The organism is Bacillus sp. 0102A (genome assembly GCF_036765155.1).
In the GTDB taxonomy this organism is placed as follows: Bacteria; Bacillota; Bacilli; order Bacillales; family Bacillaceae; genus Bacillus; species Bacillus subtilis_G.
The window spans coordinates 115,344-171,279 of record NZ_JBAIZW010000003.1 but is presented as its reverse complement, the minus strand read 5'-3'; the positions used below and the strand labels follow the sequence as shown (position 1 = coordinate 171,279).

General features: G+C 44.9%; 67 protein-coding genes (2 of these 67 only partly in view). 10 read left to right on the top strand and 57 right to left on the bottom strand.

All coding sequences use genetic code 11. The features are described 5' to 3' along the window. From V6D41_RS09110 to V6D41_RS09100, 3 genes are all read left to right on the top strand, one after another. Nucleotides 1–160, top strand: the final stretch of a protein-coding gene (locus tag V6D41_RS09110) for a GNAT family N-acetyltransferase (RefSeq protein WP_333518165.1). It extends 332 nt beyond the left edge of the window; only the last 160 of its 492 coding nucleotides appear in the window; its start codon lies off the left edge, out of view; the stop codon is at nucleotides 158–160. Then, nucleotides 157–675, top strand: a complete 519-nt coding sequence (locus V6D41_RS09105; RefSeq protein ID WP_333517980.1) for a DUF5362 family protein — start codon at nucleotides 157–159, stop codon at nucleotides 673–675. The genes V6D41_RS09110 and V6D41_RS09105 overlap by 4 nt, the downstream gene beginning before the upstream one ends. A gap of 256 nt (nucleotides 676–931) precedes the next feature. Beyond that, a complete protein-coding gene (locus tag V6D41_RS09100; RefSeq protein WP_333517979.1) occupies nucleotides 932–2,722 on the top strand; it encodes an N-acetylneuraminate synthase family protein in 1,791 nt (596 codons plus the stop codon). A 142-nt stretch (nucleotides 2,723–2,864) separates the two neighbouring features. On the opposite strand, the gene V6D41_RS09095 is transcribed toward V6D41_RS09100, so the two are convergent. Further along, complete coding sequence (locus V6D41_RS09095; protein WP_087992667.1) at nucleotides 2,865–3,299, bottom strand: DUF5392 family protein; 435 nt, start codon at nucleotides 3,297–3,299, stop codon at nucleotides 2,865–2,867. Between the two features lie 244 nt (nucleotides 3,300–3,543). On the opposite strand from V6D41_RS09095, the gene cls reads away from it, so the two are divergent. Continuing rightward, nucleotides 3,544–4,992 carry a cardiolipin synthase gene (gene cls, locus V6D41_RS09090; protein ID WP_333517978.1) on the top strand — a complete coding sequence of 483 codons (1,449 nt, stop codon included), beginning with the start codon at nucleotides 3,544–3,546 and terminating at the stop codon, nucleotides 4,990–4,992. Between the two features lie 21 nt (nucleotides 4,993–5,013). Here the strand turns inward: cls and V6D41_RS09085 are convergent, their stop codons facing one another. Beyond that, nucleotides 5,014–5,787, bottom strand: a complete 774-nt coding sequence (locus V6D41_RS09085; protein ID WP_333517977.1) for a MerR family transcriptional regulator — start codon at nucleotides 5,785–5,787, stop codon at nucleotides 5,014–5,016. Between the two features lie 145 nt (nucleotides 5,788–5,932). Here V6D41_RS09085 and V6D41_RS09080 point away from each other — a divergent pair, with 145 nt between their 5' ends. Continuing rightward, complete coding sequence (locus V6D41_RS09080) at nucleotides 5,933–6,322, top strand: DUF5362 family protein (RefSeq protein WP_087992670.1); 390 nt, start codon at nucleotides 5,933–5,935, stop codon at nucleotides 6,320–6,322. A 33-nt stretch (nucleotides 6,323–6,355) separates the two neighbouring features. Here the strand turns inward: V6D41_RS09080 and V6D41_RS09075 are convergent, their stop codons facing one another. The 22 genes from V6D41_RS09075 to V6D41_RS08970 form a co-directional block, all read right to left on the bottom strand. Beyond that, nucleotides 6,356–6,997, bottom strand: coding sequence for an NAD(P)-dependent oxidoreductase (locus tag V6D41_RS09075; protein WP_333517976.1), 642 nt, complete (start codon nucleotides 6,995–6,997; stop codon nucleotides 6,356–6,358). 66 nt (nucleotides 6,998–7,063) lie between these two features. Then, complete coding sequence (locus V6D41_RS09070) at nucleotides 7,064–7,465, bottom strand: Rrf2 family transcriptional regulator (protein WP_333517975.1); 402 nt, start codon at nucleotides 7,463–7,465, stop codon at nucleotides 7,064–7,066. Nucleotides 7,466–7,598: 133 nt separating this feature from the next. After that, nucleotides 7,599–9,308 carry an urease subunit alpha gene (gene ureC / locus V6D41_RS09065; protein WP_333517974.1) on the bottom strand — a complete coding sequence of 570 codons (1,710 nt, stop codon included), beginning with the start codon at nucleotides 9,306–9,308 and terminating at the stop codon, nucleotides 7,599–7,601. Next, nucleotides 9,305–9,679, bottom strand: a complete 375-nt coding sequence (gene ureB / locus V6D41_RS09060; RefSeq protein WP_148962534.1) for an urease subunit beta — start codon at nucleotides 9,677–9,679, stop codon at nucleotides 9,305–9,307. Before ureB ends, ureC begins: the two co-directional genes overlap by 4 nt. Continuing rightward, on the bottom strand, nucleotides 9,676–9,993 hold the full coding sequence (gene ureA, locus V6D41_RS09055; protein WP_148962533.1) for an urease subunit gamma: 318 nt from the start codon (nucleotides 9,991–9,993) through the stop codon (nucleotides 9,676–9,678). Before ureA ends, ureB begins: the two co-directional genes overlap by 4 nt. Nucleotides 9,994–10,092: 99 nt before the next feature. Beyond that, nucleotides 10,093–10,794, bottom strand: a complete 702-nt coding sequence (urtE, locus tag V6D41_RS09050) for an urea ABC transporter ATP-binding subunit UrtE (RefSeq protein WP_333517973.1) — start codon at nucleotides 10,792–10,794, stop codon at nucleotides 10,093–10,095. After that, complete coding sequence (gene urtD / locus V6D41_RS09045) at nucleotides 10,791–11,540, bottom strand: urea ABC transporter ATP-binding protein UrtD (RefSeq protein ID WP_333517972.1); 750 nt, start codon at nucleotides 11,538–11,540, stop codon at nucleotides 10,791–10,793. Before urtD ends, urtE begins: the two co-directional genes overlap by 4 nt. Next, entirely contained in the window at nucleotides 11,515–12,585 is a 1,071-nt protein-coding gene (gene urtC, locus V6D41_RS09040; protein ID WP_333517971.1) for an urea ABC transporter permease subunit UrtC, read from the bottom strand. The genes urtD and urtC overlap by 26 nt, the downstream gene beginning before the upstream one ends. An 11-nt stretch (nucleotides 12,586–12,596) precedes the next feature. Continuing rightward, nucleotides 12,597–13,499, bottom strand: a complete 903-nt coding sequence (urtB, locus tag V6D41_RS09035; RefSeq protein ID WP_333517970.1) for an urea ABC transporter permease subunit UrtB — start codon at nucleotides 13,497–13,499, stop codon at nucleotides 12,597–12,599. 32 nt (nucleotides 13,500–13,531) lie between these two features. Continuing rightward, entirely contained in the window at nucleotides 13,532–14,788 is a 1,257-nt protein-coding gene (gene urtA, locus V6D41_RS09030) for an urea ABC transporter substrate-binding protein (RefSeq protein WP_333517969.1), read from the bottom strand. Nucleotides 14,789–15,005: 217 nt separating this feature from the next. After that, the gene (locus V6D41_RS09025; protein WP_333517968.1) at nucleotides 15,006–15,191 is read right to left on the bottom strand and encodes a CsbD family protein; all 186 of its coding nucleotides are present in this window, start codon (nucleotides 15,189–15,191) and stop codon (nucleotides 15,006–15,008) included. Between the two features lie 70 nt (nucleotides 15,192–15,261). Next, the gene (locus tag V6D41_RS09020; protein ID WP_148962527.1) at nucleotides 15,262–15,741 is read right to left on the bottom strand and encodes a hypothetical protein; all 480 of its coding nucleotides are present in this window, start codon (nucleotides 15,739–15,741) and stop codon (nucleotides 15,262–15,264) included. A gap of 169 nt (nucleotides 15,742–15,910) precedes the next feature. After that, on the bottom strand, nucleotides 15,911–17,044 hold the full coding sequence (locus V6D41_RS09015; protein WP_333517967.1) for a response regulator aspartate phosphatase: 1,134 nt from the start codon (nucleotides 17,042–17,044) through the stop codon (nucleotides 15,911–15,913). Nucleotides 17,045–17,238: 194 nt separating this feature from the next. After that, a complete protein-coding gene (moaA, locus tag V6D41_RS09010) occupies nucleotides 17,239–18,264 on the bottom strand; it encodes a GTP 3',8-cyclase MoaA (protein WP_333517966.1) in 1,026 nt (341 codons plus the stop codon). Between the two features lie 15 nt (nucleotides 18,265–18,279). Continuing rightward, on the bottom strand, nucleotides 18,280–19,068 hold the full coding sequence (gene fdhD, locus V6D41_RS09005) for a formate dehydrogenase accessory sulfurtransferase FdhD (RefSeq protein ID WP_333517965.1): 789 nt from the start codon (nucleotides 19,066–19,068) through the stop codon (nucleotides 18,280–18,282). A gap of 245 nt (nucleotides 19,069–19,313) precedes the next feature. Next, nucleotides 19,314–19,475: a hypothetical protein gene (locus V6D41_RS09000; RefSeq protein ID WP_087992686.1), complete on the bottom strand. Its 162-nt coding sequence runs from the start codon at nucleotides 19,473–19,475 to the stop codon at nucleotides 19,314–19,316. 92 nt (nucleotides 19,476–19,567) lie between these two features. Continuing rightward, a complete protein-coding gene (locus V6D41_RS08995; RefSeq protein WP_087992687.1) occupies nucleotides 19,568–20,242 on the bottom strand; it encodes a vWA domain-containing protein in 675 nt (224 codons plus the stop codon). A 324-nt stretch (nucleotides 20,243–20,566) separates the two neighbouring features. Then, complete coding sequence (locus tag V6D41_RS08990; RefSeq protein ID WP_148962523.1) at nucleotides 20,567–21,250, bottom strand: vWA domain-containing protein; 684 nt, start codon at nucleotides 21,248–21,250, stop codon at nucleotides 20,567–20,569. A gap of 395 nt (nucleotides 21,251–21,645) precedes the next feature. Then, nucleotides 21,646–22,677: a stage II sporulation protein D gene (gene spoIID, locus V6D41_RS08985; protein ID WP_333517964.1), complete on the bottom strand. Its 1,032-nt coding sequence runs from the start codon at nucleotides 22,675–22,677 to the stop codon at nucleotides 21,646–21,648. Between the two features lie 195 nt (nucleotides 22,678–22,872). Then, nucleotides 22,873–24,183: a UDP-N-acetylglucosamine 1-carboxyvinyltransferase gene (gene murA / locus V6D41_RS08980; protein ID WP_333517963.1), complete on the bottom strand. Its 1,311-nt coding sequence runs from the start codon at nucleotides 24,181–24,183 to the stop codon at nucleotides 22,873–22,875. 33 nt (nucleotides 24,184–24,216) lie between these two features. After that, nucleotides 24,217–24,957 (bottom strand): YwmB family TATA-box binding protein, encoded by a 741-nt coding sequence (locus V6D41_RS08975; RefSeq protein ID WP_333517962.1) that lies wholly within the window; start codon nucleotides 24,955–24,957, stop codon nucleotides 24,217–24,219. 133 nt (nucleotides 24,958–25,090) lie between these two features. Beyond that, nucleotides 25,091–25,321 carry a DUF1146 family protein gene (locus tag V6D41_RS08970; protein WP_333517961.1) on the bottom strand — a complete coding sequence of 77 codons (231 nt, stop codon included), beginning with the start codon at nucleotides 25,319–25,321 and terminating at the stop codon, nucleotides 25,091–25,093. 177 nt (nucleotides 25,322–25,498) lie between these two features. Between V6D41_RS08970 and V6D41_RS08965 the strand changes: the two genes are divergently transcribed. Further along, the gene (locus V6D41_RS08965) at nucleotides 25,499–25,972 is read left to right on the top strand and encodes a hypothetical protein (RefSeq protein ID WP_087992692.1); all 474 of its coding nucleotides are present in this window, start codon (nucleotides 25,499–25,501) and stop codon (nucleotides 25,970–25,972) included. 32 nt (nucleotides 25,973–26,004) lie between these two features. On the opposite strand, the gene V6D41_RS08960 is transcribed toward V6D41_RS08965, so the two are convergent. The 18 genes from V6D41_RS08960 to spoIIR all read right to left on the bottom strand — a co-directional run bounded on the left by V6D41_RS08960 (nucleotide 26,005) and on the right by spoIIR (nucleotide 40,281). Continuing rightward, nucleotides 26,005–26,403 (bottom strand): F0F1 ATP synthase subunit epsilon, encoded by a 399-nt coding sequence (locus tag V6D41_RS08960; protein WP_087992693.1) that lies wholly within the window; start codon nucleotides 26,401–26,403, stop codon nucleotides 26,005–26,007. A gap of 23 nt (nucleotides 26,404–26,426) precedes the next feature. Beyond that, nucleotides 26,427–27,845, bottom strand: coding sequence for a F0F1 ATP synthase subunit beta (gene atpD / locus V6D41_RS08955; RefSeq protein ID WP_010328918.1), 1,419 nt, complete (start codon nucleotides 27,843–27,845; stop codon nucleotides 26,427–26,429). A 25-nt stretch (nucleotides 27,846–27,870) separates the two neighbouring features. Further along, a complete protein-coding gene (gene atpG / locus V6D41_RS08950) occupies nucleotides 27,871–28,734 on the bottom strand; it encodes an ATP synthase F1 subunit gamma (protein ID WP_148962519.1) in 864 nt (287 codons plus the stop codon). Nucleotides 28,735–28,810: 76 nt separating this feature from the next. Further along, nucleotides 28,811–30,319: a F0F1 ATP synthase subunit alpha gene (gene atpA, locus V6D41_RS08945; RefSeq protein ID WP_148962518.1), complete on the bottom strand. Its 1,509-nt coding sequence runs from the start codon at nucleotides 30,317–30,319 to the stop codon at nucleotides 28,811–28,813. 16 nt (nucleotides 30,320–30,335) lie between these two features. After that, entirely contained in the window at nucleotides 30,336–30,881 is a 546-nt protein-coding gene (locus V6D41_RS08940; RefSeq protein ID WP_087992695.1) for a F0F1 ATP synthase subunit delta, read from the bottom strand. After that, nucleotides 30,878–31,390, bottom strand: coding sequence for a F0F1 ATP synthase subunit B (atpF, locus tag V6D41_RS08935; protein ID WP_003221894.1), 513 nt, complete (start codon nucleotides 31,388–31,390; stop codon nucleotides 30,878–30,880). The genes V6D41_RS08940 and atpF overlap by 4 nt, the downstream gene beginning before the upstream one ends. 161 nt (nucleotides 31,391–31,551) lie before the next feature. Then, nucleotides 31,552–31,764 (bottom strand): F0F1 ATP synthase subunit C, encoded by a 213-nt coding sequence (gene atpE, locus V6D41_RS08930; protein ID WP_003151167.1) that lies wholly within the window; start codon nucleotides 31,762–31,764, stop codon nucleotides 31,552–31,554. A gap of 45 nt (nucleotides 31,765–31,809) precedes the next feature. Continuing rightward, entirely contained in the window at nucleotides 31,810–32,544 is a 735-nt protein-coding gene (atpB, locus tag V6D41_RS08925) for a F0F1 ATP synthase subunit A (RefSeq protein ID WP_019716028.1), read from the bottom strand. Nucleotides 32,545–32,551: 7 nt separating this feature from the next. After that, nucleotides 32,552–32,935, bottom strand: coding sequence for an ATP synthase subunit I (atpI, locus tag V6D41_RS08920; RefSeq protein WP_148962516.1), 384 nt, complete (start codon nucleotides 32,933–32,935; stop codon nucleotides 32,552–32,554). A gap of 418 nt (nucleotides 32,936–33,353) precedes the next feature. Further along, on the bottom strand, nucleotides 33,354–33,983 hold the full coding sequence (gene upp / locus V6D41_RS08915; protein WP_148962515.1) for a uracil phosphoribosyltransferase: 630 nt from the start codon (nucleotides 33,981–33,983) through the stop codon (nucleotides 33,354–33,356). Between the two features lie 133 nt (nucleotides 33,984–34,116). Beyond that, nucleotides 34,117–35,364, bottom strand: coding sequence for a serine hydroxymethyltransferase (gene glyA / locus V6D41_RS08910; RefSeq protein WP_087992698.1), 1,248 nt, complete (start codon nucleotides 35,362–35,364; stop codon nucleotides 34,117–34,119). Nucleotides 35,365–35,571: 207 nt separating this feature from the next. Next, nucleotides 35,572–36,114 carry a TIGR01440 family protein gene (locus tag V6D41_RS08905; protein ID WP_333517960.1) on the bottom strand — a complete coding sequence of 181 codons (543 nt, stop codon included), beginning with the start codon at nucleotides 36,112–36,114 and terminating at the stop codon, nucleotides 35,572–35,574. 12 nt (nucleotides 36,115–36,126) lie between these two features. Beyond that, nucleotides 36,127–36,576, bottom strand: a complete 450-nt coding sequence (rpiB, locus tag V6D41_RS08900; protein WP_333517959.1) for a ribose 5-phosphate isomerase B — start codon at nucleotides 36,574–36,576, stop codon at nucleotides 36,127–36,129. A gap of 156 nt (nucleotides 36,577–36,732) precedes the next feature. Beyond that, nucleotides 36,733–37,185, bottom strand: coding sequence for a low molecular weight protein arginine phosphatase (locus V6D41_RS08895; RefSeq protein WP_253268627.1), 453 nt, complete (start codon nucleotides 37,183–37,185; stop codon nucleotides 36,733–36,735). Nucleotides 37,186–37,259: 74 nt separating this feature from the next. Further along, nucleotides 37,260–37,817, bottom strand: a complete 558-nt coding sequence (locus V6D41_RS08890; RefSeq protein ID WP_148962511.1) for a manganese efflux pump MntP — start codon at nucleotides 37,815–37,817, stop codon at nucleotides 37,260–37,262. Between the two features lie 78 nt (nucleotides 37,818–37,895). Beyond that, nucleotides 37,896–38,936 (bottom strand): L-threonylcarbamoyladenylate synthase, encoded by a 1,041-nt coding sequence (locus tag V6D41_RS08885; protein ID WP_333517958.1) that lies wholly within the window; start codon nucleotides 38,934–38,936, stop codon nucleotides 37,896–37,898. Nucleotides 38,937–39,093: 157 nt separating this feature from the next. Beyond that, entirely contained in the window at nucleotides 39,094–39,537 is a 444-nt protein-coding gene (locus tag V6D41_RS08880; RefSeq protein WP_333517957.1) for a GNAT family N-acetyltransferase, read from the bottom strand. Between the two features lie 66 nt (nucleotides 39,538–39,603). After that, entirely contained in the window at nucleotides 39,604–40,281 is a 678-nt protein-coding gene (gene spoIIR, locus V6D41_RS08875; protein ID WP_333517956.1) for a stage II sporulation protein R, read from the bottom strand. Between the two features lie 140 nt (nucleotides 40,282–40,421). On the opposite strand from spoIIR, the gene V6D41_RS08870 reads away from it, so the two are divergent. Beyond that, the gene (locus tag V6D41_RS08870; protein ID WP_087992705.1) at nucleotides 40,422–40,784 is read left to right on the top strand and encodes a UPF0715 family protein; all 363 of its coding nucleotides are present in this window, start codon (nucleotides 40,422–40,424) and stop codon (nucleotides 40,782–40,784) included. A 16-nt stretch (nucleotides 40,785–40,800) separates the two neighbouring features. Here the strand turns inward: V6D41_RS08870 and V6D41_RS08865 are convergent, their stop codons facing one another. The 3 genes from V6D41_RS08865 to prfA form a co-directional block, all read right to left on the bottom strand. Next, a complete protein-coding gene (locus tag V6D41_RS08865) occupies nucleotides 40,801–41,088 on the bottom strand; it encodes a DUF5316 family protein (RefSeq protein WP_289348554.1) in 288 nt (95 codons plus the stop codon). A 61-nt stretch (nucleotides 41,089–41,149) separates the two neighbouring features. After that, nucleotides 41,150–42,016 (bottom strand): peptide chain release factor N(5)-glutamine methyltransferase, encoded by an 867-nt coding sequence (gene prmC, locus V6D41_RS08860; protein WP_333517955.1) that lies wholly within the window; start codon nucleotides 42,014–42,016, stop codon nucleotides 41,150–41,152. A 1-nt stretch (nucleotide 42,017) separates the two neighbouring features. After that, nucleotides 42,018–43,088, bottom strand: a complete 1,071-nt coding sequence (prfA, locus tag V6D41_RS08855) for a peptide chain release factor 1 (protein WP_333518164.1) — start codon at nucleotides 43,086–43,088, stop codon at nucleotides 42,018–42,020. A 125-nt stretch (nucleotides 43,089–43,213) separates the two neighbouring features. On the opposite strand from prfA, the gene gloA2 reads away from it, so the two are divergent. Then, nucleotides 43,214–43,600 (top strand): SMU1112c/YaeR family gloxylase I-like metalloprotein, encoded by a 387-nt coding sequence (gene gloA2 / locus V6D41_RS08850; protein ID WP_333518163.1) that lies wholly within the window; start codon nucleotides 43,214–43,216, stop codon nucleotides 43,598–43,600. Nucleotides 43,601–43,721: 121 nt separating this feature from the next. Beyond that, nucleotides 43,722–44,276, top strand: coding sequence for a chromosome-anchoring protein RacA (gene racA / locus V6D41_RS08845; protein WP_148962505.1), 555 nt, complete (start codon nucleotides 43,722–43,724; stop codon nucleotides 44,274–44,276). 35 nt (nucleotides 44,277–44,311) lie between these two features. Here racA and V6D41_RS08840 read toward each other — a convergent pair whose 3' ends face one another. The 11 genes from V6D41_RS08840 to spo0F form a co-directional block, all read right to left on the bottom strand. Continuing rightward, nucleotides 44,312–45,268, bottom strand: coding sequence for an AEC family transporter (locus V6D41_RS08840; protein ID WP_333517954.1), 957 nt, complete (start codon nucleotides 45,266–45,268; stop codon nucleotides 44,312–44,314). A gap of 80 nt (nucleotides 45,269–45,348) precedes the next feature. Then, nucleotides 45,349–47,046: an oxaloacetate-decarboxylating malate dehydrogenase gene (gene malS / locus V6D41_RS08835; RefSeq protein ID WP_187441503.1), complete on the bottom strand. Its 1,698-nt coding sequence runs from the start codon at nucleotides 47,044–47,046 to the stop codon at nucleotides 45,349–45,351. 287 nt (nucleotides 47,047–47,333) lie between these two features. Then, nucleotides 47,334–47,921 carry a thymidine kinase gene (locus V6D41_RS08830; RefSeq protein ID WP_333517953.1) on the bottom strand — a complete coding sequence of 196 codons (588 nt, stop codon included), beginning with the start codon at nucleotides 47,919–47,921 and terminating at the stop codon, nucleotides 47,334–47,336. Between the two features lie 85 nt (nucleotides 47,922–48,006). Beyond that, entirely contained in the window at nucleotides 48,007–48,207 is a 201-nt protein-coding gene (gene rpmE, locus V6D41_RS08825) for a 50S ribosomal protein L31 (protein ID WP_003151132.1), read from the bottom strand. 118 nt (nucleotides 48,208–48,325) lie between these two features. Next, entirely contained in the window at nucleotides 48,326–49,609 is a 1,284-nt protein-coding gene (gene rho, locus V6D41_RS08820; protein ID WP_010328939.1) for a transcription termination factor Rho, read from the bottom strand. Between the two features lie 30 nt (nucleotides 49,610–49,639). Next, on the bottom strand, nucleotides 49,640–49,801 hold the full coding sequence (locus tag V6D41_RS08815) for a hypothetical protein (RefSeq protein WP_141113417.1): 162 nt from the start codon (nucleotides 49,799–49,801) through the stop codon (nucleotides 49,640–49,642). A gap of 213 nt (nucleotides 49,802–50,014) precedes the next feature. Continuing rightward, nucleotides 50,015–50,980: a class II fructose-bisphosphatase gene (glpX, locus tag V6D41_RS08810; protein ID WP_148962502.1), complete on the bottom strand. Its 966-nt coding sequence runs from the start codon at nucleotides 50,978–50,980 to the stop codon at nucleotides 50,015–50,017. Between the two features lie 30 nt (nucleotides 50,981–51,010). Beyond that, nucleotides 51,011–52,300 carry a UDP-N-acetylglucosamine 1-carboxyvinyltransferase gene (locus V6D41_RS08805; protein ID WP_333517952.1) on the bottom strand — a complete coding sequence of 430 codons (1,290 nt, stop codon included), beginning with the start codon at nucleotides 52,298–52,300 and terminating at the stop codon, nucleotides 51,011–51,013. Nucleotides 52,301–52,676: 376 nt separating this feature from the next. Beyond that, nucleotides 52,677–53,315: a fructose-6-phosphate aldolase gene (gene fsa, locus V6D41_RS08800; RefSeq protein ID WP_333517951.1), complete on the bottom strand. Its 639-nt coding sequence runs from the start codon at nucleotides 53,313–53,315 to the stop codon at nucleotides 52,677–52,679. Between the two features lie 118 nt (nucleotides 53,316–53,433). Then, a complete protein-coding gene (locus tag V6D41_RS08795) occupies nucleotides 53,434–54,291 on the bottom strand; it encodes a class II fructose-bisphosphate aldolase (protein ID WP_087992717.1) in 858 nt (285 codons plus the stop codon). Between the two features lie 178 nt (nucleotides 54,292–54,469). After that, the gene (gene spo0F / locus V6D41_RS08790) at nucleotides 54,470–54,844 is read right to left on the bottom strand and encodes a sporulation initiation phosphotransferase Spo0F (protein WP_003227621.1); all 375 of its coding nucleotides are present in this window, start codon (nucleotides 54,842–54,844) and stop codon (nucleotides 54,470–54,472) included. 165 nt (nucleotides 54,845–55,009) lie between these two features. On the opposite strand from spo0F, the gene V6D41_RS08785 reads away from it, so the two are divergent. Then, nucleotides 55,010–55,531 (top strand): DUF2529 domain-containing protein, encoded by a 522-nt coding sequence (locus V6D41_RS08785; protein ID WP_148962500.1) that lies wholly within the window; start codon nucleotides 55,010–55,012, stop codon nucleotides 55,529–55,531. A gap of 83 nt (nucleotides 55,532–55,614) precedes the next feature. Here V6D41_RS08785 and pyrG read toward each other — a convergent pair whose 3' ends face one another. Next, nucleotides 55,615–55,936, bottom strand: the 3' portion of a protein-coding gene (gene pyrG, locus V6D41_RS08780; RefSeq protein ID WP_333517950.1) for a glutamine hydrolyzing CTP synthase. It continues 1,286 nt past the right edge of the window; the window shows 322 of its 1,608 coding nt (coding positions 1,287–1,608); its start codon lies off the right edge, out of view — the gene reads right to left on this strand; the stop codon is at nucleotides 55,615–55,617.

Here is a 55,936-nt window from a genome sequence, read left to right as displayed (position 1 = left end):
TGGCATCCGCTCACTTATGGCCTTCATTTTCGGACATAATAAACCAAGCCTGAAGCTGTTTGAAAAGCATGGGTTTGCAGAATGGGGATTGTTCCCCGGCATCGCCGAAATGGACGGCAAAAGATACGATTTAAAAATTCTAGGGAGAGAGCTATCATGATTAGTCTGGATAAAGATGAAAACGAGATTGAAAATCATAATGAAGGAAATGATGCCGTTGAACAGGAGCTTGCGGCTGAGGAAAGTGAGAGCCGCCAGCTGAGCGCCGCTGCTGTCAAGTCGCTATCAGACATTGCCAAGTGGGGCAAACTGTCGGGCATTTTGCTGATCGTTATGGGATCGCTTGCCACACTGTCTACCCTGATGACAGTGATCGGCGCCATTCCGGGCGTGCTGCTCATTATTTCGGGTGTTTTTCTGATGCGTTCAGCAAAAGCAGCCGCGGAAGCCGAAGGAAATCTTGCCGGCAGCGCTGGTGAAAGCATGCTTGAGAATTACGGAAAGTTTATAAAAATGCAGTTGTTCTACGCTGCATCCAGTATTATTTCGGGCCTGATCGGGATCGTTATGGTCATTTTCATACTGGTGATTATCGGCATTGCCGCTTATGAAAGCACCGATACGTATGAAGATACGGATTCTTATTACTATGAGGATGATCCGGTGTTTGAATAAAAGCATCAAATGGGAGACAGTACCAGGCATGAGTTCCAGATAAAACGGAACCGTGCCTTTTTTAATTGTCTATTTTTCACACTTTACTTCAGTTTGTTTATATTTTCCAAACAAAGCAGGCAGGTGCAAACACCAAGTTCTTAAGGAAGCATACAATTAATAAACGACTTGGTCTTTTTTTGTAAACAGCTTTGTCAAGTGGCACCTGCCAGATCACTGCAGGATTGTCCCAATAAAAAATAAAGGAGCGAGGCATTTGGAAAGTAACAGCATTTCGGAAGAAGTAAAAGTCATTGCTGAAATTGCAAACGCCCATCAAGGAAAAGAGGAGAACCTCAAAACACTCATCAAGGCTGCCGCAGAAAGCGGAGCAGATGGTGTGAAATTTCAGTGGTTCAAGTATGACTGTATTGCAACACCGTGTTTTTTTGCTTACGAGTCTTATATCGAGCTGTTTTTGAATGAAGATGTATGGAAAAGTTGTGTCGCTTATGGAAAAAGACTTGGATTAGAAATTTGGGTAGATATTTTCGATTCATGGGGGGCAGAGCTCTTTTTGCACCTACAACATGACATTAATGGCATAAAGCTTCCAACAACCATCCTTCAATCCACAGAGATCATGAAAACGATAGGTATGACCGAAAAGCCTGTACTCATTGGAGTTGGGGGTTGGTACGAAGATGAGATCGATCAGATGGTGTCGCTTGTAAAACAACATATGAAAAATCAGCTCATTCTCATGCATGGATTTCAAGGGTATCCGACAAAATTAGAGGATATTAATCTAAAACGAGTTCAACACCTAAAAAATAGATACAATGTTCAAATTGGATTTGCGGATCACATTGACGCAGATCATCCGCTTGCGGCCGACCTTCCTGTCTATGCATATTTCTCAGGGGCAGCTGTTATTGAAAAACATATTACCCTAAATCGGGCAGCTAAAGGGTTTGATTATTACTCTTCACTTGAGCCAAACGAATTCAAACTGATGACGGAAAAGCTCCAGCAGGCCCAAATTGCAGCTGGTTCAACTGAAGTAAATGAATCCGAAAGAAAGTATTTGCATGATTCATCATTACGTGTGACAACCAACCGGGATATAAAAAAAGGAGAAATCATTACACTGGATAAAACGAGTTACAAAAGATGCGGAAATAAGAATGCATTAATGCCTTTACAAATCGAGGACTCATTTCCTCAAGTAGCAACTGCTGATTTATCGTTAAACCAGCCAATTACATCAAACGAAATAAAAAGTCCAAGAATTGCGATTGCAGTGATATGCCGGCTAAAATCGACTCGTTTGCCGAAAAAAGCGCTACTCCCTATTTATGAAATCCCCTCTGTTGAGCGCTGTTTAATCAATTGCCTGGCTATCCCTGGTGTTCATGAAGTTGTGTTGGCAACGTCAAATCTTCCTGAAGACGATCCGCTTGAAGGTTTCACTCTAAACGGAAAGGTCAGAATCGTGAGAGGCGCCCCCGAAAATGTTGCAGAAAGAATGCTTGAAGCCGCAGCTTTAACAAAAGCCGATATTATTATCCGTGTGACAGGTGATTGCCCAGCAGTTTCACCTGAAGTACTTCAATATTTAATTGACCGGCACTTGCAAAAAGGAGCAGATTATACTCAGGAGCTTTCAAGTTCAGCAGGAATTTCCGGTAATATCATTACTGTTGAAGCCCTTCAGCGGCTTGTACAGCAGCCAAAACCGTTAACCCATACAGAATATCTTTCTTTTTATTTTTTAAACAATCCTTCCCTATTCTCCATCAATCAAGTCAGCCTGCCAGAAGCACTCCATTATCCATCATGGCGTTTAACACTGGATGAACCTAAAGACTTAGAGCTGTTTGAACAAATATATCGAAACCTGAATGTCAAAAACGAACCGCTCTATTTCAGCCGGATAAGAGATTATTTATCAGAAAACCAACACATTACAAAAATAAATCAAAATGTTTCAACCAAATGGATCGATCAGACATCTCTAGTGGAGGAAATCAACAAAGCAACACGGTTGCCAGCGGAGAACAAGTAATATCTCGCCAAAATAAACGGTGCATGAGTTCGGAATCATACCGAATCCGTGCATTTTTATTTTGACTGTTCATATCCCGAATGTCTCCTAAAAAAACACCCGATTGTCAGGAAATTCCTAACATTCCGGGTGCAGTTCTTATTTAATACAATTTCTTGCGTCTGTCTTCCTCAGTCAAAAATTCCACAAAACTCCGCATCGCAAACGGTTCTTCCTTAATCTGGCGCGTATAGGAGTCTTTCCGCTCTTCTGAAAGGATGTCGCTCTTTTTGATCCTGTTCAGCATATAGATGCGAACCGTTTTTTGGACCTGTTTATGCTGGTAGCCCGCTTCTTTGAAAAATGCCAATCCAAGCGCCGCCAGAAGGGCGAATATTCCTGCGCTGATCAAGGACTCCCTGTCTGCTGAAGCGTGAAATAGAAAAGCGACCAAATTAAAGAGAGAGAATGCTGCAAGCGGAAAAGCAAGAAAACGGTAAATGACGGTTTTCTTCATGAAAGGCTGTACGGCCTTTTGAATTTTTTGCATTTCTGTTTTAATGAACCCCGGCATTTGTTCGACTCTGTAAAAGTTCATGTATTCCTCCCCCTTTATTTGATGTTGCAAAGCTTCACGAACGTTATCATATGTGTTTATTTTAACGCAGGTGCAAGCTGGTTTTAAAGAAATCTGCCCGACTTTTCGGCAAAGAATCTGGAGCGCCGCCCTTTATTCTTTTAAAATGGGAGTGTTATAATTTGTAATGGGAATCAGATCGCTGTTAATCATGGAATACTAATGGCAATCTTCTTGATAAATATTGAATGAGCGGGGTTACAAATTGAGTATTTCTTCCATCCTTTTATCACTTTTTTTCATTTTGAATATTCTTTTGGCCATCATTGTCATTTTCAAAGAACGGCGCGATGCCAGCGCATCTTGGGCTTGGCTGCTTGTTCTTTTCTTTATTCCCGTTTTAGGCTTTATTTTATACTTATTATTCGGCCATAATCTCAGGCGCAAGCAATTGTTTCAATGGGAGGACCGAAAAAAGATCGGAATCGAAAAGCTGCTGAAGCATCAGCTTGAAGACTTAGAAACCAGGCAATTTCAGTTCAACAACCGGGCAACATTTGATAATAAAGATTTAATTTATATGCTTATTATGAATAATCATGCTGTGTTTACAGAGGATAATTCAGTTGACGTGATTACAGACGGCCGGGATAAGTTTCAGCGGCTGCTGCATGACATCTCAAAGGCTAAGGATCATATCCACTTACAATATTATATTTATAAAGGTGATGAATTAGGCAAAAAATTACGGGACGCTCTCATCCAAAAAGCGAAAGAAGGCGTTCAGGTCAGGGTGCTATATGATGAACTCGGGTCCAGAACACTGAGAAAAAAGTTTTTTAAAGAGCTCCGCGAGGCCGGCGGGCATGTGGAGGTCTTTTTTCCTTCAAAACTCAGGCCGATTAACTTGCGGCTGAATTATCGGAACCACCGAAAGCTTGTCATCGTAGACGGGGTGATCGGTTATGTCGGAGGATTTAACGTCGGAGATGAGTACCTCGGGCTTAATCCGAAATTCGGTTATTGGCGTGATACGCATATCCGGCTGCAAGGAACCGCCGTGCACGCCATCCAGACACGTTTCATTCTTGACTGGAACCAGGCTTCCCACCGCCATACGCTGACATATATTCCGAATCACTTTCCTGATTCCGGCCCAAAAGGCAACGTCGGGATGCAGATTGTCACGAGCGGACCGGATTCCGAGTGGGAACAAATTAAAAATGGCTACATTAAAATGATTTCGAATGCCAAGCGTTCCATTTTGATTCAAACGCCTTATTTTATCCCTGACGCAAGCCTGCTGGATGCTTTAAGGATCGCGTGCCTGTCAGGCATTGATGTCAACATCATGATCCCGAACAAGCCTGATCATGCCTTTGTATACTGGGCGACACTTTCGTACATCGGCGATCTGTTGAAAGCCGGGGCCACTGTCTATATATATGATAACGGCTTTATCCACGCGAAAACCATCGTGGTGGATGACGAAATTGCATCAGTCGGGACAGCGAATATCGACGTTCGAAGCTTCAGGCTGAATTTTGAGGTTAATGCATTTATTTACGATATCTCCATTGCGAAAAAACTGGTTTCTACATTTAAAGAAGATTTGCTCGTATCCAGAAAATACACCTATGAAGAATACCTGCAGCGCCCCTTATGGATTCGAATGAAAGAATCCATCTCGCGGCTGTTGTCGCCGATTTTATAAGATGCGCCAAAACCCCGGCTTTTACGGCCGGGGTTTTTCCTGATAGTCACAGTAGATGATCATCGCTTCCCGCAAAAAAGCGGCAAGGCCATCTCCATATTGATTGATCGAATCGGTAAATCGTTCGTCAGTGATATACACTTCTCCAAGCCCTCTGAAAATGTCGAGCGTGCAATCATAATGATATTGACAAATATGGTCGCGAAACGCTCCCACAGCGGCCTGAACCTCTGCATCATCGGGACCGTGCTCCATTCGCGCCGCGATTCTCCTGTAAATCGAATCAAAGTCAGCCATGATCGTACGCCAATCGTCTGCCGAGTATGCGGATGTCTTCTTCTCTGTTTCTTCCGCGATTTCCTTTCCATAGAGCTTTCTGACTTCATCAGCGTATGTCTGCTGGTGCTCTTCAATGTCTTTCATGCTTAATCCGGCAAATAAATCCCGCTTATTCATTTGTTCTCCTCCCTCAATGGACTGAATCGTCCTGTCAATCGTTTGAATCATCTCTTCCATTCTTTGTTTTTTCTTCATCAACATATCCTTTTGCGATTGAAGCGCTTCTTTCCGGTCAAAATTCGGATGATCCAGCAACTTTTTAATATCATCCAAACGAAAACCTATTTCCTTAAAAAATAAAATTTGCTGCAGTCTTTCTAGATCTGAATCACTGTATAAACGGTATCCCGCGTCAGTAACCGTTGAAGGATTCAGAAGCTGAATATCGTCATAGTGATGAAGAGTCCGAATGCTAACGTCCGCTATTTCCGCCACTTGTTTGACCTGATATTTCATATTTGCCGCCTCCTCGTCTTTTATCGTAAACAATCACGCAGCGTCAGGGTCAACCCCAAAATTGTTAATTTTGATATACAAAACTTCTCACAAATAGTGTATAAAAGAAAAGTGAGTATTTTTTTGTAAAGGGGAGCCAGTGTACATGAATCCTGAAACAATGAACAAAACCCTCGTTAGCATTTCGAAATGGGGGAAAGCAACAGGCATTTTATTTATTATTATGGGCGCTCTTACCGCGCTTTCAGGCGCGTTCTTTTTTCTAATCGGTGCCGTGCCGGGCGTACTGCAAATTATCGCTGGAATCTTTTTGATGCGGTCAGCTAAAGAAGCAGGACAAATGGCTGACCACAACAGCGGACAGTCTGAAGACTTAATGCTGGAGAATTACGCGAAGTTTGTGAAGATGCAAGGGATTTATTTAATCGTAAGCATTGCTGTATCTATTCTTGCGATTATCGCCTTCTTCGTCTTCTTAATGCTTGGGATTGCTGACGGCCTTTTCAGCGATTATGATACGTACAGCACTTATTAATCAGAAAAACCCGGAGGAAACTCCGGGTTTTTCTTATTCCGCTTCGCTTACCACTGTGAAGCGTTCATTTTTGTGTGCAGGATGTTCAAGCTCATCCACTACAGCAATGGCATAATCCGCATAGCTGATATAGCTATCGCCTTTTGCGTTAACGATGACATTGTCTTTTCCTTTTTGATAAGAACCCGTCCGTTTTCCTGCCGGATCAAAAAATGCCGCAGGGCTGAGGAACGTCCATGAAACGGAGTCTGTCTGCTGCAAATCTTTCAGGTTCTCCCCTTGGTTTGATGCAGTCGCCACATATTCTTTCGGGAATTCCGGTGTATCCATTAAACGGGTTGTTTTGGCTTCATCAACAAACAGGCTTCCTGCTCCGCCAACAACTAGCAATCTTGTGTTTTTCGCGTCCTTTAAGATGCTGATTAGTTTTCTGCCTGCCTCAACATGAAGATGTTCCTCACCAGCCGCTGCTCCAAAAGCGTTGACGACCGCATCGAAAGGCTTGATGTCTTCTGCAGTCAGTTCAAACACATCTTTCTCCAAAATCGCTATATCCTGTTCCTTCACTTTTGAAGCGTTTCGGACGATGGCAGTTACTTCATGCCCTCTTGTTTTCGCTTCTTTCAAAATCTCGTTTCCTGCTTTTCCGCTTGCACCGATAATTCCAATTTTCATTTTTCATGTCCTCCTTATTGTAACAATTTTAGTTACATGTTGGCGGTGAGAAGTCATCCCTTTTGATTAAAAGAGATGATTCATAACATCTTCTAATGACTTGCTTGCCAGTTCATTCTCCATCGCTTTTTGCACACTTTCAAAAGTTTCATCCAGTGCGTTCTGAATTTTTTTCCCTACCGGACAGTTCGGATTCGGGTTTTCATGGACCGCAAAGAGTTCATCTTGCTTTTGGACAGCTCGATATACTTCTAAAAGAGAAATATCAGCCGGATCTTTTTTGAGTCTTGCACCCGGCACCCCGGCGCGTGATGTGAGAATATCCGCTTTTTTCAGCAGGCTGATCATTCTTCGCACGACAACAGGATTGGTGTTGACGCTGCCAGCGATGATTTCTGAAGACTCTTTTTCATCCATCGAAATGAGGGATAAAATATGAATGGCAACAGCAAGACGGCTGTTAATCATGTTTTTCACCACCGTTGTAACTATAATAGTTACATTTGATTCGTTTGTCAACATCTAATATACACTAATTACGGGGTTCGTGTGTACCGTTTTTAGTCAATAGAACGGCCGGATGCACCCCGGCCGTGTCTTGTCAGAATAAGAAATATCTTTGTCCAAGCGGAACATAATCGACAGGCTGGCAAGACAGTTCCTCTCCGTCAGCGAAGACCTGATAGGTTTTTGGATCAACTTCGATCTTCGGCAAAGCTGAGTTCAATTTCATATCCAGCTTACTGAGCTTTCTGATATTTTTGACAGGAGAAATTCTTTTTTCCAACCCTAAACTTTCCGCCACACCCCGCTCAATGCTTGCCTGAGACATAAATGTAATGGATGTTGAGCGGTTGGCTTTTCCGTATGACGCATACATTTGGCGCATAAATACCGGCTCAGGCGTCGGAATGGACGCGTTCGGATCTCCCATTTGCGCACGTGCAATCATGCCGCCCTTTAAGACCAGTTCAGGCTTAACGCCAAAAAATACCGGGTCCCACAAAACGAGATCAGCAAGCTTCCCTTTTTCCACCGAGCCGACTTCATGGCTGAGCCCGTGAGTAATTGCCGGATTAATCGTGTATTTGGCAATGTAGCGTTTTGCGCGCACATTGTCGTTTCCGTTTTCGCCGGCAAGAGCGCCGCGCTGTTTTTTCATTTTGTCGGCTACCTGCCACGTTCGGATGATCACTTCACCGACCCGCCCCATTGCTTGGGAATCCGATGATGTCATGCTGATCGCGCCGATATCATGGAGAATATCCTCTGCCGCAATGGTCGCAGCCCTGATTCTGGAATGGCTGAATGCCACATCTTCAGGCACTTTCGCATCTAAATGGTGGCAGACCATCATCATGTCAAGATGCTCCTCCATCGTATTAACAGTATAAGGAATGGTTGGCGTTGTGGATGACGGCAGAATGTTTGCGTAAGAGGCGAGCTTCATAATATCCGGAGCGTGGCCGCCGCCTGCTCCTTCAATGTGATAGGTATGAATGACCCGGTCCCCGATCGCGTCGAGCGTGTTTTCCAGGAAGCCCGCTTCGTTAATCGTATCGGTATGGATGGCGACTTGAATATCAGCCTCATCCACAACTTCCATACACGTTTTGATGGCGCTTGGCGTCGTGCCCCAGTCTTCATGAAGCTTAAGGCCGATGGCGCCTGCTTCCACCTGTTCGATCAGCGGCGCTTTATCGGATGCATTCCCTTTTCCTAAGAAGCCGACATTGATCGGAAACGCCTCGGCCGCTTCCAGCATCCTTGCCATATACCACGCGCCAGACGTACATGTTGTCGCTTTGCTTCCTGTAGCGGGTCCTGTCCCGCCTCCCAAAAGGGTCGTCACACCTGAAGAAAGCGCAACTTCCATCTGCTGAGGGCAAATAAAATGAATGTGCGTATCCACTCCTCCGGCTGTTAAGATTTTGCCTTCACCGGAAATCACCTCTGTACCCGCGCCAATGACCATATGCGGATCGACTCCATCCATAATATCAGGGTTTCCGCTTTTTCCGACGCCGACAATCCGTCCGTCCTTAACACCGACATCGGCTTTAACAATGCCTGAGTAATCCAAGAGCACGACGTTGGTAATGACCAAATCCAAAGCGCCGTCTCTCCCTGTGATTCTGCCGTTTTGACCCATGCCGTCACGGATCGTTTTTCCGCCGCCAAAGACCATTTCTTCACCGTATACTGTGAAATCCTGTTCAACCTCGATCCATAAATCCGTATCGCCCAATCTGATTTTATCGCCCGTTGTCGGACCAAACAGCTCCGCATATTGCTCCCGTGACATCTTCATCGGATTACACCCTCCATCCAGCCGGCTTGTTTTAAGTTGGCTAACGTCTTTTCTTTGCCGCGTCCATCGATATATGTATCGGCCATTCCGTTCAGTCCCCGTACTGTTTTTCGTCCGCTGAATTCAACAAGAGTGACGGTTTTCTCCTCACCCGGCTCAAAACGGACCGATGTGCCTGAGGGAATGTCGATACGCATGCCGATGGTTTGTTCACGATCAAACGATAATGCACGATTGGCTTCCGCAAAATGAAAATGCGAACCGACCTGAATGGAGCGTGATCCGGTGTTTTTCACCGTTACCTCCCGTGTCTGGCGGCCTTCGTTAATCGTAATCGTTCCCTCAGCAATTTGAAATGCTCCCGGCTTCATGACGTCACCTCCGCAGAAATCGGCTGGTGTACGGTGACAAGCTTTACTCCGTCAGGGAATGTGGCTTCCACCTGAATGCTGTCGAGCATCTCAGGCACACCCTCCATCACGTCTTTTTCCGTTAACACATGGCGGCCGGCTTCCATCAGCTCCGCCACTCTCTTTCCGTCACGTGCGCCTTCCATGATAAAGCAGGTGATATAAGCGGCGGCCTCGGGATAATTCAGCAGAACGCCGCGCTCCTTTCGCTGTTTGGCTAGTTCTCCCGCTGCAAAAATGAGCAATTTCTCTTGTTCAACCGGTGTCAGTTTCATCTGTAGTCCTCCTTCTTTTTTCATATAAAGCAGATGTGATTACCATGAATTCGCGGAACATGCAGGCGGGACATCACCTCCCTTACTCCAGCATAAAAATCATACAGTAAGATGCCTTTCAAAGCGGCGTGCCGTTTCTTCATCGGCCTTCCCATCGTCAATAACCGTTCCCCTGTCGATCACATAAAGGTGGTCAGCACATGTTAACGCATTTTCCAGACTGTGCTCGACTAACATAACGGAAATATCCTTTTTTCTGGCAATTTCTACGATAACTTGTCTGATTAGTTTGACAATTGAAGGCTGAATTCCTTCCATTGGTTCATCAAGTAAAATAATTTTCGGATCCCCCATCAGCGCTCTGGCAATTGCAAGCTGCTGCTGCTGCCCTCCGCTTAAATCGCCGCCTTTGCGGTCAAGCATCTCCTTTAAAACTGGAAACCACTGAAAAATTTCTTCCTTGATCTGCCCCGTCCGCTTTTTCTTCGGAAGCGGCTCCTCCCCGAGCAGCAGGTTGTCACGAACGGTTAAGGAGGAAAAGATATCTCTTCCCTGCGGAACGTACGCAATCCCCACTCTTGCCCGTGTTTCCGCCTTTTCGTTTTGAACAAACGTTTGATTAAAACGAATATCCCCCTGTTTAGCCGGAAGCAGGCCTATGATTGTTTTCAGCAAAGTGGATTTGCCGACTCCGTTTCGGCCTAATACAGCGACAATCTGCCCCGGACGAACCATCATGCTGAGGCTGTGCAAAACCATCGATTGATCGTAACCGGATGTTACATTGCTGACGGTAATCATGACACACTTCTCCTTCCTAAATACACCGCTGCCACCTCTTCATTGCTTGTGATGTCATCCATCGATCCTTCACAAAGCACTTTGCCTTCATGCATGACCGTGACTTTTCTGGAAAACGAACGCACAAAATCCATATCGTGCTCGACAATCAGAACAGAGCACGTTTTCGCGATCTCTTCAAGCAAGGCTCCGGTTTTTTCCCGCTCCTTTCCCGTCATGCCGGCAATCGGTTCATCCAGCAGCAAAAGCTTTGGCTCCATGGCGAGCTGCATGCCGATTTCAAGCCATTGCTTCTGTCCGTGTGACAGACTGCCGGCTTTTAGATCCCGCTTGTCATCTAACCCTATCAGCCTCAGGGTGTCTATCATCCTGTCACTTTGCTCTTTTGTCATACGCGCTGTCAGCAATGAAAGAATCGTTTTTTTCTGTTTCATGGCAAGCTCGAGGTTTTCAAACACAGTCAGCCGCGTAAAGACACTCGGAGCCTGAAACTTTCTGGCGACCCCCAGTTTCGCGATCTGATATTCCCGAGTCTTTGTCAATTCATCCGCTTCTTGAAAAAGAACTTCACCCGAATGCGGCTTTGTTTTTCCGCAAATGATGTCCAGCAAAGTCGTTTTTCCGGCGCCGTTCGGCCCAATCAGAAAATGGATATCACGTTCCCGCACACTGATATCAGCGCCCCGCAAAGCCCAAAACCCGTCAAACTTAACCTTCACGTCACGGCAGGTAAGTATCGGTTTCATAAGCAGCCGCTCCTTTCTTTTTTGAGGAGAAAAGCTGGTTTATAAACTTCTCGAACAGCCCGACAATCCCTTTTGGCATATAGAGCACAACGATAATAAAAAGTGCGCCGAGGAAGTACAGCCAAATGTCAGGATAATATTCGCTTAAATAGCTTTTCATTCCGTTCGTTAGAAGTGCGCCAAGCACCGCCCCGAAAATGGAGTGCCTGCCGCCGATCGCCACCCACAGCACCATTTCCACCGAAGGAATGATGCCCATCATTTCCGGCGAGATCATCCCGTCCTGAAGCACAAACAGCATCCCTGCAATCCCCGCCATCGCAGCGGATACACAGTAAATAAATACTTTAAAAACGGTGGAATGATACCCGAAAAAACGGACTCTGTTTTCTCCGTCGCGCACCGCCTGCAATAGCCGCCCAAAACGGCTTCTCGTCAGAAACAAAGCGAGCACGACAGAAACACCGAGGAAAAAGAGTGCCGTAAAATACAAAATCCGCTTCATTGCAGGATCGGCCAGAGAATACTGGAAAATGGAATAGAAATTCGTGAGGCCATTCGTGCCGCCTGTGATTCCCTGGCTGCCGATGAACAATGTGACAACCACCACAACAACAGCCTGAGAGATCAACGAAAAATAAACGCCCTTTATGTTGTTGCGGAAGGTAAAGTAACCGAGTAAAAAGGCCAGAAAGACAGGCACAGTGACAGCCGCGGCAATCGCAGCTAAAGGGTTCCTGAACATTGCCCAGATCCACGGCAGTTCAGTGACCCCTGTCCACTGCATAAAGTCAGGAATGCCTGACGGCGAGGCTTCTATTTTTAAATACATAGCCATACAGTAAGCACCCAATCCGAAAAAGACGCCATGCCCCAAACTCAAAATGCCTGTATATCCCCAAATCAGGCAAATGCCGACCGCTACAATCGCAAAGCACAAAAACTTTGCCAACAGCCCTAATCGAAACTCCTGCAGCAAGAACGGAGCGGCGATAAGAAGAGCAAACATCACCAGATACGGACTGAATTGTGAAAACCGCTTCATCCGGTTCCCTCCTAATCAAGTAATCTCGTTCTGACACTCGCAAGACCTGAAGGCCGCCATTGCAGAAAGAGAATAATAAATGCAAACACGACAACCTTGGCAATCGTAGCACTTGTGGAATACTCAACGAATGTGCTCAGCAAACCGACGGTCACCGCACCTATAATGGTGCCTTTTAATTTTCCGATTCCTCCTAAAATAACGATCATGAAAGCATCGACGAGGTAAGATGAACCGAGAGTAGGCCCAATTGAGCCAAGCAATGTAAGTGAACTCCCCGCGATACCTGCCAGTCCGCTTCCGAGAGCGAAAGCCAGTGTATCTGTTTTTCTCACAGATACACCGAGACACGATGCCATGCTCCGATTTAGCGTGACAGCCTGCATCCGCCGCCCCACAGAAGTTTTAAACAAATAGAATCCGAGCAGCGTAAGCGTAAATAGTACAAGCGCCAAAATAAACAGCCTTTTATACGGAAAGGTGACGGAAAACAGCGTCACTCCTCCCGTCAGCCACTCAGGAGACTTGACGGCCACATTCGGCGCGCCAAAAATCGATCTGGCCGCCTGCTGCAGAATTAAGCTCACTCCCCACGTCGCCAAAAGGCTGTCGAGCGGACGGTCATATAATCGCCTGACGATCACTTTTTCAATGACAATCCCAATAAGCGCCGCAACCGCAAACGCCATGATGATTGCGATTAAAAAATAGTAAGAAAACAGGGAAGCCGGCAAATAGCTGATAAATAGCTGCTGAACGACATATGTCGTGTAGGCTCCTGCCATAATCAGCTCACCGTGCGCCATATTAATCATGTTCATCAAACCGAATGTAACGGCCAACCCAATCGCAATGAGAATCAAAATAGAACCGAGACTGATCCCGTTAAATAATTGCGTCATGACGACAGACATGTTCCGCCTCCTCTCCCGCAAACGGCTTTGATTTATTTAGATAACCCCTTTGCCCAATCGTACGATTTTAAATACGGATCAGGTTTTACCGGATCACCTGAGTTCCATACTTCTTTAAACTGTCCATCCCCCGTGATTTGCCCGATTCTGACCGTTTTGTAAAGATGCTGTGTATCTCCGTCGATTTTCACTGTGCCGCCCGGGGCTTTGAATGCAATCCCGTCAGCCGCTTTCTTCACCTTATCGACATCAAAGGACTTCGCTTTTTCAACAGCCGCTGCCCAGAGATAGACCGCATTATAGCCAGCTTCAATCGGGTCGCTCGTCACCCTGTTATCGCCATTCATCTTTTTATAGTTCTTCACGAATGTTTGATTTTCGCTCGTATTGGTTGTCTGAAAGTAATTCCACACCGCATAATGTCCTTTTAGCACATCAGGGCCGATCCCCCGAATTTCTTCCTCAGCGACACTTGCCGACATGACAGGCATATCGTCAGCCGAGATGCCCGCATCTTTCAGCTGTTTGAAAAACGCCACGTTGCTGTCGCCGTTTAATGTATTAAAAATGACATCAGGCTGTTTTTCTTTGATTTTGCTGACGAGCGTACTGTAATTCGTGTGGCCGAGCGGGGTATACTCTTCACCGGCAATTTCTCCTCCGGCCGCTTTCACCTGCGCTTTAATGATTTTATTGGCTGTTCTCGGGAACACGTAATCTGATCCGATCAGAAAGAACTTCTTACCTTTATTCTTCAGCAGCCAATCAACAGCCGGAACAATTTGCTGATTCGTCGTTGCTCCGGTATAAAAAATATGAGGTGATGACTCCATTCCCTCGTACTGCACCGGATAGAACAGCAGCCCGTTGTTTTGCTCCACAACCGGAAGCATGGCTTTGCGGCTCGCTGATGTCCATCCGCCAAAAATAGCAGCGGCTTTATCCTGCTGAAGCAGTTTTCTCATTTTTTCCGCATAAACAGGCCAGTCTGAAGCGCCGTCTTCCACGACGGGTTCAAGCTTTTTGCCGAGAACTCCGCCTTTTTGGTTGATTTCTTGAATCGCCATTAACTCCGCATCATGGACGGACACTTCGCTGATCGCCATAGTTCCGCTTAACGAGTGAAGAATCCCAACCTTCACTGAATCACCGCTTGTGTCGATATCAACTGTTTTTTTCGCATCCCCGCTGGCTTCCGACACTTTCTTCGGCGCAGCGCATCCCGTCATCAGAACCATGAGCAGAAACAACAGAAAAACAGCCTGTATTCCAACCCCTTTGTTTTTCATTCAAAACCTCCCTTTGTGTGATTCCACCAGCTTATGTAATAAAAGTTAACATCTCATGTCATCATTATATAGAAGAGGGTCAATAATTCAAAGAATATTTTAAAAATTTAGATACTTTAACCAAATCGATTGCTTTTTTTGTTACATTTATTAACACATCCAAACAAGCGCACAAAAAAAGGCAAGAAACATATCGTTTCCCGCCTCTTCCGTATGATTAATCTTTATTGAATTTATCCTTCGCTTCCCCGATATCCTTTTGGGTCTCGCCTTTTGCCTTATCTTTTTTGCCTTCAGCCTGCATATCCGCTTTATCGGTCATATCTCCGACTTTATCCTTCGCTTCTCCTTTGGCTTTATTGAAGCCGCCTTTCATTTTATCTTTTACACTATCGTTACCCATGTTGATTCTCTCCCTTCATATCTGTGTACTTGTTACCTTCCCGATCTAAGAGGCGGTAAACATTTGAATGTTAATTATCGATCTCATAGCGCTCTCCGTAGCGAAGCACCTTATAAATCGCCAGCCCGTCTGATGTCTTTTTCTCAGAATATTGAACCGGCAGCAGGGCAAAGAACACATAATACGTAGAAAAATAGACAAACTGATAGAAAAACAAATTCGGTTTTAATACACTGTGTATAATCAGCAAATTGACCGCGAAAATCGTTATCAGGTTAAACAGGCTGCCCCCGGCATACACGAGTGCATGTGAGAACCGATTGTCGGTTTTCAGCTCACCAAACCTGCAAAAAGAATCGATGAAATAAATCGCTCTGATCCGTATCGGCCCAATCTTAAACAGCGTTTTGCCCATCCCAATATCCAATGATCCTTTTCCGCCAAAAATAAAAGCCATAAAGCTGTGCCCTGAAACATGTATGATCTGTACAAGCGGCAGAACAATGAGGAAAGACCATAAAAACTTCACCATATCATTGAAACCAAACATCGAATTCCCCCTCACGCTTGTCAATGACTCAGGCACCATCTGAACCCGGCCATTTTAAGTTGTTCAAAAGCATATGTAGCGATTTTTCCTGTTTCGTCCGGAAATAAACGTTCGGATACTCTCCTTATTTTGTATATAAAAAAACCATCTGGCAGCAGATGGTTTCGTCTTACACTTGATATAAACAGTCGTTCCTTTGGATCATCTCTCTCATGCTGACCGCTTTTTCATAAAAATACACCGCTTCTTTGTAATGTTCGCGATGACTGAAATAGGCGGCAGCATCCAAAGCGAATTCTTCAATATATACATACAGGGCTTTTTCTTCCATATAGTCAAATACTTCATTAATCATATCCACATTGACACATTCCACATATAAAGCCTGCAGAAATTTATATTTTGCCAGACTGAAGAAATCGTTTCGTTTTTGAGCGATGGCAATCCCTTTTTCATAGTACCGCATCGCAGCTTGGGCATCTTCTTTTTTGAAAAGAACGCGAGTCAGGCTGAAGAGCGCTTTCGGAAGCTGTTCCAGCTGATGCTCCTCAAAGACAGGCAGCGCTTTTTCAAAGAATGCCGCAGCTTGATCCAGCTCGCCTTTATCGTCATAGCAATTCCCCATATTGTAGAGGGCAGATCCGATCAAACGGGGCTGTCCTTCCAATAAAGCCAGGCGATACGCGTCATCCAAATGCTCAAGCGCCTTTTCATAATTTCTGTAGTCAATGTAGTTTCCTGATATCACGAAATGGCATTGAATTCTTCTGACTCTGTAAAAATCGTGATCCTTGTATGTCTCAAGCGCCTGTATGGCATGGTTCATGGAAAAGTGTGTCTGCTTCATGACATAAAAAACTTCAGCCACTTTAAAATGATATTCCGCTCTTTCAATTTCATCTTCCACAAACGCAAGCATCTTTTCAGCTTTCCGATAAAAGGATATGGCTGAAATATAATTGTTCTGTTCAAATTCGTACATTCCCCTGAACAAGTGAAAATAATACTCAGATAACCCGGAGATGCTGTTCTGATTGCTTTCCAGCGTTTTGATCAATTCACGATATTGAAGCTGAGATTCCTCGTGCAGGTCAGGTTTTACATAATCCAGCATAATTTGGTGACGGTAACTGATCAGCTGGTAATACAGCAGAAGCAGCTGATCCTCTTCCATATGTTTGATGTTCTGATCAATCTCTTTCTTCAGCTTAACGGCATCAGCCACTTGAAATGCTAAAATGTGCTTATACCACTTATTGATTTTCACTCCTACTTGAGATGACGGGATCTCGTACGCGGCCATGCCCCTCCAACCCTTTCTATTTTCTAATTGGTTATATTTTATCATAATGTATGGCATTGGAATTAAAAATTCTTACAATGATTCCTTCTTTATGCCTATCCTTATATATTTCGGTGTTTGTAACTATTTTTTGCCCTTGGAATCTTATAAAAAAAGCTTACCGGACAGTGCCGATAAGCTTTTTCACATGAAATTCAGCCGCCAATATAAGACATTTCCACTTTCTTTTTGCCTAATGCTTTTGATAGAGTACGATCGACCGAATACTGATCGATCCGATTTTTCCATACTGTGCCGATCATCTCCGCCAGTTCGTCATCATTTAACTCCTGCCGTACCGGCGCTCTGAGGTCAAACCCGCCTGCAGCGAATAAGCAGGTAAACAGCTCCCCTCTCGCAGAAAGACGGGCCCTGTTGCATGATCCGCAGAACGCATCAGATACAGATGATATGACGCCGATTTCCCCTGATCCGTCCAAGTAGCGGAATCTGGAAGCCACTTCGCCTATATAATTAGGCGCTATCGGTTCTACCGGCATGTGTTCATTGATCAAATCAATGATTTCCGCCTTTGTCATGACGTCCTTCTTTTCCCATTGGTTGGTGTTGCCCACGTCCATAAATTCGATGAATCTCAGGATATGCCCTTTTTCTTTAAAATAACGCGCCATAGGCATTATATCTTTTTCATTGACGCCCTTTTGGACGACCATGTTGATTTTAACACCGAGCCCCGCTTGCTTCGCCGCTTCAATGCCTTCCAGCACCTTGCTGACAGAAACCCCGCGCCCGTTTATCTTTTTAAACCGCTCGTCCTCTAAAGAATCAAGGCTGATCGTGACCCTTTTCAGCCCGGCTTCCTTGAGCCTCTCCGCATAAACAGGCAGCAGTGATCCATTTGTCGTCATCGCAATATCACGGACACCCGGAATGTGGGCCAGTTTTTTGATTAATTCGGGCATATCCTTTCTCATGAGGGGCTCTCCGCCGGTTAAGCGGATTTTTTCAACGCCGAACCTTGTGACAAACAGCGTCGCAAGCCGTTCCAGCTCCTCAAATGAAAGCAGCTCCTCTTTCTTTAAAAAAGGATAATCCGGGCCGAATAATTCGGCGGGCATACAGTACGTGCATCGGAAGTTGCAGCGGTCTGTAACAGAAATGCGAAGGTCTCTCAGCGGCCTGTTCCTTTTATCCAACATCTGACGCGATTCTGTATTCATAGCTACAGCCCCTTCCTATCCCCCGATTCTCTCAGGGTGTGTATATACATTAAATGATCCGTTTCTGACAAATCCGATCGCTGTGATATTTAATTCTTCCGCCATTTGAATCGCAAGCTCCGTCGGGGCCGATTTGGAAATCACAATCGACACGCCGATTTTTGCCGCTTTTAACAGGACTTCTGATGAGATTCTGCCGCTAAACACAATCAGTTTGTCGCGGACAGATATCCCGTTCAGCAGGCAGTGTCCGTATAATTTATCAAGCGCGTTGTGCCGGCCGATATCTGCGCGCATCAAGAGCAGCTTCTCTGTGTCGCAAAGCGCCGCATTGTGGACGCCTCCCGTATCCTGAAACGTTTCGCTCCCTTTCTGTAAATCTTTCATAAGCGCCAGACATGCTTCAGGCGATATTTTCATTTGGCTGACAGCCGTTTTTGCGGTTTTGACATCCTGCTGAAAATAAAAATGACGGCCCTTTCCACAGCATGAGCCGATCACCCGTTTTGTATAATCCTTTTGATCCAATGCCTCAGGATGAATGAGATCGACATAAACAAAACCGAGACTTTCATCTATTGTAAACCTTTTAATCTCTTTTTGAAATCGTATAACACCCTCTGATGCGAGAAATCCGATGACAAGCTCTTTGATATGCTCCGGCGTACAAACGAGTGTCACAAATTCACTCCCGTTCAGTATCACTGTCAAAGGATATTCCGTCACTATCCGGTCTTCAATTTTGCTTATTTCCCCTTGTTCATAGCGCCATACATCCCTGACCGCAGTTACTTTATCGTTCAATTTCTCTTCCCCTCCGCAATGTTCCCTGCCTTTATATTTTTTCATACTCCCCGGATTTTGTCGAATTCTGAGACATAAAAAGAGCCCTCTATATAAAGGGCTTTCACAGGATGTGATGACGGCGGTGTATAGGCAGGACGCCTAAGCATTTAGCCGCCGTTCGTTTCATAACACGTGAGCACCGAGGTGCGTTGACAATAATGCGGGGTTTGTCGACACGCTGAGAGCCCTCTGTATAAAGGGCTCTATGTTTGATTATGCTGATTCTTTTTCACGATCACAAACAGCACAACAGCTGCGATCAAGGTGAGAATGCTGACAAAAAAGAAGGCTGCCAGTTTTAGAAAAACACCGAGCAAGACAAACGCCACGGCGGCTATAAGAAAAATCATTCCTAATAATCTCATATGTTCAACCCCTTTTAAGGGTATCTTTCCCGCACAGATCGTTTTTAAACCAATAGAAAAAGGCGCCTGGGGGAGCGCCTTCATACAAGCGATTACTCAGTAAATTTTTGTGCTTCTTTTTCCCAAGTCTGTTCGAACTCATCCGCGCTGTTCGCTGAAATATATTCTCCACCGCCAGCAACAGCCGCCTGTTTCATCTCTTCGTTTCCTTTCACATCAAAGTTAAATCCAATAATGTTTACAATCGTATCCACATTCGCTTCACGAAGCTTTTCAATTTCAGCCGCTGGATCTCCGCCGCACGTTTCTTCACCATCAGTGATTAAATACACCACGTTTTTTCCGTCTGCGTCGAATGCTTCAAGTTCTTTTCTTGTATCTGAAAGTGCTTTGGCAATCGGTGTCCAGCCAGTTGGCTTGATCTCGCTCAATGAATTGTCAAACAGTGATCCTTCATATGGATGAAGGCCGTAAATGGTTTCTGTCGTGCTGCATGAAAGAGCTTTACCGGACAGTTTATTGTTTCCAGCATGTCCGAAAACGCGCAGCATGAGATTTGTATCCTTCGGAAGCAGCTCGGCAAAAGACTTGACGGAATTTTTGGCAATATCTATTTTGCGCTCTCCTCCTGTTTTTTGAACCATGCTTCCGCTTCCGTCAAACAAAACAGCCACATTTGTGTCCGCCTGTTTCTCAGCGGCAAAAGACGGGGAGGCAAAGGAGACAGTCAGCAATCCAATGATACCGGCAGCCAGCAATTTTTTCACGTTTAATCTTCCTTTCTTTATCATATTTTCCAACTTTATGTTGGATTATCCTTTATGCTAGAATATGAAAATACAAAAAGATATAGGGCAAGCTGCCTTTTGTACCGCTTTCACTTTCTGTACAAAATCGCTTGATATGCCGGTGATTTTTAGCTATTTTCGCCCATAAAGTATATACAGACTGTAACACCATTCATTCTTTTTTCTCCTTGGTCAAGAAAGAGAAACGGAAATCTGCTACTATGCTACAGGCTGACAGCGAATCACATTTGAACATTTTGTTACATACAAAAAAGAGGCTGACCATTATCAGCCTCTTTTTTCTTATTCAGATAACATCAATGATTGCTGAGTGAAGATTTTCTCAACATCTTTTTGAGTATACGCAGGGAAGTATTCACCGCCGCCTACTTTCGCAATCGCGTTCAGCTGGCCTTTGTATCCCTCTTTATAATCAAAACCGATCACATTAACAGTGATATTGTCTTTGTGCAGTTCTTTTGCTGTTTTAATCGGATTTCCTCCGCACGTTTCCTCACCGTCTGTCAGCAGATACACTACTTTTTCTCCTTTCGTATCAAGCTGATCAAAAGAAGACTTCGCTTCGTTCAGCGCTTTGGCAATTGGCGTCCAGCCAGTCGGCCCGATTGCATTAAGAGAATTGAGGAAGCTTTGTTCGTTAAAGCTTTGGAAGCCGTATACGTTGCGGATAGATTCACATGACTGAACCTTACCGGAGTTTTTATTGTTTCCTTCTGAACCAAACACGCTCATTTTCACCTGAGTGCCTTCCGGCAGTGAGCTTGCAAACTTTGAAATTTCTTTTTTAGCTGAATTAAATTTAGATACACCGTCTATTCTTTTCGCCATACTTCCGCTGGCATCAAGCAAAACTGCCACGTTTGCCGGAGCTTCAGCCTCCGCTTCTTTCTTTTCAGCTGCAAAAGCAGGTGAGGTTAATCCAAATAACAAGCCTGTCATCATGATCAGTGAAAATCTTTTCTTCATGCTCGTACCCCTTTACAAGTTTGTTTCTGCGTGCAGATGTTCAACGCTGAACATCATTAATCGTAATCGACAAAAACAGAGAAATAAATAGGGCGGGCTTCCCCATTGCTGTTGTTTACTTTTGCATAGAAACCTTTGTTTTTATTAGTGATTTCCGCCTAACACTATTAAGAAAAAAGAAGATTGTCGGCCTTTCGGCTTTCGTTATATGAGTCTGTCGAAGCCTGTCGATATATGTGGATTACTTTACCACAATCTCAAAGTGAGCAATCAGGAAAAAGGAACTGATTCCCTTGTCGCCCTAAAGGCTGTCAGGAGCTTCTCTAAACCATTTCAACCGCTCTTAGATAAAAGACATTTAAGAACAGAAAAAGACGCTCAATGAGCGTCTTTTTCTACTTCTTCGCCATATATTTATTCAAAAACGAATCTGCTTCAGAAATTTGTGTACCTTGATAATAGTACTTCACAATGTCATCAACCGTTTTTCCTTCTTTCGCCATAAAATTCGCGCCATATTGGCTCATCCCGACACCGTGGCCAAATCCTCTCGTCGTGACTGTAATCGAGTCTCCGCTTCGCTTCCATTCAAAATCGGCTGAATTGAGGCCCAGTTTTTCGCGTATGTCTCTTCCTTTCAGCGTCTTGCCGTTAATAACGGCTGTTGCGACCTGGCGGCCCGGTGTTTCTCCGGTAATCTGTCCGACTGTGCCAGACCCATCCAGCTTGACGCCAAGCTTTTGTTCAAATTCTGAGGCTGTAAAGGTTTTCGTCGCCTTATATTTAGGAGACTTTTTATCCCAAGCGCTTTTGACGCTTTTTAAATATGGTATGGCACTTGTCCAATAGGCTTCAGCATTTTCTGTGTAGCCGTTGCTTGTGGAGAAAAAGGAGGCTTCAATCGGCTGGTTGTTGTAGGTTAGGATTTTGCCTTGCGTGCTGGCAACCGCATCTGTGATTTTCTTCAGCTTTCCCTCATAGCTCGCGCCCCACTGTTGTTTCAGCTCCGCTTTGCTTTTATACACCTGGAACATCTGTGTATCATCCACCAGTGAGCCTTTAGGAGCCTCTACCGCTGAATTTGAGACCATCAGTCTGACAATAAACGTTCTGGCGGCGAGAGCCTGAGCTTTCAGCGCTTCAGATTCAAAGGTCGCCGGCATTTCGGAGGCGACGACTCCAATCACATACTCTTCAAACGGAATGTTTTCTACGGATTGATTTGCGGTTCGATAGACGGGAATAGAAACAGGCGATGCTTTCAACGTTTCCGCTCCTTTTGATGCCGATTTCATGCTGACTGCTGTCTTTCCTGATTCTACACTGGCCCCCGCCTCTTTGTTATGCTGGAATGGTATGACCAAGAGTGTGGGAACCAAGAGAATCAATGCACATAGTATGGATAGTGTGATTACGAATTGTTTCATATTCAGCTGCCTCCTGCTCGGAATTCGACTCTAGTCTAGTCTATGGGCAGGGACAAGCTAATATGACTCTCGTTTTGGACAGAAACTTTATTTGTCATTTACGTATTCTTTTTTGCTATTTTGCGCATAATGATGATAATACACGAAAAATAAAAAACCAGTATGCCAAAGTGACATACTGGTTTTTAGGTAAGTTTATGCGTTTAAGTCAGAAACGACTTCTTTGTTCTCTTGCTCAGAAGCAGACTCATCATTTACACGTTCAATGTCTGCGCCAATACCCTCAAGCTTCTTATGGAAATCGACGTAACCGCGGTCTAAGTGCTTCAGTTCAGTAACACGCGTATGACCTTCAGCCACTAACCCCGCAAGAATCAGCGCTGCACCTGCACGCAAGTCAGTCGCTGCAACTTCAGCTCCCTGAAGCTGTACAGGACCGTTAATGATGACAGAACGTCCTTCAATCTTGATATCACCATTCATACGGCGGAATTCTTCCGCATGCATAAAACGGTTTTCAAAAACAGTTTCTGTAATCATGCTTGTGCCGCTTGCACGAAGCAGAAGCGCCATCATTTGTGACTGCATATCAGTCGGGAAGCCCGGATGAGGCATCGTTTTAATGTCAATCGGTTTGAGTTCTTTCGGGCCGATGACACGCAGGCCTTCACCTTCATCCTTAATCGTTACACCCATCTCTTCCATTTTTGCAATTAAAGAGGTGAGGTGTTCAGGAACCGCTCCTTTAACTAATACGTTTCCTTCAGTGATTGCAGCAGCAACCATAAATGTGCCCGCTTCAATGCGGTCAGGAATAATATGGTGTTTTACGCCGTAAAGCTTTTCGACACCTTCAATTTTGATGGTGCCGGTGCCAGCTCCGCGGATTTTTCCGCCCATGCCGTTGATATAGTTTGCTAAATCAACGATTTCGGGTTCTTTCGCCACGTTCTCCAGCGTTGTTGTTCCTTCAGCCAGAGCGGCTGCCATAATCAGATTCTCTGTAGCTCCTACACTTGGGAAGTCCAGATAGATTTTTGCGCCTTGCAGACGGCCGTTTACTTCAGCTTCGATGAAGCCGTTGCCGACTTTGATTTCTGCGCCCATTGCTTCAAAACCTTTTAAATGCTGATCGATCGGTCTGGAACCAATTGCGCATCCGCCCGGAAGCGCAACTCTTGCATGACCTGTACGCGCAAGAAGCGGCCCCATAACAAGCACGGACGCACGCATTTTACGAACATATTCAAAAGGTGCTTCAGTTTGCAAAGCGTATGAAGCATTTACAGTCACTTCATTATTTTCAAAATGCACATCTGCTCCTAAATGACGCAACACTTCGTTAATTGTATATACATCGGAGAGCGTAGGTACATCACAAATTACGCTTTTTTCTTCACTTGCTAATAAAGATGCAGCGATAACAGGTAAAACGGCATTTTTAGCGCCTTCAACTTTGACTGTGCCGTTTAACTTTTGACCGCCGCGGACGATGATTTTTTCCAAGGTATTCCCCTCCGCGTCCCTAAATTCTCTATATTAATATTCAGTCGTAACGATTGGTGTGCCAACCGTAACGGTATGTTTTCCGCCCATTCCTGCACTTCTAAGTGCAATTTGCAAATTCATTTTATGTTTCGAGGTCATGATGGACTCTTTCCACTCATCTGTAAACGCAGAAATAGAAACGAAATTTGGCTCAACTACATGTTCTACAGTTCTTGCTTGAAATTCATTTAATAACTGATTTGCTTTTTTTTGCAAAACAATATTCATATTATCATCTACATGACCATTTAGACAAGTAAAAATAACTACTTTTTCTTGGAATATCCCGAGTGACTCACGTTCAAACTGTTCATATGTATCATTCCAGCTATTCGGTGTCTCAAGACTCATTTGCTCATATAATAAATACGAAGTTGGGTTGTGTTTTTTGAGGGTTGTGACAAGCTGCAGCCTAAAAGAAGTGCGATTTTTTTTGTCAGTATATGTGCCCATTGCCTTTACGACCTTATCTTCCTGTGCAAGTGTCCAATCATATTGACGATATTTTGTTTTTAAACGTTGCACTTTTTGATAAAATTCTTTTTCGGTCAGCGACATGTTTTGTTTGGCATGCAATGTCCATTTATCTATTGACACATCTTGGCGTTTCATCCCCTCAGCGATTTGCGCTAACGGCGTTAACTCACTCGCATGAATGGTATGAAAAAAAGCTATGACGAAGCTTAACATCACGGAAATGATAATGGCGCGGCTTACTTGTTTTTTGTACATGTTCATCTCTCCCCCTTATCCCCAGTTTTACCGGAGGCGAGAGGCGCCATACGTAAAAATCTTCGTCAAAACTCGAGCTATTCGCTTATACCCCTTCCCCAACCATTCCCGTGATTATGATGTTCAAAACCTATTAAAATAGATAGGGAAGCTGCTGTGAATAATTGAGGTAATCTAAAAAGAAATTTGCAACGGTCGTTCCAATAGCGATTGTCAGCAAAATCATCAGGAGTCTAGCCTGCACAACTTTGCCTTTTTTGATTAACGGATCGATATTGACGGCTTGCAGTGCCCACCAAGTCACCGCTATAAAAATCAAGTGAACGACAATGCCGATTGCAGCCTGCTGTCCCAATACATTCATCTATTCCACTCCTTTCATCCTTTCTCCGCGTTTTTACCCTTTCTTATTATATAAGAAGCACAGATAAAGATGATACCTTTTATACAGAACGGAATAATCAGCCAAATCTAGGGTTAATCCCCGCTTAAAGTACGATTCTCTTACATGGTATACTTTGTTGGAAAGGAGCTGGCAAACGTGAATCATTCTTTTTTTCAGCCTGAAAAGCAATACGGTGAGGATCTGCCAATTTTTGAACAGGAATGGGAAGCAATTGCATTCTATTATGATTATAGACAGTCACAGATTGAAGAACTGAATGAATTGTGTCAGTTTTATAACATTTCTCTTACCTATACGAGAGAAAGCCTTGAAGAGCTTGAAAACCTTTATTTTCAAAGTATACAAGAGCTTTTGCTTGCTGATTGGAATCTTCCTATTGAAGAATTCGAGAAAATGATCAGTGTGTATCTTATAGATTGCGTGATTGCCCATCATGAAGATGCGGAATGGATCGTAAAGCCTTACCCATACACAGACGGCGCTTATACAATGGGTTTCAGAAGACATCGTAAATCATGGCATACTGTGAATTGCTGTGATCGTTTATACTTGCGGCAAAAAGAGAGTCAGCCGCTGCTGTCGCTGTTTGATTCTCTCATGCGGTCATAAAAAAATCCTTCTCATAAAGAGAAGGATTTTTTCTATTTCCCTGCTACATCCAATCTGTTCAAAGCCCGCTGTAACGCAAACTCAGCCCGACGAATGTCAGTATCACCTGATTGAGAATTCAAACGCTCCTGCGCCCGCTGGCGTGCAGCTTCAGCGCGCTCTTTATCGATGCCTTCCGCTGTCTCCGCAGTTTGGGCAAGGATGGTCACATGATCAGGACGGACTTCTACAAACCCGCCGCTGACGGCAACCAATTCAGTCTGTCCGTCTTTTTTCAGACGGACAGCGCCAATTTTAAGAGGAGCCACGGTTGGAATATGACCTGGCAAAATACCGAGATCGCCGCTTTCGGCTCTCACACTCACCATTTCAATATCCGCATCGTATACTGGGCCGTCGGGAGTAACGATATTGACTTTAACGGTCTTCATGCTTTTACCCTCCTAGGACCAGATTAAACTTCTACACCCATTTCTTTTGCTTTCTCAACAACTTCTTCGATACGGCCTACAAGACGGAACGCATCTTCAGGAAGATGGTCGTATTTGCCGGCTAAGATTTCTTTGAAACCTTGAACCGTTTCTTTTACAGGCACGTAAGAACCTTTTTGTCCAGTGAACTGTTCAGCCACGTGGAAGTTTTGAGAAAGGAAGAACTGAATGCGGCGTGCGCGTTGAACGACAAGCTTGTCTTCATCACTCAATTCATCCATACCGAGAATCGCAATGATATCTTGAAGCTCTTTGTAACGCTGAAGCGTTGATTGTACTTCACGGGCAACTGCATAATGCTCTTCTCCGACAATTTCAGGAGCAAGGGCACGTGATGTAGAAGCCAACGGATCAACCGCGGGGTAAATACCCATTTCTGTTAGCTTACGCTCAAGGTTTGTTGTCGCATCCAAGTGAGCGAACGTTGTTGCCGGCGCCGGGTCAGTGTAGTCATCGGCAGGCACGTAGATCGCCTGGATAGATGTAACTGATCCAACGTTTGTAGACGTGATACGCTCTTGAAGCTGACCCATTTCAGTCGCAAGCGTCGGCTGATAACCAACCGCTGAAGGCATACGGCCAAGAAGGGCTGAAACCTCGGAACCCGCTTGTGTGAAACGGAAAATGTTATCGATGAAGAACAGTACGTCCTGTCCTTGTTCATCACGGAAGTGCTCAGCCATTGTAAGGCCTGTCAAAGCAACACGCATACGGGCGCCCGGCGGCTCGTTCATTTGTCCGAATACCATGGCTGTTTTGTTGATTACGCCAGAGTCGCTCATTTCGTAGAACAGGTCGTTCCCTTCACGAGTACGCTCCCCTACACCGGCGAATACAGAGATACCGCCGTGCTCTTGCGCGATGTTGTTGATTAATTCCTGGATTAATACGGTTTTACCTACACCGGCACCGCCGAACAAACCGATCTTACCGCCCTTGATGTATGGAGCAAGCAAGTCAACAACTTTAATACCTGTTTCAAGAATTTCAACTTCTGTTGAAAGCTGATCAAACGAAGGCGCCTGTCTGTGAATCGGATCCTTTTTCGCATCCGCGGAAAGCGGCTCATTCAAATCAATATTTTCTCCGAGTACGTTAAATACACGGCCGAGTGTTACATCACCAACTGGTACTGAGATTGGCGCTCCTGTATCAATAGCTTCCATTCCGCGCTGAACACCGTCCGTAGATGCCATTGCGATTGTACGGACTGTATCATCGCCTAAATGAAGAGCGACCTCAAGCGTTAAATCAATACCTACTTCGTTTTCACTTGCTGGCTGTGAAACTTTAATCGCATTATAAATTTCAGGCAAATGACCGTCTTCAAAACGCACGTCGACGACCGGCCCTAATACCTGGCTAACGCGTCCTTTCTTCATCGCTATCCCTCCTGACAAAATCTTTCTATTCTAAAGCGGCTGCTCCGCCGACAATTTCCGTAATTTCTTGTGTGATGGCTGCTTGGCGAGCGCGGTTGTAAGAAAGCGAAAGTGAATCGATAAGTTCCTTCGCGTTGTCTGTCGCGTTTTTCATCGCCGTCATTCTTGCAGCGTGCTCACTTGCTTTACTGTCAAGAAGCGCACCGAAAATTAAGCTTTCCGCGTATTGAGGAAGCAAAACCTCCAGAACCTCCTCTTCAGACGGTTCAAATTCATAAGACGCCGTTCTTTTACCGCCGCCGCTGCCCAAATCAGATAACGGCAGAAGTTTTTTCTCCGTTACTTCTTGAGAAATGGCGCTGACAAAATGGTTATAAACAAGGTGCAATTCATCATACGCACCATCTGTAAACATTTGGATCGTTTGTCGGGCAAGATCCTTAATTTGTGTAAACGTTACTTCATCTCCAAGCCCTGTTAACTCGGAAATGATCGGAATCTCACGTTTCTTAAAGAAATCACGGCCCACTCTTCCGATGACGATCACCGCGTACTCATCCTTAGACTGATGACGTTCTTGCATGGCCTGATAAGCACTTCGTAAAACCGAACTGTTAAAAGCGCCGGCAAGACCGCGGTCAGACGTAATGACTAGGTATGCTGTCTTTTTTACTTCTCTGCTGACAAGCATCGGATGCTTCACGTTGCCGGAAACTCTTCCGACGTTTGACACAACCTCTTGGATCTTATCCATATATGGCACAAATGATTTTGCGTTGTTTTCAGCACGATTCAGCTTAGCCGCAGATACCATCTGCATGGCTTTTGTAATCTGGCTTGTTTTTTTCGTTGACGTGATCCTTGACTTAATATCGCGTAATGAGGCCAAAGATTTCACCACCTTTTCTCTTCATCTGCGTAAAAAGAGAGAAAAAGAGAACCTTTTTCTCTCATCAGCATTCGAGTTAGTTGCTTGGTGCAAATGTGCGTTTGAAGCCTTCGATTGCAGCTTTGAAGTCTTCATCAGCAGGAAGGTTTCCTGTTTTCGCAATTCCATCAAGCAGTTCTTTATGGTTTTGGTCAAGGTACATGTAGTACTCTTCTTCAAAACGTCTGATATCCGCTACAGGAATATCATCAAGATGTCCTTTTGTCAGCGCATAAAGAATGGCTACTTGCTTTTCAACCGGAAGCGGCTTGTTCAGGTCCTGCTTCAGCACTTCAACTGTACGCGCACCGCGGTTCAGTTTCGCCTGAGTCGCTTGGTCGAGGTCAGATCCGAATTGAGCGAATGCTTCCAGTTCACGGTATGATGCAAGGTCAAGACGCAACGTTCCTGATACTTTTTTCATCGCTTTGATTTGCGCTGAACCGCCGACACGGGATACAGACAATCCGGCGTTGATCGCTGGACGTACGCCTGAGAAGAACAAATCAGATTGCAGGAAGATTTGTCCGTCGGTGATAGAGATAACGTTCGTCGGAATATAGGCAGAGATATCTCCGGCTTGTGTTTCTACGAACGGCAGAGCTGTAATTGATCCTGCGCCTTTCGCGTCGCTAAGCTTTGCTGCACGCTCAAGCAGGCGGGAATGAAGGTAGAATACATCCCCAGGGAACGCTTCACGGCCCGGCGGACGGCGTAGAAGCAAGGACAGCTCACGGTAAGCAGCCGCTTGTTTAGAAAGATCATCGTATACAACAAGAACGTGCTTGCCGTTGTACATAAATTCTTCTGCCATTGTAACCCCCGCATACGGAGCCAGGTACAGAAGCGGTGCCGGCTGTGACGCAGACGCCGTTACAACGATTGTATAATCAAGCGCGCCGTGCTTACGCAATGTTTCTACTACGCCGCGGACTGTTGATTCTTTTTGACCGATCGCAACGTATACGCAGATCATGTCTTGGTCTTTTTGGTTCAGGATCGAGTCGATCGCAACAGAAGTTTTACCTGTTTGACGGTCACCGATGATCAGCTCACGCTGGCCGCGGCCGATTGGGATCAGTGCGTCGATCGCTTTAATACCTGTTTGAAGCGGTTCATGAACGGATTTACGGTCCATAACGCCTGGTGCATTGCTTTCGATCGGACGTGTTTTGCTTGTAAGGATCGGGCCAAGTCCGTCTACCGGCTGACCTAATGGGTTCACAATACGGCCGATTAGTTCTTCACCGACAGGAACCTCCATGATGCGGCCTGTTCTTTTTACTTCGTCTCCCTCGCGGATCTCACTGAAAGGCCCTAAGATAACGATACCTACGTTTGATTCCTCAAGGTTTTGGGCCATACCCAGAACGCCGTTTGAAAATTCGACAAGTTCACCGGCCATACAGTTGTCAAGACCGTGCACACGCGCAATACCGTCACCGACTTGGATGACTGTACCTACGTCTTGAACTTCAATATCAGATTGATAATTTTGTATTTGCTGTTTTATCAGCGTGCTAATCTCTTCAGCTTTGATGCTCACTTAGGTTTCACCCCTTCTATCGATTTTCCCCGGCTAGTTGACGTTCAATGCGCTGAAGCTTTCCGCTTACGCTGCCGTCAAAAATCCGGTTTCCAATGCGGACTTTAATGCCGCCTATTAAATCCGTCTGCACTTCATTTTTGATTCTCAGTGAAGCGACTCCGGCTTTTTGTGCAAACACTTGTGATAATGATGAAATTTCCGTATCCGTCAGCGGTTTCACTGAATATACGATTGCGTCTTCTGTTTGACGGGCCTCATTTGCGAGTTTGATAAACTCATCTGTGAGATCAGGCACAATCGCTGCCCGATGGCGGTCAATCAAAAGAAAAATCGTATTGAGCACGGTCTGTGACAAAGAGCCAAATACATTTTGAATCAACTCTTTTTTCTTCGCAGCCGGCACCTTCGGATGGTTTAGCACATCATTAAGCGCTTTTTCATTTTGAAATACTTCTTTTACAACAATTAGCTCTTCTTCTACTTGATTCAGCTGAGCGGACTCATTGGCAATATCAAAAAGAGCTGACGCATATCGTTTAGAGACAGCTGATCCACTCATCGGCTTTCTCCTACCTCTTTAAGATAGTCCTGAATCAATTTCTCTTGAGCCTGTTCATCCAGTTCTTTTTCGATTACTTTCGACGCAATCATGACAGATAGAGACGCTACTTGCTCACGGAGAGCAGAAACCGCCTGTTCTTTCTCCTTCACGATTTCAGTTCTTGCTGCTTCTTTCAGACGTTCAGATTCTGCACGTGCAGCCTGAATAATCTCTTCTTTTTGCTTATCTCCCAGTTTCTTTGCGTTTTCGATAAGAGTTTGGGATTCCTGTCTTGCTTCTTTTAAAAGAACGCGCTGCTCTTCAATCAGCTGCTGCGCTTCTTTATTTTTTTCTTCAGCAGACGTAATTTCTCCAGCGATGTGGTCTTCACGCTGTTTCATTATGTTTAATAGCGGCCCTAAAGCGTATTTCTTCAGAAGCGCTAATAAGATTAACATAGCTAACAGTTGGAACAGAATATCTCCGCCGTTAAACGACAATCCTAGTTCAAGTGGTAATTGAGACATCTACTACGGCAACTCCCTTCTGCAGGTTTTCTTTGCTGATCCAGCAGCCGCACTTGTCTCTTTTCAGCCGGCAAGGCGGGATGCTTATCAGACATAAAGCAATGGCGAAGGTTCTCTTGGAATGATCTTCGCCATTTTTAGTTCATATAAGGCTTTTATGCTTAGCCAAAGAACGCTAAGAATGCGATAACGACAGCGATAATTGGAAGGGCTTCAACTAATGCGATACCCATAAACATAAGAGTTCTAAGTTCTTTACCTGCTTCCGGCTGACGGGCAATCCCCTCTACCGTACGTGAAACAATCAAACCGTTACCAATACCTGCACCAAGTGCGCCTAAACCAATTGCAATTGCAGCTGCTATTAAATTCATGAAAAAGTTCCTCCTTTTAAATGTTATCCGTTTGGATATAATGTTTTAATGATCATGACTGATTTTATGAGACATGTACACCATCGTGAGCATTGTAAAGATAAACGCTTGGATGGCACCTATAAATAAACTGAATGCTTGCCATGCCAGCATCGGCAGAATAGCGCCGATTGTACCGACAAGACCGAGAGCCACGCTTTGCGAATAATGGCTTGTCGCTAAACCCGCAAGCAGGCCGAGAAGAATCTCACCGGCGAAGATGTTACCATAAAGCCGCAATCCGAGAGTCAGCGTATTCGCAAACTCTTCGATGATTTTCATCGGGAACATGAGTGGAACAGGTCTTAAATAGTCTTTGGAATATTCCTTGAGCCCTTTCATCTTCACACCATAGTAGTGGGTTAAAGCGACAACCATCACGGCTAGCGTTAATGTAATGGCAGGGTCGGCTGTCGGAGATTTCCACCAGAGCTCATGTCCGATTGTAATAGAGAACGGCAGCCCCAGCATATTCGACACAAATATGTACATCAGCAATGTGACACCAAGTGCCAAGAAGTTAGCCCCTGTTTTCAAATCCATTGTACTGCCGATAATATTGCGGACGAAATCCACAACCCATTCCATAAAATTCTGGGCTTTTCCGGGACGGATCGAAAGCGTTCTTGTCGTTAATATCGCAATCAATAAAACAATCACACTCGCCACAGTAATCATCAGAATGTTTGTCAGATTAAAAGTAAGACCTAGAAATTCAATAGTTCTGTATTCATGATTCAAAGGGTTTTCACCTCTCTTCCATTGATGAACGTTTAAGCTGGATAATAGAATCTATCATAATGACAGGATATATTGTCATTAATCCAATAATTGTACTTGCCATATGAAAATGCTCGGGATATTTATAGGCGACAGCCACAGCAAGAATCGCATTGCACCACCGCGCTGCGCTCCCCAGAGATCGTATGGACTTTCCTTTCTCAACAGCTCTGTCAAAAGCGTTCATTCTTCTGATGAGCAGTAACAAATTAAACAAACTGAAAACAGTTCCCAGAATAAGGCCTAAAAAAACGGTTTTATACGCTGTTAAACCATAACCCAGTACATACACTGCCAAAATGCATAATAGATATTTTCGTTGTCTGCTAAATGTAAGCTTGGGATCGTCCATCAACTATCTGTCTCCTGATGAAAAAATAATGTATTTCTTAGATACGGCAAAATCAGCGGTTAACCCTAGTAGAAGACCTTTTTTGACCGACAAAACGGGCCTGTTCGAAAAAATCATTCATCCGCAAGCCTTGCAAGGATGCTGTTTCATTCGCTTAAATAAATCCTCATAATACGGGTTTACTGAGAGGATTTATATTGAGGATGAGGACTATAATGAAAGCTATGAAAACCTTCTCATAATACCCTCGTTTAGCATACAATAGCCCCTAACAAGTGTCAATCTGTTTAAAGTTAAAAAACTTTTTATACCGTGAGCCTCCACAGAATGTTCACATTTTCACCTATAATTGTATACAAATTGACCGAATATCAAATAACTGGATAAAAAAAGAAAACCCCTTTCGGGAGTTTTCCTTTTATTTTGTTCCAAACATACGGTCTCCCGCGTCTCCGAGACCGGGAACAATATAACCTTTTTCATTTAATTTTTCATCAAGAGCCGCGATGTAAATATCTACGTCCGAATGATGCTTCTGCAATTCTTCCACACCCTCCGGCGCCGCTACAAGGCACATGAAACGGATATTTTTCGCACCGCGTTTTTTGAGGCTGTGAATCGCTTCTACAGCAGAACCGCCTGTAGCCAGCATCGGGTCAACCACGATGAATTCACGCTCTTCCACGTCAGAAGGAAGCTTGACATAGTATTCCACGGGTTTTAAGGTTTCAGGATCACGGTACAGGCCGACATGTCCCACTTTTGCTGCAGGAATCAGCTTTAAAATGCCGTCAACCATTCCCAATCCCGCTCTGAGGATAGGAACCACTCCAAGTTTTTTTCCTGCGATGACTTTCGATTTCGCAGCCTGAACCGGTGTATTGATATCCACTTCTTCTAAAGGAAGATCGCGAGTAATTTCAAACGCCATAAGAGTGGCTACTTCGTCTACAAGCTCTCTAAAATCTTTCGTACCTGTATTTTCATTCCGTATATATGTCAGCTTATGCTGAATTAAAGGATGATCAAATACATAAACCTTTCCCATACTGTGTTTCAGCTCCTTTTTTATTGTCCCATCAACAATTACACACTTCTATTGATTCTACAAAAAAAGACATTGAGTTTCAAGAACATCGTCAAAAAACCCGCCGGCCAAAGCCGAGCGGGTTTTTAGGATCTTAGTAATCTAATTCTTTATATAAAGGAAATTGATCAGTCAGAGCAGCTATACGCTGTCTTGCTTCTTCAAGTTTTCCTTCATCTTCGTGGTTCTTCAATGCAAGCGCAATGATGGAACCAACTTCATCCAATGCATCTCCGTCAAAACCGCGGCTTGTCACAGCAGCTGTACCAAGACGGATACCGCTTGTCACGAAAGGTTTTTCCGGATCGTATGGAATCGCGTTTTTGTTAGACGTAATACCGATTTCATCAAGTACGTGCTCCGCAACCTTACCTGTCAGTCCGAGAGAACGAAGGTCAACAAGGATCAGGTGATTGTCAGTTCCGCCTGAAACGAGCTGGATGCCCTCTTTCGTTAACGCTTCAGCCAGACGTTTTGCATTTGAAATGACGTTTTGTGCATATGTTTTGAAATCGTCCTGCAATACTTCGCCGAATGAAACAGCTTTTGCGGCAATAACGTGCATCAGCGGGCCGCCTTGAATTCCAGGGAAGATCGATTTATCAATTTTCTTGCCGAACTCTTCACGGCAAAGGATCATACCGCCGCGAGGTCCGCGAAGTGTTTTATGTGTTGTTGTTGTCACGAAATCAGCGTAAGGAACCGGGTTTGGATGAAGGCCTGCCGCAACAAGTCCTGCGATATGCGCCATATCCACCATGAAGTAAGCGCCGACTTCATCAGCAATTTCACGGAATTTCTTAAAGTCGATTGTACGAGGATACGCACTTGCTCCTGCTACGATAAGCTTCGGCTTATGAGCAAGGGCTTTTTCACGCACGTCATCGTAATCAATATATTGAGTTTCTTTATCTACGCCGTACTCAACAAAGTTATATTGAACACCGCTGAAGTTGACTGGACTTCCGTGTGTTAAATGGCCGCCGTGGGAGAGGTTCATCCCAAGTACAGTATCGCCTTGCTCCAAAATCGTGAAGTACACTGCCATGTTTGCTTGCGCCCCTGAATGCGGCTGAACGTTTACATGCTCCGCTCCAAAGATCTCCTTCGCGCGGTCACGAGCGATATCTTCAACGACATCGACGTGCTCACATCCGCCGTAGTAGCGTTTGCCCGGATATCCTTCAGCGTATTTATTTGTCAAAACAGATCCTTGTGCTTCCATAACCGCTTCACTTACAAAGTTCTCAGAAGCAATCAATTCGATCTTAGTCTGTTGGCGTTCACGCTCATTTTTAATGGCGTTAAACACTTGTTCGTCTTGCGCAGGTAAATGTTTCATCAGCGAGATCCTCTCCTATCCGTATCCTGTTCTTTGTTTTTACCATCACTATTGTACATGGTTTTTTAGGCCGATGTAAAAGATTATTTTTAAAAAATCAAAATTTTTATTGGTAAAAACGAATATTGATAACTTAAATTTAAGTTAAAGTTCGGGATTTATTTTACTGCCTTAAAAATAAAAGAAAAGACTGGCCACGCAGTCCTTTCATTCACATTCATAAATCGCCCGCACTCCGCCGATCAGTTTCGGCCGCGTACGTGCTAATGTCACATGTGCTGCCCCGAGACTGTTTTGAGACACACGCACAGGTACAGCTACCGGCTTCAGATGCATGCCGATAAACGTATCGCCGATGTCGATTCCGGCATCAGCCTGAATGGTTTCGACAAGAACAGGAGACTTCATCTGCTTAAACGCATAAGCAGCCATCGCCCCGCCCGCTTTTGAAACGGGTACGGCAGAAACAGTTGGAAGCCTGAATAGCCGGGCCGTTTCTTCCTCGACGACAAGCGCTCTGTTCAAATGCTCACAGCATTGAAACGCGAGATGGATTCCCGTTTTTTCCTTAAGCTCGGCAAGTCCGCTGTAGATGCTTTCCGCGATGTCTGCACTGCCCGATGTTCCGATCCGGCTGCCGGCCACTTCGCTCGTGCTGCATCCAAGAACAAAGAACTGATCCTGTTTCAATCCCGCTTGTTCCTGATACTCAGACAGCATCGTATTCCACGTTTGCTTGATCTCATTCATTGAACAGCACCCCTACAGGTTTTTCTCTTCATAATCTGAGATTTTTCCAATACGGGTTTGATGTCTTCCGCCGGTAAACTCAGTGGTCAGCCAGATTTTCGCGATTTCACGCGCCAAACCGGGGCCGATGACCCGTTCACCCATCGCGAGGATGTTTGTGTCATTATGCTCTCTCGTTGCCTGTGCGCTGAATGTATCGTGCGCCAGCGCGCAGCGAATGCCTTTGACCTTATTAGCGGAAATACTCATACCGATGCCTGTCCCGCAAATTAAAATGCCTCTGTCAACTTCGCCGCTAACCACTTTTTCGGCCACCGGGAAAGCATAATCCGGATAATCGACAGATCCGCTTCCGCAGTCACAGCCCATATCAATATATTCAATTTGCAATTCGTCCATTAACTCTTTGATTTCATTTCGAATGTGAACGCCGCCATGATCCGATGCTATGGCTACTTTCATCAGCTTTTCCTCCCAGCGTGTGTGATGCGGCCCGCCCGCTTTGTTGACCGTGCAGCCTGTCCGCTCTTAGATTCACACCATATGATGTGCTTTTCACTATATTCTACTCCTTCACGAAGGATTTGCAAATGACCTGTTTGCAGATTTTCTGACAACTTACCTGCCGTCTTTTTTCAGTTGTTTTGCCAGCTGCTGAAGAAGCTCTTCAAGCTCATCTCTCGTTTGTTTATAGATATCAATTGTGCCGCCGAACGGATCGATGACATCCCCGCGGCTGTCTGTGACATATTCTTTTAGCGTAAACACTTTATCACGATAACGTCCGAATTGGCTGGCAATGATCTGTTTGTGCTGCTGGGTCATAGCCAGAACCAAATCAGCCGATACCATATGTTCTTCAGTCAATGGAGAAGACAAATGATTAAGGGCAATATGTTTTTCAAACAGCGCTTCGACAGCATGAGGCGTCGCTCTCCCATTAGGCGAAGCAAACACACCTGCCGAGCGGACACTGACATTCAGCCCTTCCGTTTCTGCAATTGATTTAAAAAGCGCCTCAGCCATGGGGCTGCGGCACGTATTTCCAGTACAGACAAAAATAATGTTCATGTCAGTCACCCCTTATTTTCTCTATTATATATGAAGAAAAAAGAAACGGCGACTTCGTTTCTTTTATTGGTTTATTAAATTGGCAAAAGCAGCTTTAGGCCGAATGCGATTAATATGATGCCCCCGAGCGCTTCACTGTATGTGCCAAGCCACGACTGTACTTGTTTTCCGATCAGCAGGCCCAGCCATGTCAACATCATGCTGAACAGCCCGAACAGGGTAATTGTGAGGAGCGGATGCGAGCCGTATATCCCCAAGCTCAAGCCGACGGAGAAGCTGTCAAGGCTGACGCCGACGGCAAACAGCAATAAGCCCGGTCCTGCCGGCGACATGAGTCGTTCTTCTGACTGTTTAAAAGAAGACATAAGCATTTGAACACCAAGAACAAAAAGCAGCGAACCCCCGATATAAACCGCTAACACGCCGAGGAGCCCTGACAGCATGTTACCGGCCGCCATCCCTCCGAGAGGCATGATGACGTGAAAGAGGCCGATGATGAAACCAATATAGAGTATCTGCTTTTTTGTGAGTTTGATCATGCCCATTCCGAGACCGACAGAAAAAGCATCCATCCCTAAAGCAAACGCCATGATGCTTAATGTAATCAGTTCGCCTATAAACAAATCCGACATACATGAATAACCCCCTTGGACACGCCCCGCTTTTTTAGCCTATGCGTGTCCAAAAAGGGTTAGAACATCTGACTGCGTTCAGCGAATCACTCTTCCTCCAGCGGCTTTCATCAGCCTGTTCATAATGGCGAGTCCGACGCCCGTGTCCGGAAAGGATTCCGCGATAATAAAATCCACCTTCTTCTCATCAAAGCTGCGTAAAGCATCATATAGCCCTGCCGCAACAGTCTCAAGCTGAGCCCGTCTGCCGCAGCTCTTCACGTAATCAGCGGAATACACGTCCGCATTTTCTTCTGTCGTCAGGACACCGACCCTTCTTCCGTCCTGTTGATATTCTTGAATGAGGTGCTGAATGCGCTCAGGGCTGCCTTCGCAAATGGCAAGCGGCGCTGTCGGCGCATAATGTGTATATTTCATCCCTGGAGAAATCGGCTTCTCATTTTGATCACTGAGCCCTTTATCCACAAGGATCGGTCCAATCTCCGCTTCAATTTGTTCTTTCGTAATGCCGCCCGGGCGCAGGAGAACGGGGATGTCTCCCTCACATGAAAGGACGGTCGATTCGACCCCAATCCCGGTAGGGCCTCCGTCCATCATTCCAGCTATGCGGCCATCCAAGTCGTGAGCCACATGTTCCGCCTTTGTCGGACTTGGCTTGCCTGATAGATTGGCGCTCGGTGCCGCAATCGGCAACCCCGACGCGCGAATCAATGCAAGGGCAAGCGGATGATCCGGCATCCTAATGGCAACCGTTTCAAGCCCTGCCGTTACACGAGGTGAGAGCGCACCAGATTTGCAAGGCAGGATGAGCGTAAGTGCTCCCGGCCAAAACTGGTTCATCAATGTTTTCGCCTTTTCTGGCGCCGGTCCTGTTAAATCGTCTAGCTGGCTGATGTCCGCAATGTGGACAATCAGGGGATTATCACTCGGACGCCCTTTTGCTTCATATATTTTTTTGACAGCATCTGTGTCTTTCGCATTTGCGCCGAGGCCGTATACCGTTTCTGTCGGGAACGCAACGACCTCATTTTCCCGGAGCAAAGCGGCTGCTTGTGCAATTTGTGGATCATTTGTGGATAACTGGTCAGTTGCGTCCACAAACCATCTTTTTGTTTTCATTATCTGACCAAACTCCTTATTCACAACAATAAAACGATTGTTTTACGCGTGTAATTCTTTTGAAAGTATAAAAGATGTCCTGTAATAAAACAAGCGTTATCCACAAATTGTGGACAACGCTAATGAAGAAGTGGATAAGTATGTGTATAAATCACACTTATCCAGACGCTTTTTTCATCAAGACAGCCCCTTCTGTTTGCCGGGATTCACGGAAATGGCCGGAAGAAAACAGCTCTTCAGGTACACTTTCAGCTGGTTCAAACCCCATAGCCGTCAGGAAATCGGCAGAAGAATGCTGATTCGCAATTAAATATACTGTTTTGATCTGATGCTTTTCACACAGCAGCTCCATACTCTGAAAGAGCGTCACAATATGGCCTTGGTGAAGCTTGTCCGATATCACAAGTGATCGCAGCAACCCTTGGTCACAGCTTATTATTTCAATTCCGAGACAGCCGGCAATGTTTTTCTCACTGTCCTCCAGCATCAGAAACTGGGTGAAGCCTTCTTTCACGCCTTCATGATTGGTTTTCGCCTGTTTTAAAAATTCCTCGAGCACGTCTCCGTCTTTTTCCCTTGCCACCCGCAGTTGATAAAACATCTGTTCACCCCGTTTTTGCATTCTTTCTTCCAATCTATGAGGCAAATCTATTTTTAGACCAGGTGATTAGGAAAAAAGGCCGGAAATCCATTCGACTAAAAAGAATTTCACTTCTGTGCCGCCGTCTTCCTTCTTTTCTTTCTCTTCTTTTGTGGCTTTTTCCGCTTTAGCGGTTACGTCCTCAAGCACTTTTTCAGTCTGCTTTTTTGAAGCTTCTTTATCTTCTTGTTCTTTTACGGCTTCCCCGTTAGAAAAATCGAGAAAACAGAGCGGCGGGAACAGCACACACCACCAATTGGCGCCGGCGCCGTTTCCAAGCGTAATCAGAATCGCTTCATATTCACCAGCGGGATATACCATGTTGCCGTAAAGCTTTGTCGGAAATGAGATTTTGTCAAAATCAACGGTAATCGACTGGTTCGCTCCTTCTTTCTCCATTGTTTCCTTTGCAATTTCTTTGATTTCGGGCAGCTTTGAGCGAATCACACGCCGCGCTTCTTCTATAGAAGTAATATCCTCTACCCAAGTCGTGATTTCTTTATTGACCGCGTCTCTGATATGCCGTTTTAATTGCTGGTCCTGATCCCTATCGCTGTTTGCCAATATTCTCAGGCGGATCGCCTCGTCCGGAATCACCACCGGCTGATTTTCTGATTGCTGCGCCGTCTCTTCTTTTGCCAGCCCTACAAGCGCACCGGATAATAAAAGAAAGATATATATACAAATGATTACTGTTTTTTTCATCGGTCCCCACCGTTCCTCTCCGTGCTTTGTTTCTAGCCCTATTATGGACAAGAAGAGCCTGGGGTAAACGTGCAGGGTGAAAAAAATCTAGCAAGCTGTTAATCTTATTTATGGTACGATAGTGTTTTAGGAGGTTTAAGATGAAATATAATTATACAGTGCTGTTATCAGCATTCACGATGTCGGTTCTTTATTCGATGATTTATATTCATTCATTTATCATTGCCGCTCTCGTAACGATGGCATTTTATTTTCTATTTCCTTATTTGATATTCGCACTTCCGCTTCAGTTCATGATGAATAAAAAGCCGAAGCGGTTCAACCCTTTGTATCTGCTGTATTACTTTGCCGCGTCTATTGTTGCCAACGCGATTATTTTCGGCTTGCTGCAGCCTTCGGGACAATCCCTGTTTCAAAATAAAGCCTTCTATCTTTTCGCTGTATTAACAGCTCTTGTCTATTGGATATGGGATTCTGTGTTACTGCAAAAAAAGGAAGCCTAGGGGGCTTCCTTTTTCATTAGAACAAAATCGTCAGCAGATAACAAAGAATAGAGGGTATCGCCGCAACAAAGAAAGCTGCCGCCATTTTCATGCGGGATGTACGGCCTTCTTTCGTTTCTGAATGGTAGTTTGCCCGCTGATCGCTTCCGCTTACGGCCAAACCCGATGTGATGATCGCGAGCCCAATCAAAATAAGAGACGCAATGCCAAAAATCGACTCAAATGGAAGTGCCTGCGGAACAATGGTGCCGATCATACTTTCAATCGCAATGAGCAAGATTCCTGCTGCCAGGGCCTTTTTCATCTTCCACATCCCCTTTGCTGGTGTTAAAACAGCTTGATTCATCAACTCGCCAGCAAGCTGCTTATATATTTTTATGAATCACAGCGCATATGGTTCTGTCTTTTCCATTAATATCTTTCAGCACTTCCACTTCCGCACCCTTAAACGTCTTGAGGATCAGTTCTTTTACCGCTGCTCCCTGATTCCATCCGATTTCAAAAACGACAAACACTTTATTCTTCATGACAAGCGGGATGTCTTCCATAAACCGCTTATAAAATTTGAGCCCGTCTCCGCCATCAGTGAGAGCGTGAAGCGGCTCATGAAAACGGACAATCTCTGATAGATCAGCCATCTCTTCTTCTGAAATATAAGGAGGATTCGAGACGATAATATCCGCTTTTTTTCCTGCCATAATAAAAGGCTCTAGCAGATCGCCCTGATAAAAGCGCACATCAGCTCCAAGCTTTTCCGCATTAGCAGAGGCGACTTGCAGCGCCTCTTTTGAAATATCGACCGCCGACACAGAAAAATTTTTGTTTTCAAGCGCAAGCGTGACGGCTATTGCACCGCTCCCTGTACCGACGTCAACGACATCAACCCGGCCGTCTTCCGAAAAGACACGCCGATATTTTTCAAGCAAATGATAGACAACCTCTTCTGTTTCCGGCCGCGGAATCAGCACATCATCATTCACCATAAATTCCCGCCCGTAAAAAAACTCTTTTCCTATAATGTACTGAACCGGCACGCCCTCTTTATGCATCTCAACGTGACGCTGAAAGCGATACAGTTCGTCTTCGCCAATCGGTTCCTGTAAGCTGGCGAGCAGCTTGCTTCTGTCCATTCCGGTATCATAAAGCAAAAGAAGCTCGGCAGCGTTTTCTTCTCTTCCCGCTTCGGTTAAATAAGAAGAAGCCCATTTCAGGGCTTCAAATATCGTCTTCATCTTAACCTTCCGACTGTTGAAGCTTGCTTGCCTGATCTTCAACGATCAGTGTTTCAACCACTTCGTCAAGTTTTCCTTCAAGAATCTGATCAAGCTTTTGAATCGTCAGGCCGATTCTGTGATCCGTCACACGGTTTTGCGGGAAGTTGTATGTGCGGATACGCTCAGAGCGATCACCTGATCCGACTGCTGATTTCCGTGTTTGATCATATTCAGCCTGGGCTTCCTGCTGAAATTTATCATAGATTCTGGCACGGAGAACCTTCATTGCTTTTTCTTTGTTCTTGATTTGAGATTTTTCATCCTGGCATGATACCACAACACCTGTCGGCAAGTGCGTCAGACGCACGGCAGACATTGTGGTGTTCACGCTTTGTCCGCCCGGTCCGCTTGAAGCAAACGTATCAACTCGGATATCCTTCTCATGGATGTCAACCTCTACCTCTTCCGCCTCAGGAAGACACGCTACTGTTGCAGTCGATGTATGGATACGGCCGCCTGATTCTGTTTCCGGAACACGCTGTACGCGATGGGCGCCGTTTTCATATTTGAGTTTAGAATATGCGCCGCTCCCCGTAATCATAAAGATGATCTCTTTGTAGCCACCCGTTCCGGTTACACTCGCTTCCATGACCTCTGTTTTCCAGCCTTGAAGCTCAGCGTAACGGGAATACATTCTGTACAGGCTGCCCGCGAATAAAGCGGCTTCTTCGCCTCCCGCAGCTCCGCGGATCTCTATAATAACGTTTTTGTCATCATTAGGATCTTTCGGGATCAGAAGCACTTTGAGGCGTTCAGACAGTGTTTCCGTTTCCTTCTGGAGTTCAGAAATCTCTTCCTTCACCATCTCACGCATTTCAGCGTCCAGCTTCTCTTCAAGCATCGCTTTTGCATCAGTCAGCTGTTCTGACGCATCTCTGTATTGTCTATATACGTCAACTGTTTCTTGTATATCAGATTGCTCTTTTGAATATTCTCTTAGCTTTTTCGGATCGTTGACTACTTCTGGATCGCTTAAAAGCTCATTTAATTTTTCGTATCGTTCTTCGATTGACTTTAATCGGTCTAACACGGTCTTCACCTCTGTTTTCCTGTGCGTAACATTCTCATTATAGTATAGTGATTAACCCCAGTCAAAAGCATTTCAATCCGAGTTGGAAATGCCTCCTCTGCTATACTGGGAATCGAGGAGGGATGATCATGCTGAAATCCATACATCATATTGCAATCATATGTTCAGATTATGAAAAGTCGAAAGCTTTCTACGTACATAAGCTTGGTTTTCAAGTCATTCAAGAAACGTATCGAGAAGAGCGGGGCTCCTATAAGCTTGATTTGTCGCTTAACGGCACGTATGCTATTGAGCTGTTTTCGTTTCCCGATCCGCCCGCACGCCAAACCCGGCCTGAAGCGGCAGGCCTGCGCCATCTCGCCTTTACAGTCAGCAGCTTGGATGAAGCGGTTCAGGAGCTTCATAAAAAACGAATCGAAACAGAGCCCATCAGAACAGATCCACTGACCGGCAAGCGTTTCACCTTCTTTTTTGATCCTGACCAGCTTCCTTTAGAACTGTATGAACAATAACGGTTTTTGAAGAAAAAAAGAAGATACCCACTTTCTTTGCCGAATCTTTTCTTGTTTTGTCTAACAGGAAGGGAACCGCATTCTATGGTCGAATACCTAGCTAAAAAGGAGGTATGGGATCATGAATACAAATATGGTAGCAAGTGAACTCGGCGTCTCCGCAAAAACGGTGCAGCGGTGGGTTAAGCAGCTGAATCTTCCGGCCGAACGCAATGAGCTCGGACACTATTCGTTCACGGCAGAAGACGTGAAGATTCTAAAATCTGTACAGAAACAAATCTCTGAAGGCAAGGCGATTCAGGATATTCATGTGCCTCAAAGCACTAAAAAGCGCACAGGCTTCCTTGTTCAAAATACAAATGGCGACACAGAACGAAGAATCGAGCAGCTCGAACAGAAGCTGAACACCCTATTACTGCAAAAGCAGGACGAAAACGAACTGCTGGCAAGGATCGAGGAACTGGAACGCCAGCTGAAGCAAAAAGCGGATGAGGGTGTATCTTATCAGCTGCTTCAGCACCGCAGGGAGATTGATGACATCCTTGCAGACATGCAATCACTGACCTCACAAATGAAAGAATTCACCGCCCAGCCGATCCCCGAGACCGCTGCCGCTTCCGAAAAAAACAAAACAAGAAAAAAACCGCTGCTGTCACTGTTCAAATTTCAAACCTAATATAAAAAGCTCCCCGTAAAGGGAGCTTTTTTGATTTACGCAGTAAGCGCAATAATAATTGGAAGTGAAATCAATGACAGAATCGCACTGATTACAAATGCAGAAGCCGTTTCTTCCTCTTGTTTTTCGAAACGAGTTGCAATCATGGCTGCTACGGCAGAACCAGGGAATGCAACAAGAAGGATCGCTTTTGTCATTTGGTCAGCTGGAAGTCCGACTGCAAGAGCAATCAAGAACATTAACGCAGGCTGAACCGCAACTTTGAGCAGCGCAATACCAAATGCCGGTACGCTGAGTTTGATACTGCGGATACCAACAGTAACACCGACAGCAAAGAGAGCCACACCAGATGTTGTGCTTCCAATCTGGTCAAGCATTTTAACACCCAGCTCAGGTAGAGTCACACCGCAAAGCACTAAGATCATACTGATTAACGGAGCAGCTGCAAGCGGCTCAGAAAGACCGTGCAGGATTGATTTTCCTGTCATCTTCCAGAAGCTGTCGCCGCCCTCTTCGTTTTTCTTAGAAGACACACCGACAGTAGCGACAATAATCGCAAGCGGATCAAGAATCGCATTAACAACAATACCTGTAACCGCGATCGGAATCGCAACCTCTTGCGCACCGAACAAGCTTCCCAGTACAGGAATACCCATAAATGCGAATGTCGGCTGTGCAGAGTTCAAAGAAAATACGGATGAGTTCGTTAAATCATATTTAAACACAAATCTGCAAAGCAATAAAATTACAATATAGAAACCAACAATCCCAATAATTAAAGAAACCATTAATGGAATTTGAGATAAAAATTCACTTCTGGAAGTAGTCAAAATACCAGCGATAAAGTGAGCTGGAAGTGCGTATTTCGTTACTAACGTACTTACCCCTTTTGCCGACTTGGCATCATAACTTCCAAAATGTCCTGCAAACCATCCCAGCACGATAACAAAGAAGATCGGTGCCAGGAGGATTAAGATATCTAAGATGCTCAAAATATTCTCCTCCAAATCCTATGTCCGTATACTTTAGCTTTCCAAAAAGCTTTCCCTCGGACGATGTATTTAATCGCTAATTATTTTGCGATGACTTTTTTGTATTCCGGTGTCCACATTGCATCAAGAACCGCTTGTTTCACATCTTCAGGCTGACGATTTGCTACGCCTTCTTTAATAGCTGCTTCAGCAACGGCAATCGCAACTTGAATAGAAACTTCTTGAAGCTTATCAATGCTTGGAAGCAATCCTGCTCCAGGTGTTTCAAAATCAACCATTTCAGCAATCGCATCAGCAGTTGCAGCAAACATAGCAGGCGTAATCACACGCGCTTCAGCTACAATTGAACCAAGTCCAAGACCAGGGAACGCAAATGCGTTGTTAGATTGTCCGATTTCATAAGAAACACCGTTGTATTCCACATTTTCAAACGGGCTTCCTGTTGCTACAAGCACTTTTCCGTCAGTCCATTTGAATAGATCTTCAGGAGTCGCTTCCGCAAGGTGAGTCGGGTTTGACATCGGCATGATCACCGGACGGTCTACGTGAGATGCCATTTCTTTTATAATTTCCTCTGTAAACGCGCCTGATACGCCTGAAGTACCGATTAAGATCGTTGGTTTCGCTTGGCGAACCACTTCATCGAATGGGATTTGGCCTTTTTCATCGCGTTTCCAATCTTTCACTTCATCTACACTGCGAAGGTAAGGTTTTTGGAAATCAAGGATGCCTTCGATTTCTTCAGTCAGCAAGCCTCTGTAATCAATTGTGCAGAAGCGTTTGTTCGCTTCTTCTTCAGATAATCCCGCAAGCACCATTGTGTCACGGATTTGGTCGGCGATTCCGATACCTGCGGAACCTGCACCGAAGACAACAACACGCTGGTCTTTAATAGATGCGCCTGTTTTCTTCATAGCAGCAAGCACACCAGCAAGTGTAATCGCGCCTGTACCTTGAATATCATCGTTGAATGTCAGAATGTCGTTGTTGTATTTCTTCATGATATTACGCGCGTTCTTATTACCAAAGTCTTCCCAGTGAAGAAGTGCTTTAGGGAAGAATTTCAGCGCAGCTTTTACATACGCATCAACGAATTCTTCATAACGTTCATCTGAAATACGCTCATGATGGTTACCGATATATAAAGGATCATTTAAAAGTTTTTCGTTGTTCGTACCGACATCAAGCACAACCGGGATAACACGGCTTGGGTCAATACCAGCTGCTGCAGTGTAAACAGCCAATTTACCGATCGCGATGTTAATACCGCCTACACCCCAGTCACCGATTCCGAGGATGCTTTCAGAGTCAGTTGCAACGATAAGATCAATATCACCTGCTGTCGCATGAAGGTTTTCAAAAGCTTTTTCAATACCCTCAATATTGTCGATTGACAAGTAGATACCTTGAGGTCTTCTGTACTCATGGCTGTATTCTTGAATCGCTTCGCCGACTGTCGGTGTGTATACAACAGGAAGCATTTCGCGAAGATGGTTTTTCAGCAATTTATAGAAAAGAACTTCGTTACGGTTTGCCAAATCATTTAAGTAAACATTTTGACGAAGGCGGTCTGGCTGAGCTTTAAACTGCTCATATGCGCGTTTTGCTTGTTGATCTAGAGAAAGTACAGTTGGCGGAAGAAGTCCTTCTAAACCAAGTTCTTGTCTTTCCTCTAATGAGAAAGCAACACCTTTATTTAAAGTAGGAATAGATAAAACTTCTTTTCCTCTAAGAGTTGTTTCTAAATGGCCTTCCTTCGTTTTTTTTATGTTATTCAAGCAAATCTCCTTCTTTCTTGAAATAGTTAACAAAGTTAAGTAATAACCCACCTTGAAAATCCGATCATGATCTTTATGCGACTTTATGACAATTATTCGAACAATGTCTAAAAACTATTTACATTACGTAAGCTATTGTATGCCTGTGAAAATCAAAATTCAAGGGAAGAAAATTACTTAATTTTTTAATACACTTAATTAAATTTTTTAATTAATTATTATCAGAATATAAAAAAAACACCGGTGTTTTTAGCCGGTGTTTTCTATCTTTATACCCATGCTTCGGGCTATTTTTTAGATTTCCCTGGAACTTCGTGATGATGTCTGCATCTCGCTTCATACGATTCGGATGCGCCCACCAAAATGACCGGATCATCGTAGGAAACAGGTTTGCCGTCAATCAGGCGCTGCGTTCTGCTCGCGGGCGATCCGCAGACGGAACAGACGGCTTGCAGCTTCGTTACACTTTCCGCAATCGCCATAATATCCGGGACGACGCCGAACGGCTCTCCTCTAAAATCCATATCAAGACCCGCTGCAATCACACGGTATCCTTTATCGGCAAGGGATGATAAAGCCTCCACAATTGCCTGGTCGAAAAACTGCACTTCATCAACCGCAATCACATCCGTACGCTCACTGATATGATCCCAAATATCTGCAGCCGAAGAAATGACATAGCTCTTCATGGATGTTCCATTATGGGAGACAACAGCATCTTCGCTGTATCGATTATCAATCACAGGCTTAAATACCCTGACTTCCTGCTTGGCGTAAGTCGCTCTCTTCACTCTTCTGATCAGCTCTTCAGATTTCCCCGAGAACATGCTGCCGCAAATCAGCTCAAGCCAACCGCTTTGTTTCATTATGTACATAGGCTCTGTTCCCCTCTTTCTGCCAGCTGTGTTTTAGACAATATAAAAAACAGGCAAGACTGCTTGCCTGTTGAAAAATCTATTATTACTTAAGACCGTATTTTTTGTTAAAGCGATCAACACGACCATCAGCAGAAGCGAATTTTTGGCGGCCAGTGTAGAATGGGTGGCACTCAGAGCAAATCTCAACGCGTACCTCTTCTTTTACTGAGCCTGTTTCAAATTCATTTCCACAAGCGCATTTAACTGTTGCTTTTTTGAAATTAGGATGAATTCCTGCCTTCATTGTATCCATCTCCTTCCGCCCTGAATCCAGTGTGGAAACAGAGTTATTATTTCGGAGCATTGTCCGAAACGCATATAAGAAAATTATATCAGTGATTTACTTCTTTTGCAAATACTATTTACCTTCTTGCAGATGATAGATTTGCCTGTTTCCATTCTTGATTGAGAATGTCGAAAAATTCTTGGTTTGTTTTGGTTTTTTTCATTTTTCTCATGAATTTTTCCGCAAAATCAGGTGAATCAGACATCGTTTTGCGGATCGACCATAAACGATCAAGATGCTCTTTAGGCACAAGTAGCTCTTCCTTTCGCGTTCCTGAACGGCGGATATCGATGGCCGGGAAAATGCGGCGCTCGGCCAAAGAGCGGTCAAGGTGAAGCTCCATGTTGCCTGTTCCCTTGAATTCTTCATAAATAACATCATCCATACGTGAGCCTGTATCGACAAGAGCCGTAGCAAGGATAGTTAAGCTTCCGCCCTCTTCGATATTTCTCGCAGCCCCGAAGAAGCGTTTCGGACGGTGGAACGCCGCAGGGTCAATTCCCCCGGAAAGCGTTCTTCCGCTTGGCGGAATCACTAAGTTGTAAGCCCGGGCAAGGCGTGTGATGCTGTCCATAAGAATGATAACATCTTTTTTGTGTTCTACAAGACGCATCGCGCGCTCAAGCACAAGCTCGGCCACTTTGATATGGTTTTCCGGCACTTCATCAAACGTTGAACTGACGACATCCCCAGCCACAGAACGCTCGATATCAGTTACTTCTTCCGGTCTTTCGTCAATCAAAAGCACGATGAGCTCTGCTTCTGGCTGGTTCGCTGTAATACTGTTGGCAATTTCCTTCAGCAGCATCGTTTTTCCGGCTTTTGGCGGTGCAACAATCAAACCGCGCTGTCCAAATCCGACCGGCGCCATCATATCCATAATTCTTGTAGACAAGAAGTTAGGTTTTGTTTCTAGCACCATTTGACGGTCTGGATAAAGAGGTGTAAGAGCCGGGAAATGCACACGCTCTTTTGCAGATTCGGGATCATCCCCGTTTACTGCTTCAACGTGCAAAAGTCCATAGTAACGTTCATTTTCTTTTGGCGGACGAACCTTGCCTGATACTTTGTCTCCGTTTCGCAAATCGAAACGGCGGATTTGAGAAGCTGAGATGTAAATGTCTTCTGAGCTTGGAGAGTAGTTGATCGGTCTCAGGAAGCCGAAACCTTCAGACTGGATGATCTCAAGAACGCCTTCCATAAACAGCAGATCTTCCTGTTCTGCATTTGCTTTCAGAATGGCGAAAATGAGTTCTTTTTTTGTCAGTTTGCTGTAATAGGAGATTTTATAATGTCTTGCAAGTTCATAAAGCTCTTTCAATTTCATATTTTCCAAAGAGGAAATAGATACGTTTTTCATAAAAACACCACGCTTTTCATAGTCAATATCTTACTCTGTACATATAACCTGCTGCTTTTGCACAACATCCGCCAAAGCACATTCTTTTTTTAACATAAAGGAACTTCTATCGGTAACACTTCCACCCATGATCGGCGCTTTTGTTAAAAGGATTGTCTTAATGAGTTTTGAAGGAAGCGAGGACAAAAACATGAGAAGATCAATACTTATATCGTCTGTATGCGGTAGAAATTAAAACTTTCCTAGTGCTTAAAAGAAGGAATTACGCAGTAAAATTCGCAGCACTCTTTATTTTTACCTTATTTCAGAAAATTATTCAACTGAAATAAGGTTTTGACACTGAATTGATAGAGTTGACTCTTTTTTGCAAAAGAAAAGCAGGCTCACACCCGCTTTTTCTGTTTGTTATGGACGGATTACAAGATTTGGTTTCTTTTTCAAGCTGTGTCTGCCGTCAACAAAACGGACAGTGCCTGATTTTGCACGGATCACTATGCTTTCAGTTGTGCCGACAGAACCTTTAAATTGAACACCTTTTAACAGCTCGCCGTCAGTTACGCCGGTAGCTGCAAAAATCGCGTCATCACCCTTCACAAGGTCTTCCATACGAAGGACTTTGCTTAAATCAAGGCCCATCTTGTGACAGCGCGTGATTTCTTCTTCATTTTGCGGAAGGAGTTTACCAATTATTTCTCCGCCCAGCGCTTTTAGCGCAACAGCAGAAAGCACACCCTCAGGAGCTCCGCCTGATCCGAACAGGATGTCAACGCCCGTGTGGTCGAAAGCCGTATTGATGGCGCCTGCGACATCGCCATCATTGATCAATTTGATTCTGGCGCCTGCCTCACGAAGCTCAGAAATAATTTTCGCGTGTCTTTCACGGTTTAAGATAGTGGCAACAACGTCCTCAACGTCCTTGTTTTTCGCTTTTGCCACCGCTTTAAGGTTATCAATGGCAGGTGCTTCGATGTCAATGCAGCCCACCGCTTCCGGGCCGACTGCGATTTTTTCCATATACATGTCAGGGGCGTTCAGAAGCGTGCCGTGGTCTGCGACCGCAATAACCGTCAGCGCGTTCCAGCCGCCGCTTGCCACGATGTTTGTGCCTTCAAGAGGGTCAACTGCAACATCCACGCGCGGACCGTACCCGTTTCCGAGTTTTTCCCCGATATAAAGCATCGGCGCTTCGTCCATTTCCCCTTCACCGATCACAACGGTTCCTTTCATCGGAACTGTATCAAAAACATCTCTCATTGCGCTTGTTGCCGCTTCATCAGCCTCGTCTTTTTTTCCCCGGCCCATCCATCTTGCAGATGCCAATGCCGCAGCTTCGGTCACACGTACCAATTCCATTGATAAACTTCTTTCCATTTCAACACGATCTCCTCTCACAAGAAACCATTATGAATTTTGAAGCTGTTCTATTTCTTCGTCAGTCATTCTTTCACGCCAGATTGTCGCTCCAAGCCCCTCAAGCTTCTTCTCAAGGGTGCTGTATCCGCGGTCAATGTGCTCCAGGCCCGTAATTTCCGTGACGCCGTCAGCCATCAGGCCGGCTACCACCAGACAGGCTCCGGCACGCAGGTCGCTCGCCTTCACTTTTGCGCCTTGAAGTTCGACAGGACCTGTGATGATGGCAGATCTGCCTTCTACTTTCATATTGGCACCCATCCGTCTCAGCTCATCAATGTGCTTGAATCTTGCCGAGTAAATGGTGTCCGTTACGACGCTTGTCCCTTTTGCTCTTGTCAGGAGCGCCGTCATCGGCTGCTGCAAATCAGTCGGAAAGCCCGGATATACGAGGGTTTTGACATCAACCGGCTTTAAGTGCTTCTGCCCGCTGACAATGAGAAGCTGGTCATCGCTTGTTTCAATATGATAGCCCATTTCTCTCAGCTTTGCTGTTAACGACTCCAGATGAGTGGGAATCACATTATCGATCATGACTTCCTTGCCCATTGCAGCAGCCGCAATCATAAATGTACCTGCCTCAATTCTGTCCGGAATGATTGTGTGTTTGCAGCCGTGCAGTTCTTTCACACCGTCGATTCGGATCACATTGGTTCCCGCACCTTTGATTTTGGCGCCCATGCTCGTAAGCAGTGTCGCAACATCAATGATCTCAGGTTCCTTCGCAGCGTTTTCGATGAGCGTTTTCCCTTCTGCCAAGACAGCGGCAAGCATAATGTTAATGGTTGCCCCTACACTCACGACATCTAAATAAATGCGTGCGCCTCTCAGCCTTTCAGCACGCAAATAAATGGCGCCTTGTTCATTGGTCACTTCAGCTCCAAGCGCTTCAAAGCCTTTGATATGCTGATCAATCGGCCTGGGGCCTAAGTGGCAGCCGCCGGGCAATCCGATGACGGCCTGCTTGAAGCGGCCGAGCATCGCCCCCATTAAATAATAAGACGCGCGAAGCTTTTTTACTTTTCCGTTAGGAAGCGGCATGCTGATCATCGACGTGGGGTCAACAACCATCTCCCCATTCTCGAAATGCACGTTGCCGCCGATTTCCTTTAACAGGTCACGCAGCGTTTCAATATCTGAAATCTCTGGAAGCCCTTCAATTGTCACCTCGGAATTTGCCAAAATGGTTGCAGGTATTAATGCAACAGCACTATTTTTAGCGCCGCTGATATGTACTGTACCGTTTAACGAGTCACCGCCGGCAATATTCAACTTTTCCATGATAGTCTCCTTCCATAAGAAGATAGCTGCGGAGCTAAATAAAATGTCATTTTATTCTGTCTCTGCAAATAAAGCTCATGTCCAAAATCTAGCCAATTCGAAGAGAAAGAATACAACACATTGTAAAATATCAGGAAGAAAATAGCGAAGCTTTGCGGGGCACAGGTTTCGAAAATGCACAGAGACCCGCCGGCTTGAGAAACAACGTCGTCATCCGGCAAAAGCAGTACGCAAACACTTCATTCCGATATCAGCTTCTGCAGCCCAATGATTCCTTCTCTGTAAAGCGGCGTCAGCATCTGAAGGTCCGCTGTATCAGGACGGTGAAAAACAAAGGCCGCGGCAAACAGGCATAAGCTGTTTGCCGCCCTTTGAATTATTTATTCCAGTCTGCCAGGAATTGTTCAATTCCTTTGTCTGTTAACGGATGCTTAGTGAGTGAATGAATGACTTTCAGCGGCATGGTGCCGATATGAGCCCCTCTTAGAGCGGCTTCTGTCACGTGCTGCGGATGGCGGATTGACGCCGCAATGATTTCCGTGTCAAGACCGTGAATGTCAAAAATCTGCTTGACTTCTGAAATCAGGTCAAGTCCGTTGTGGCCGATGTCATCTAAACGTCCCAGGAAAGGAGATACATACGTTGCCCCTGCTCTGGCAGCAAGAAGCGCCTGGTTTGCATTGAAGATCAATGTGACATTTGTTTTGATGCCTAATTCAGTAAGTGCTCTTACCGCTTTTAGACCGTCGGACGTCATCGGGATTTTCACCGTGATGTTCGGAGCGATTTTCGCCAGTTCTTTTCCTTCCTCGATCATCTCTTCAGCTTTTAAAGAAATAACCTCAGCGCTTACAGAACCTTTCACGACGGCTGTAATCTCGCGAAGACGGTCGTGGAATGATACGTTAGCTTCTTTTGCTACTAAACTAGGGTTCGTCGTTACACCGGCAAGAATTCCTAATTCATTCGCTTCTCTAATTTCATCGATATTGGCTGTATCAATAAAAAATAACATGTTCAAAAAGCCTCCTTGAGTAAGAATTTTTCTGAATTGCGAATATGATTGCGCTTTCTAAAGATAGACGGAAAACCGCCTGTCAAGCTGTCAGGCGGCTATAAAAGTTCCAATTAAATTAAGCTTGGTTTGAAGAACCAAATTCACGCATTTTACCGATAACTGTTTCTTTAATCGCTTCACGAGCAGGTCCAAGGTATTTACGAGGATCGTATTCGTTAGGCTTAGCTGCCAATGTATCGCGAACAGCTTTTGCAGAAGAAATTTGGTTTTCAGTATTTACGTTGATTTTAGCTGTACCAAGTGAAATTGATTTTTTGATGTCAGCAGTCGGAATTCCAGTACCGCCGTGAAGAACTAATGGCAGACCAGTTGTTTTGCCGATAGCTTCCATTTCCTTGAAACCAAGGTTTGGTTCGCCTTTGTAAGGGCCGTGAACAGAACCTAATGCAGGTGCAAGGCAGTCGATGCCAGTACGCTCAACAAGTTCTTGGCACTCTTTAGGGTCAGCGTAGATTACGCCTTCAGCGATAACGTCATCTTCTTGCCCGCCGACTGTTCCAAGCTCAGCTTCTACAGATACCCCGTGGAAATGAGCAAGCTCAACAACTTTAGAAGTTGTTTCAACGTTTTCTTCAAATGGATGGTGAGAAGCGTCGATCATGACAGATGTGAAACCTGCATGAATCGCTTTCGCACAAGATTCAAAGCTTGAACCGTGGTCTAAGTGAATCGCAACAGGAACTGTCACTTTGTACTCTTCCATAAGTGCTTTTACCATAGCTACGACTGTTTTGAAGCCGCCCATGTAGCGTCCCGCACCTTCGGAAACACCAAGGATCACTGGAGATTTTTCTTCTTCAGCTGCTTGTAAAATCGCTTGAGTAAACTCAAGGTTGTTTAAGTTAAATTGTCCTACAGCGTACCCTTTTTCTTTAGCTGTATTCAACATTTCCGTCATAGAAACTAAAGGCATGTCGAATGTCCTCCTTATGTAGCCTGATTGTCTTCTAGCGAAAAAAGCTTTCCACCCTAGCATGACCCATATATTGCTGTCATATGTAAATACTCAGATCGCTTTTTCTCCATAACTAGAATACCAACTTTTCGACAAATGGGCAACACAATGACATCATTCATTTGTATCTTCTTTGTTAATTAGACTTCAGGGGCAGATATTTTTTCACGGCATCTCTGATTTCATCGATATCAAAAGGCTTCGCAAAATGCGTCAAAGCGCCCAGTTCCTTTGATTCCTGGATCATGTCGAGTTCTCCGTATGCCGTCATGATGATCACCCGAATGTTTTCGTCAATGACCTTCATCCGTTTTAAAATTTCAATTCCGTCCATGCCGGGAATTTTCATGTCCAGAAGCACAAGGTCGGGCCGTTCTTTTGTCACGATGTCAAGCGCCTGCAGGCCGTTTGCAGCCTGAAACGTCTGGTAGCCTTCTTTATTGAATACTTCGTTAAGCAAAATACGTATGCCGTATTGATCATCAACGATTAAAATTTTTTCATTCATCATTTTACACCCCAATATTATGATTTTCGTCAAAAGTAAGCAGTAGTGTATGTATTCTGTTTGATTTTCCTATTTCCTTTAATTATAATAGTCTACTTTACGACATTTTCTGAGCATTTTCTCTTTTGTTGTATAATGATATTGTACGTTATAAAGGAGGATTCACTTATGTTGAAAATATTTACGACGCAGTTAACAGGTATTTTTTCCCGCATTCAGGATAAGGAATCTGACGCGATTGAAGATGGGGCACGGCTGCTTGCTCAAGCGGTGATCAGCGGGCATTCCATATATATATACGGAGCAAATGAGCTTCAGGGCGTCTTATATGAGGCTGCCGAAAGCACAGAGCCGCTGCCTTCCGTCAAACCCTTTCCAGAAAGCGCTGATGAAGTGACAGAAAGCGACAGGGTGCTGATGTTTTGCTCAGGGGCGGGCACTGCCGAAGAGCAGGCGCTCGCGAAAGAGCTTTATGAAAAGGGTGCGGGAGTCGTATGCGTATCGCCGGCAGCTAAAGACAGCGCGGGAATTGAACAATATTGTGATGTGCATATTGATTCTAAATTAAAAATGCCGCTCGTTCCCGATGAAAACGGCACCCGTTACGGATTTCCCTCTTTAATGACGGCACTGTATGTCTACCATGCTTTATCGTTTACATTAAAAGAAATTTTGCAAGAGTATGCATAATACCTTATTGTACATGCTGTATCTTGCCGGAAACAAATAAAAAAGACTTGCCCGCTTTTTGACAAAACGGCAAGTCTTTTTTATTACTTCTGATTTGCAGCTTCGACAGACGCTCCGATAAAGCCTTTGAATAGAGGCTGAGGTCTTGTCGGTCTTGATTTGAACTCTGGGTGGAACTGAGAAGCCACGAACCAAGGGTGGTCTTTCAGCTCGATGATTTCAACAAGGCGTCCGTCAGGGCTTGTGCCTGAGAAAACGAAGCCTTGTTCTTCCATTTGCTGTCTGAATTCGTTGTTGAATTCATAGCGGTGACGGTGGCGCTCGTACACCACTTCATCCTGATACACTTCAAAGGCTTTTGTGCCTTCTTCAAGCTTACAAGGGTAAAGGCCGAGACGAAGCGTT

Bases quoted from the DNA above. Each gene is read 5' to 3' on its own strand.
- V6D41_RS09105 (WP_333517980.1), top strand. From the start codon at position 157: ATGATTAGTCTGGATAAAGATGAAAACGAGATTGAAAATCATAATGAA.
- V6D41_RS09095 (WP_087992667.1), bottom strand. From the start codon at position 3,299: ATGAACTTTTACAGAGTCGAACAAATGCCGGGGTTCATTAAAACAGAA.
- V6D41_RS09085 (WP_333517977.1), bottom strand. From the start codon at position 5,787: ATGAAATATCAGGTCAAACAAGTGGCGGAAATAGCGGACGTTAGCATT.
- V6D41_RS09080 (WP_087992670.1), top strand. From the start codon at position 5,933: ATGAATCCTGAAACAATGAACAAAACCCTCGTTAGCATTTCGAAATGG.
- V6D41_RS09075 (WP_333517976.1), bottom strand. From the start codon at position 6,997: ATGAAAATTGGAATTATCGGTGCAAGCGGAAAAGCAGGAAACGAGATT.
- V6D41_RS09070 (WP_333517975.1), bottom strand. From the start codon at position 7,465: ATGATTAACAGCCGTCTTGCTGTTGCCATTCATATTTTATCCCTCATT.
- ureC (WP_333517974.1), bottom strand. From the start codon at position 9,308: ATGAAGATGTCACGGGAGCAATATGCGGAGCTGTTTGGTCCGACAACG.
- ureB (WP_148962534.1), bottom strand. From the start codon at position 9,679: ATGAAGCCGGGAGCATTTCAAATTGCTGAGGGAACGATTACGATTAAC.
- ureA (WP_148962533.1), bottom strand. From the start codon at position 9,993: ATGAAACTGACACCGGTTGAACAAGAGAAATTGCTCATTTTTGCAGCG.
- urtE (WP_333517973.1), bottom strand. From the start codon at position 10,794: ATGATTACCGTCAGCAATGTAACATCCGGTTACGATCAATCGATGGTT.
- urtD (WP_333517972.1), bottom strand. From the start codon at position 11,540: ATGAAACCGATACTTACCTGCCGTGACGTGAAGGTTAAGTTTGACGGG.
- urtC (WP_333517971.1), bottom strand. From the start codon at position 12,585: ATGAAGCGGTTTTCACAATTCAGTCCGTATCTGGTGATGTTTGCTCTT.
- urtB (WP_333517970.1), bottom strand. From the start codon at position 13,499: ATGTCTGTCGTCATGACGCAATTATTTAACGGGATCAGTCTCGGTTCT.
- urtA (WP_333517969.1), bottom strand. From the start codon at position 14,788: ATGAAAAACAAAGGGGTTGGAATACAGGCTGTTTTTCTGTTGTTTCTG.
- V6D41_RS09025 (WP_333517968.1), bottom strand. From the start codon at position 15,191: ATGGGTAACGATAGTGTAAAAGATAAAATGAAAGGCGGCTTCAATAAA.
- V6D41_RS09020 (WP_148962527.1), bottom strand. From the start codon at position 15,741: ATGTTTGGTTTCAATGATATGGTGAAGTTTTTATGGTCTTTCCTCATT.
- V6D41_RS09015 (WP_333517967.1), bottom strand. From the start codon at position 17,044: ATGGCCGCGTACGAGATCCCGTCATCTCAAGTAGGAGTGAAAATCAAT.
- moaA (WP_333517966.1), bottom strand. From the start codon at position 18,264: ATGAATACAGAATCGCGTCAGATGTTGGATAAAAGGAACAGGCCGCTG.
- V6D41_RS09000 (WP_087992686.1), bottom strand. From the start codon at position 19,475: ATGAGATTATTAGGAATGATTTTTCTTATAGCCGCCGTGGCGTTTGTC.
- V6D41_RS08990 (WP_148962523.1), bottom strand. From the start codon at position 21,250: ATGAAGAAAAGATTTTCACTGATCATGATGACAGGCTTGTTATTTGGA.
- spoIID (WP_333517964.1), bottom strand. From the start codon at position 22,677: ATGAAACAATTCGTAATCACACTATCCATACTATGTGCATTGATTCTC.
- V6D41_RS08975 (WP_333517962.1), bottom strand. From the start codon at position 24,957: ATGTACAAAAAACAAGTAAGCCGCGCCATTATCATTTCCGTGATGTTA.
- V6D41_RS08970 (WP_333517961.1), bottom strand. From the start codon at position 25,321: ATGAATGTATTGGGACAGCAGGCTGCAATCGGCATTGTCGTTCACTTG.
- V6D41_RS08960 (WP_087992693.1), bottom strand. From the start codon at position 26,403: ATGAAGACCGTTAAAGTCAATATCGTTACTCCCGACGGCCCAGTATAC.
- atpD (WP_010328918.1), bottom strand. From the start codon at position 27,845: ATGAAGAAAGGACGCGTTAGCCAGGTATTAGGGCCGGTCGTCGACGTG.
- V6D41_RS08940 (WP_087992695.1), bottom strand. From the start codon at position 30,881: ATGAGTGGATCAGCTGTCTCTAAACGATATGCGTCAGCTCTTTTTGAT.
- atpF (WP_003221894.1), bottom strand. From the start codon at position 31,390: ATGTCTCAATTACCACTTGAACTAGGATTGTCGTTTAACGGCGGAGAT.
- atpE (WP_003151167.1), bottom strand. From the start codon at position 31,764: ATGAATTTAATAGCAGCTGCAATTGCAATTGGTTTAGGCGCACTTGGT.
- atpI (WP_148962516.1), bottom strand. From the start codon at position 32,935: ATGGACGATCCCAAGCTTACATTTAGCAGACAACGAAAATATCTATTA.
- upp (WP_148962515.1), bottom strand. From the start codon at position 33,983: ATGGGAAAGGTTTATGTATTTGATCATCCTTTAATTCAGCATAAGCTG.
- glyA (WP_087992698.1), bottom strand. From the start codon at position 35,364: ATGAAACATTTACCTGCGCAAGACGAACAAGTGTTTAACGCCATTAAA.
- V6D41_RS08905 (WP_333517960.1), bottom strand. From the start codon at position 36,114: ATGAATGAGATCAAGCAAACGTGGAATACGATGCTGTCTGAGTATCAG.
- rpiB (WP_333517959.1), bottom strand. From the start codon at position 36,576: ATGAAAGTAGCCATAGCATCGGATCATGGCGGCGTTCACATTCGAAAT.
- V6D41_RS08895 (WP_253268627.1), bottom strand. From the start codon at position 37,185: ATGAACATTATTTTTGTCTGTACTGGAAATACGTGCCGCAGCCCCATG.
- V6D41_RS08890 (WP_148962511.1), bottom strand. From the start codon at position 37,817: ATGTCGGATTTGTTTATAGGCGAACTGATTACATTAAGCATCATGGCG.
- V6D41_RS08885 (WP_333517958.1), bottom strand. From the start codon at position 38,936: ATGAAAACAAAAAGATGGTTTGTGGACGCAACTGACCAGTTATCCACA.
- V6D41_RS08880 (WP_333517957.1), bottom strand. From the start codon at position 39,537: ATGTTTTATCAACTGCGGGTGGCAAGGGAAAAAGACGGAGACGTGCTC.
- spoIIR (WP_333517956.1), bottom strand. From the start codon at position 40,281: ATGAAAAAAACAGTAATCATTTGTATATATATCTTTCTTTTATTATCC.
- V6D41_RS08870 (WP_087992705.1), top strand. From the start codon at position 40,422: ATGAAATATAATTATACAGTGCTGTTATCAGCATTCACGATGTCGGTT.
- V6D41_RS08865 (WP_289348554.1), bottom strand. From the start codon at position 41,088: ATGAAAAAGGCCCTGGCAGCAGGAATCTTGCTCATTGCGATTGAAAGT.
- prmC (WP_333517955.1), bottom strand. From the start codon at position 42,016: ATGAAGACGATATTTGAAGCCCTGAAATGGGCTTCTTCTTATTTAACC.
- racA (WP_148962505.1), top strand. From the start codon at position 43,722: ATGAATACAAATATGGTAGCAAGTGAACTCGGCGTCTCCGCAAAAACG.
- V6D41_RS08830 (WP_333517953.1), bottom strand. From the start codon at position 47,921: ATGTACATAATGAAACAAAGCGGTTGGCTTGAGCTGATTTGCGGCAGC.
- rpmE (WP_003151132.1), bottom strand. From the start codon at position 48,207: ATGAAGGCAGGAATTCATCCTAATTTCAAAAAAGCAACAGTTAAATGC.
- rho (WP_010328939.1), bottom strand. From the start codon at position 49,609: ATGAAAAACGTATCTATTTCCTCTTTGGAAAATATGAAATTGAAAGAG.
- V6D41_RS08815 (WP_141113417.1), bottom strand. From the start codon at position 49,801: ATGTTTTTGTCCTCGCTTCCTTCAAAACTCATTAAGACAATCCTTTTA.
- glpX (WP_148962502.1), bottom strand. From the start codon at position 50,980: ATGGAAAGAAGTTTATCAATGGAATTGGTACGTGTGACCGAAGCTGCG.
- V6D41_RS08805 (WP_333517952.1), bottom strand. From the start codon at position 52,300: ATGGAAAAGTTGAATATTGCCGGCGGTGACTCGTTAAACGGTACAGTA.
- fsa (WP_333517951.1), bottom strand. From the start codon at position 53,315: ATGTTATTTTTTATTGATACAGCCAATATCGATGAAATTAGAGAAGCG.
- V6D41_RS08795 (WP_087992717.1), bottom strand. From the start codon at position 54,291: ATGCCTTTAGTTTCTATGACGGAAATGTTGAATACAGCTAAAGAAAAA.
- spo0F (WP_003227621.1), bottom strand. From the start codon at position 54,844: ATGATGAATGAAAAAATTTTAATCGTTGATGATCAATACGGCATACGT.
- V6D41_RS08785 (WP_148962500.1), top strand. From the start codon at position 55,010: ATGTTGAAAATATTTACGACGCAGTTAACAGGTATTTTTTCCCGCATT.